We start from the raw sequence: 54,599 nt of genomic DNA, 5'->3' as shown, positions 1-54,599 counted from the left end.
ACATAAATTTGGACTTGATCGACAACGAGGACCTTCGAAATCGAACAAGTTATAGGAACAGCTACCTGGCGTCGATGTTGTGGAGAGGGGAAAGACGCATGAAAGGGGGCATGGCTGTTGACTGCAATGAGGTCTGGGGTTCGCCCACACGTGGCATTGACATCGAGAAATCCCATTGATCCATCAATCCGCGATCAACCGGATCACAGTACAACGTCCGCTGGTGCGATTGCCTTATTGACGATTTCATCTGCTTCCTCCCGACTTTCTTCGGAAATGGCCACCGTCAATTGTTAGCTGCTAGGGGCGAGCACAAGACGCTTATTGCTTTTCGGCGATATTCATTTTCTTCTGAGTCATGTGCTCCAGATGAGCTGTGCCCCATTCGTACATTTCTTGCAGGACGTTGTACAAGCTTCGCCCATATTCTGTGATCGAATACTCCACCTTTGGCGGCACCTCTGCATAAACTTTGCGCTTGATAATGTCTTGTTGTTCAAGCTCCCGAAGCTGTGTCGTAAGCATCTTTTGTGTAATGTCCGGGAGCAGTCGTTGCAATTCCCCGAATCGTTTGGTTCCTCCATGCAGCAGATGCAGCAAGATGATCGGCTTCCATTTTCCCATGATGATATCCAATGAAGCCTTCACGCCGTTGCGGCAACATTCCGGCCTTTCATGTTCCATGATAACAGCTCCTAACTGCAATAGTATCGTACAAGATAGTATGGCACTTCATAGTGCGTACTTACCAGATAACATAATTGTACCTATAATAGCATTCAGAATCATCGTCAACAATCCTGAAGGGAGGCTTTATGGGCTAAGCAATTATTCGGAGAGACAGTGTTGATGTTATAGGTTGGTCCTGACCCGCTGAATTTGGGATAAGTGTTCATAAAAAAAAAGGTAAGTGGAGGAATCCAAAATGAAAGCAATCGTAATGAATGATTTCGGAAATCCGGAAATATTGAAGGAACAGGCCGTTTCCAGTCCCCAAATCCATGATGATCAAGTCCTCGTAGAAATGTATGCGACATCCATCAATCCTGTTGATACGAATATTCGAGGGGGAAGAGTGAAGGAGGCGTTTCCTGTACACCAGTTCCCTCATATTCTGGGGCTGGATGTGGCAGGCGTCGTGACAGAAGTAGGAGCAAAAGTCAGTCATCTCAAGCCGGGAGACCGAGTCTATGGTTTGGGAAGCTCGGGGAGTTACGCAGAGTATGCCGTTGCAGAACAATCCATGCTTGCCAAACTATCTCCTGATATTCCATTTCACATTGCTGGAGCACTGCCCGCTGTAGCCTTGACCGCTTGGCATTCATTGTTCGTGTACGGATCGTTGCAGCCAGGTGAGCGCTGCCTTATACATGCTGGTGCAGGAGGTGTAGGCCATGTGGCGATTCAAATGGCCAAGCATGCAGGCGCCTATGTCATCACAACAGCAAGTGCGAGAAACCACGATTTGGTTAAGGAGCTCGGCGCGGATGAGGCGATTGACTATCAGACTGATGATTTTTCCGAATTGATTCATGAGGTTGACCTTGTTCTTGACGCCGTAATAGGGGCAGATCAAGAGAAGAACTTCAAAGTGTTGCGAAACGGCGGCAGGGTAGTTTCCATTGTAACGCCAAACATCTCGGAACTAGCACAAGCCTGCCAGGTGAATGCAAAATTTGTTGTTGTGCAACCCACTCGTGATGAATTGGAAGAAATAGAAAGATGGGTGCGAGAGCAAAAGCTCCACGTTCACATCGATCACATATTTCCCTTAACGGAAACTGCATTAATTGAGGCACATCGCAAAATTGAAACGAAGCACGCAAGAGGAAAGCTCGTCGTTCGAATCAAGAATGAGGAATGAGAATTCCGAGCAGAGGTGTCCGTCTATAACGGGAGTCCGTGCTGGGAGACCGCATCGCTGCAAGTGATGCGGTTAAGACTCCTTTTGTGGCGGCATAAATTCCATTAACGGTTGCTCGGAGCATCGCTCCCCGCACAACCGCTTCACGAGAGGAACAGCAGCCTTCCATGAAACGAACCGAATATGCTGCAGTTGACAGGGAGTGAACAAGCAAAGGGCTTCTTGCGAACGGACTTTCAATCGAATATCATGGTATAAATGACGAGTATGTCAACTTCATTTCATACTGAATTTATACAGACCGAGGAGGCAATTATGGTCTATACCGCTCTGCTTCGTGGCATCAATGTCGGCGGAAATAACAAAATCGATATGAAAATTCTTAAGAAATCCTTCGAGCAAGTCGGAATGAAACACGTTGTCACTTATATTAATTCGGGCAATATTGTTTTTACAAACGTTGGCCACTCCAAAAGTGATATTGCGCATATGCTAGAAGAAGCCATACTAGATACCTTTGGACTACAAATCAAAGTGCTGGTGCTCAGTCTGGAAGACATGGAAATTGTTATGTCTTCGCTTCCCGAATCATGGACGAACGATGATAAAATGAAGAGCGACGTCCTTTTTCTATGGGAAGATATCAATGATGAATCCGTTCTCGATAAGCTGACCTACAAGCCGGAGATCGAAACGGTGAAGTACGTTCCAGGCGCGATACTATGGTCGATTGACAAAATAAACTTGAATAAAGGCAGCATGACAAAGCTGGTTGGCACAAAATTGTATAAACAGATGACGGTCCGGAATGTAAATACGACACGAAAAATATATGCGCTTATGCTGGCAGCGACAAAGGCAGAGGCTTGAAGAAAAACGTTACAATAGACGGCTAATAAATTTCCTTCAGCAGCTCGAAAACTTCCTCTAATGTAAGACCAAAGGATTTGTAATACGAAGCATCCATAACCATCTGCTTTTGGATAATTTCTTTTCGTTTTTGAAGCATCTCACTGGGCGAGAGATCGTTGACAAAACAGCCTTTGCCAGTAACGGTGTAGATCAAACCAAGCCGTTCGAGCTCTTCCCAGGCTTTTTTGACTGTAATAATACTGACTCGAAGCTCGGTGGCCGCTTGTCGAATTGGGGGTAAGGGATACCCGCTTGCTAACTCGCCCTTGAGAATTTGCGCGCTGATTTGTTCGTAAAGCTGTTGGTAAATGGGCTTATCGGACGTGTTCGAAATCGCAATGTTCATTACACTTCCACTTTCAAGAATCGTTTTTTGGCAATATGATAAGCGATTGCCGAAAATAATGCAAATATGCCGATGCCCGCAATCAGGATCAATAAATGAACGGCGAAGTTATCAGCGCCTGCTCCCTTGAAAAGTCCAAACAAGTACTTGTTTTGAATGCCAATCCATTCGGCTCCCCCGGCAAACAGGATCGCAGCTGTGGTGGCTGCAATCGTTGCAGCTCCGTATTTATAAGCTGTCTTGAAATACATGGGTATTAAGATCATATTGAAGATTGCCAGCATGACGAAACATAATCCCCAAAAGCCGGGAGATGGAGAGAAGAAATAATAGGTCAGATTCGGGTACAAATACACACTTATGATGCCATAGACAACGGCGACAACAACGTGCAGCAGTTCCAAAATGACAATAAAGGATACCTTTGCCTTGACGATGTCTTTCTTCGAGACAGGCATCATGCTAGTAAACATGAGGTCGTTCTGACTTTTATATCCTCCAAGCATATTCGGCACTGTAATAAAACAAAAGTATAGGATAACCAGGAAATAAAGCCATCCCGGAATTAACATTAGGGCGCCTGTCAAAAAGGGCAGGATATAAAAGAAAGGATTAACGCCAATTTTGAGTTCCTTCATTAATAAGTTATACATACATATCCTCCATTTTCGAAAAGTAGATCATAATCTCTTCAAGATTCGGTACGGTGGATTTCATGTCTAAAGACGGGTCCCAATCTTTCGTGTGGATCAAGCCTGTAAAACCGAAAGAATGTGTCTTGTAGGAAATAAGCTGGTCTTTGACCATGTCGAGTTGTTCATTTGTACCATTCAGCAAACGGTAAGCGTCGATAAATTGTTCTTTTTCGGAACTGTTGATAATTTGCCCGTTGTGGATATAGGTAATAAAATCGGCGCACTTTTCCAGATCGGATGTAATATGCGTTGAAAAAAGTATGCTGATTTCGCCGTCCATCACCAGCTCCTGAAATGTTTCCAGCAGGTTGTCTCTAGCAACTGGATCAAGTCCGCTTGTCGGTTCATCGAGAATAAGCAGTTTTGCGCCGTGGGACAACGCAAGCGCCAGACTGTACTTTACTTTCATGCCGGTCGATAACTCGGCTATTTTTTTGTCTTCAATCAAGTTGAATTTTCTCAAATACTTGTAATAGGTTTCATCGTCCCAATTGCGATAGAAGGTTTTAATGACATTCGTTAACGTTTTGATTTTACTGCGGGTATAAAAATCGATGTTGCCAAATGCAAAGCCAATTTCTTGTTTCAACTCGAGCTCGTGCTCGGCCATGTTCTTGCCAAAAATACGGATCTCGCCGCTGTCTATATGGATTAAATTCAAGATGGATTTAATGGTGGTTGTTTTTCCTGCTCCATTGGCTCCGATAAATCCCATGATATAACCCTTTTCCAGTTGAAAAGACACGTCTTTGAGATGAAAATGCTCGTATGTTTTATTCAAATTTTTAATATCCAAAGCCAACATGTCGGTCCCACCCCTCAAAATTGTGTATGTTGTATATTCACAATATATCATGAGGGCAGTCAGTAGTCAATTTCAATTCAAATCGTACAGCAACGATGCAGACTGGCGTGCTGCTTTGTGGTACAAAGTGCGAGTTTGTACGAATCGTCGTACAAACCAAGCCTTTATTATGGGAACTTGAGTGAATTTGTACGATTCATCGTACAAAACTATAGAAAGGAGTGGATAGACGAGAGTATATATACGATTCATCGTACAAAACGTCATAAATGAGTCATTATGTGTTAGGTTTTGTACGATAAATCGTATTGGGGGAGCGCATCATCGTTGGCAGCCAATGGGGTCAGATTGAAAATACGGGGTGAAGGGATAGCGATAGTTTAGTCGCATGGTGACGGTTTCGCTATGTGGCCGGAGGTGGGTTAAAGGGAGAGTAGCTTCCAAACGTCCAGTTGAGCGGGAATCCTCCAACGACACTTCTGATCTGCCTGACTCGGAAATAAATAGATCTCTCGCTTCCCTCCCATTGTACTGTCGTTTCCCCATTGATCTGCAAGAGGTCCCCGGCCTCAAAATCAAGAAACAACAACCCGGTTTGCGGGTTTTCCGCTATATTGCCCAGCGTATTGAACATAGCGTTGCCTTTATAGTCTTGAATCATTAATGTGCGCTCGTCAACGATATGAACAAATCCAGGCAGCCCTCCTCGATGACTGGCATCCGCGCCGCTTTCCGAGTGGTGAGTGGCGATGAAAAACGTATCTGAGCGGCGAATCGCTTCCATCTGTTCTTGATCCAGTCGGGAAGATAATCGGGGTTCTACTTGCCGCATCGGTTTGAAGCCCGAAAATGTGCGTGATTGTATATACTTCGGACAGTTAGCATATACCTCTCTGGTTCTTACCAAGAATCCATTTTTGTGAACTTGTGTAATGAGGCCGTTCACTCGCATGCGTCTTCTAGTTGCAAATTCGATAGCCAGCATTCCTATCGTTTGGCCTGACTTGATACCTGCAAATATGGGGTCTGACTCCAGAGGAAGCGACGATATGGATATCGTGTGCGCGTCCACTGCCTTGACAAACCCGGGTTCGCCATAGACCGCGGAAGCCCAGACAAAGTCATGCTCATCCCGTAAGCCAATGATTAACATGACCTGCGTTTCTATGAAGCGGGCAGCGACATCCGGAATGTCATTTCGAATCATCTTGCTTACACGTGACGCCTCATCGCGCAAACAAGATTTTTCTTGAACCATAATTTCTCCTCGATGATAGCCCAACATTTAGAAGAACCCGCAAGCAGGGCCATCCGTATGACTGTGATCATGGGTCCCCATTACTAAAGGCGCGTAAATTTCTAAACGAATTCCATCCGGATCGATGAAGAAGATGCCTCCGGAATTAGAACCCTCTTCATGTGCAACAATCCCTTGATAAATCATCTTTACGCCCATATTCACAAGCTTTTGCTCCATGCTTTGGACAATCTCAATCGAATCTGCTTCGAAGGCCAAATGGTGAAGCCCGGAATGACTCTTTGAAAATTCCGTTTGGCTTTGTTCCCATAAGGTAAGGGTTACATTTCCGTTATGTCCCAGGAAGGCGAATTTCTTTCCCTCCTCATAGCATTCGCGAATCGTTTCAAGTTCAAAAATGTTCGTGTAAAACGAAAGGGACTTTTCAAGGTTGGTTACATTAAGACCTACATGACCTGTTTTCATTTCAATCTCCTCCACTTCTCATTACAAATTTTGTATTCCGTAAATTTCCATCAATCACTTTCATTCCTGCGAAGCATGTTCGTCTGCCCTCCTTCTCTGCACCGAACTAACCCTTTTATGTGCAATCTTATGGTTAGTATCTTAACGACTTTTATTTAACCTGTCAATAGGTTATTATATGGTTAGTTATGAATAGCATTCGTTTGGAGGTATGAGGATGTCATCGCATAAAGGGTTTCCATTAGTTTCCGGACATTTATCTTTGGACCTCGTGAATACGGAGCTTGTGAAGCGTGGCGTTCGTCATGACCTGCTCGCTACCGAGAGAGGTTTGGCTGATTGGATCAAACTCATGAAACAATCCAGTCGCTTGTTCTCACATCTGTTTGAGGAAAAGCATTTATTATCCCATGGGATGCCGATGCCTGAATTAAAGGAGCTGCGCATATTTTTGCGTGAAGGATTTGATGCTGTCGCAGACGGAAAACGGCTTGAGGAAACATGGATCTCCCATCTTGAAGATCTAATCAAGCAAGCTCCATTAACATTTAAACTAATCGAGGGCTCCTTATTGCCGGTTCCCGTAGGCGCTACAGAGGACGCAATCGTCTCGCTGATTGCATTTGATGCGCTTCAATTATTGGCAAAGGGAGAGTTGTTGTCGCTCCAACGTTGTGCTAACCCGGATTGCGTACTGTTGTTCATGGATACAACCGGTCGTCGGAAATGGTGCTCGATGAAAGTATGTGGGAATCGCACAAAGGTAGCCCGTCATCAAATTCGTCGCAAAGAGAACTAACGATCATGCAATCTAAAAGTGGAGCGGTCTCAGCCCTTTCATGCGGTTGGCTGAGCATGCAAAAGGATGGATTGGAGTAGAGCAGCGTTAAGCAGCAAGACCCCGTCCTGTTAAGGACGGGGCCATGCCGTTTTCCAATCATCAGAAAATATCCGTCTGTCGACGCTTGGACTAATGGGGGAGAGTCCTTAGAAAGTTACAGCTGCGTCGGCTGCTTGCGCGAGTCCTTTATCGATGATTTGATTGGCGCGGTCCGGCAGCTGATTATGGCCTTCGATCCGGATGGATACGATATTTTGGACACCGAAGAAACGCATCATGTTTGTAACGTAGTTGAGCGACATTTCAAGCGGTGCCGCCGGACCCTCGGAGTAAATACCGCCGCTTGCATGCAGCAATGCGACCTTTTTATCCGGAATAAGTCCTACCGGTCCTTCCGGCGTGTACTTAAACGTCTTGCCCGCTTGGGCCAAATAATCCAGATATGTGTGCAGCACTGCCGGGACGGAGAAATTCCAGAGCGGGAAGGCGAACACGACTTTATCAGCTGCAAGAAACTGATTCAAGTAGCGGTCGGCAATCTCCTTCTTCTGCTGTTCTTCGAGTGAAATTTCCATGCCATTCGCAACTTTGAAGTTCGCATTGATTAGTGTGTCGTCAAGGTAAGGCAGCGTCTCTGCGAATAAATCAAGCTCCGTGATTGTATCCTCCGGATGTGAGTTTCGATAACTTTCCAAGAAGCGGTTATATAATTTCACACTGACCGCTTGCTCGACAGGACGATTGTTTGCTTTTACAAATAGTATGGTGCTCATTTACGTACCTCCAACATGTATTTATTTTTACTCCCATAGCTATTATGTATGGTTTTATTCGAATTTGGAAGTACGCACAAATAAGTGGTATACTATCAAAAAGTATACTGTAGGGGGGCACAGTTATGAGCAAACGTGAACCAGCAGGCTGTCAACCGGGACTTGAAGCCGCGATGGACATATTGGTGGGCAAATGGAAGCCGATTATTTTGCTGCATCTGCTGCAAGGGGAGAGGAAACGGTTCAGCGAATTGCAGCGGTTGATACCGAATATCACGCAAAAGATGCTCACCGCGCAGTTGCGCGAGCTGGAGGAACAAGATATCGTCAAACGGGTTGTTTATCCAGTGGTCCCGCCTCGCGTCGAATATTCAATCACGGAATACGGCCTAACTCTGGATTATATTTTGAAACCTATGCACGATTGGGGGAGAGCCCACTTGAAGCATATGCAAGAGAAAAAGAGCCAATTGGTGGAGGAAGTCCGAGTCGAATAGCACGTCGAGATTGGCGTTGTGCTGTTCATCCTCTAAGCGTCATAGAAGCAAACAACCGACCTATCCAGGTCGGTTGTTTGCTTTAGGAGCCATAACAATAGTATCTTTTTTGATACTATACCACATTTTTGTGCCTACTTCACATAATCGCATGTACACTGCATAATGCATATATTCAACGATACGTTCTATTGTATCGGGGAAAATCAAACGGGTAAAAGGAGCTAGTGAGAAAAATGGTATGGTTATGGTTAGTAGGTAGAGTGATTTTTGCAGTGTTTTTTATTTATTGTGGCGTTAATCATTTCTTAAACTTTAGATCGATGACACAATATGCCGCTTATAAAAAGATACCAGCCCCAGGATTAGGCGTCTTCGTAAGTGGGTTATTGCTTATTGGCGGAGGTTTGAGCATTCTGACGGGCTATTTGATTCAACCTGCACTTATTGCTTTAGCCGTATTCTTAATAGCATCTGCTGTGACGATACATGATTTTTGGACTTTAGAAGATGCAACCGCCAGAATGGGAGATATGAATCAATTCTTGAAGAATGTAGCTCTTGCAGCTGCTTGCCTCATGTTATTGGAAGTAACAAACTGGACTTGGGGATTATAATCCCGGCTAAATCAGCAAGTCTAACGCAATTTCCATGAAGGGATGATTGGACCTTCAGCCCAATAATCGGCTGCGATCATTTCCTTCGCGCTTGGGAAACAAAGTCACCCGAAGTCCTGCAAGAACCTCGATCCGAATGGATCGGGGTTCTTGCGTTGTAACGACCGAGTTGACAAGAAACCGGCTGAGGCCTATAATGAAATAGGACACCGAACGGTGTCTTATTGGAAGGGGATTTGATCGGTTGAGGAATCAAGTGAAGGAAATGCTTGGGCCCTATATGCCATCTATAGAATAGTTGAAGGTTTGGGGGAGGTGCTATGAGTAAGAACAGCCAGTTGCGGGATGTGTTTGACGCCATTGCAGATCCAACCAGGCGACAACTAATTCGTCTGTTGGCAGAGGAAGAGGAGAAACCGCTCCATGAGTTAACAGAACAGTTTCCAATGGGCCGAACGGCTGTATCCAAGCATTTAACTGTCCTTAAAGAAGCAGGCTTGGTGCATGACCGCAAAGTCGGCAGAGAAACGCGATTTCGGCTGGACGCTACTCCGCTCAGAGAGGTTCAAGATTGGGTGGCCGATTACAACAAATTTTGGAATGCAAATGTACTGCACTTGAAGCAACTGCTGGAGAGGGAAGAAGAATAACCTGAACCAATGACTACGGTTCTTCCGTTCACGGTATCGGTTGAGAGGCTTAGGTCTGCTTAACCAATTCGAGCAAGTTCGCGAAGTGGGTGTCGAAGATTCACGCAGGCAAGCCTATGAAATATGAAGTTTCGGACCAAGCCGTTTGAATAGTGAAAATGGCATTCATGGAGGAGAAGAGAGATGTCCTATATCGTTGATTTCAAAAATGTGTCTACAGCAGGCTTGGAGTCTTCACCTGTAGCGGAAGCGCTTGCTGGCATGCGGGCTAATGAAGCCCGTTATTTTATGAGCAAATACAAGCATGCATTCACGGTTGTACCAGCGAGCGAAAGTCAAGAAACACTGGATTATGTCAACCGGATATTGAAAGAGGAACGTGATATTGCGTTTTCGAGCAAACCTCTGCAAACATCGCGTTTTCAAGTCGATCAGATCCAAATGGCATATGTCTTTTACGAGGATGGTCTTGGAGTCAACGTTATGTATACGCTAGACAACCCGAAGAAGCGGGCTGTTGGTTTTAAGCTTTCTGAGGGGATGGAGGTCCCTAAGGAGTTGGAAGGGAAATTTAAGTTTGCCAGGCAGAAATCCAAGCTGGCAGGAACCATTCGCGGTTCGTTTTTTGTAATTAAAGGCGAATATTAAAGTAGACCATTGTGCGAAAAGGTTGGTATTTAGCCAACCTTTTTTACTATTGTCTGGTTGTTTGGCTCCAACAAATGGATATCCCTATTCGTTGGTTTGGCAGGTGCTGCAGTAGTCATTGCTCCATTCTTAATTATGTATGGTCTAGTACCGATACACCAGCGAGGAGGCGTAGTATCTGCCGAGTTGTTGCTGCCTTTGCTTACACTAGCCCTATTCGGAAATTTTATGGAAGAAGTATTGTTCCGGGGCTATGTACAGGGATATCTCGAGCAGAGGACAGGCATGTGGCGAGCAGCCATTCTATCCGGCCTGTTTTTTGCCTCCGGACATATTTTTCTGTCAGCCACCGTGACTGATCTGGGTATCATGGTACTTGTCTTTACGCTATATGAAGGAATTGTCTGCAGCATTGTCCGCATGAAGCACGGCATCATTGCGGCCACATTAACACATGGTCTTGCAATCTTCGCTCTTGCATCCGGTTTGTTGTAAGTAGAGGGGGGGCTTTGTTTCGGAACCGCTAGAGCTACAAGCGTATTCGAACTTGTCCGAGCGAACCGAATGATTAATCAGTATAAGTAAAGGTACCCTACAGCTGTGGAAATGAGGAAGTCTGTGTAACGGACACCGCTTTTCCACAGCTATTAAACGTGTGCTGCCAGTGCTAGAACTTTCTTTCCTGGTAAGGAAGCCCTCGTCCATCTTCACAATAGCTCTTCAGACTGAATAAGAACATGGCCCAATTGTAATTGCAGAAGCGGTAGAAGTTCGTGACTTCCTTCCAGTTCTTATGACGCAATGTAAGAGCAGTTGTGCCATTCTTCTCTTTCAATTCGAAGGATATCGTGGTACCGATCCATTCAGGGTCCGATTCCGTACATAGCCACTCGACTTTTTGGGAAGGGATCAGTTCCACGATCCGCATTTTCGTCAAGTCATCGTCGCCGAAGTGGAATTCGTTGACGGCCCCGACTTGCTCATGGACGATCAGTTCACGGGTCCAAACTTCAGAAAGCCCCTTGGCCGTCGTTAATGCTTGATAAGCCTCTGCTGCGGGAGCATGAATAGTTTGCAGGTGTTCGATATTTGCCATATGCAGGCTCCTTTCGGCTGCTGTAATGATCATAATGATAGCAGATAGGAGATTGGCGGGTTTCTTCTCGTTTGCTATTCGCGCCTGCGTACAACCCGCACGGGAACCCCGGGCTTAGGCCGAAGTGTAATCGACGGCTCAGGAGCAACCGGCTTGGCGGAATCATAGACGATTCGGTACTGCTGCAAGACACCCGCAAGCAGAAGTGTAGCTTCCAGCATGGCGAAGTTGTTGCCAATGCACATGCGAGGGCCAGCGCCAAACGGGAAGTAGACATAGGCGGGAAGCGCTTCTTCAAATTCCGGGGTCCACCGATCGGGAATAAACGACCGGGGCTCTGGAAAGTAGTCCGGATGCCGGTGCATGACCCATTGGCTTAAGGCGATTTCGCAGCCAGCTGGCAAGACGTATTGTTCAAGCTGGACGTCCTCAAGCGGTTCCCTGGAGATTAACCATACCGGAGGATATAGGCGCATGGCTTCTTTCACGATGGACTGAGTGTAGACAAGTTGAGGGAAATGGCGGAAGGAGGGGGCTTGCCCATTTAGCACCTGCTCTAATTCACGCATGAGCTTGCTTTCGGCTTCTGGATGCTGTGTTAGCAAGTAAAAGGTCCATGACAAGGTGTTGGCGGTTGTTTCATGTCCAGCGAGGAACAAGGTCATCACTTCGTCTCTCAGCTGTTCGTTCGACATCATCGCCCCGTCCTCGTCCTGCGCATGCATCAGCATGGACAGCAGGTCGCCGTGATCCTCGCGGTCCAGGCGTCTCTGCTCGATGATGCGATAAATGACCTGATCTAATGTCGCTAGGCTTTCTCTCAGTCTCGAATCGCCTGGCAGAGAAATGGACAGGGGAAGGATGTCGATGAGATAGTCACCAAGCCATTGCCCAGCACCAGGCTTAAGATGCGGTCACGATGATAGCCTTTTTTGAACTTTCGCTGTGTATGCAGCAGAACATACTGAATATGTTCAGGCTTCGTCAGCAGGTAGGTTTCTCTATCCCTTTCCAGTGAAAATCGAACCACCGCTCCATATTTCTCTGCGCATTGTTCCACGAACCGCAGGGGATTGGATCCGAACTCCAGCAAGTTGCCGACCCAGGGAATTTGACGAGGGCCGGGGATGCTGGGATTTTTGACCTTCATGGAATCTCCTCCTTTGTTCTATACCATTTTTTGAGCGTATGCGGCAAACGGTGTTTGGTCGGCAACATGCATTCGATCTGCTGACCGGTTGCCCAAGACAGTGGGGAAAAATTGTTTTTCGTCCGTCGGAAAAACTTATGATTGGAATGATTTCTCCATGCTCTTTGGATGAAAAATCAAGACAAAGGTTGTCATGAGTAGTGTCAAATTGTGACCTTCGTACGATTACATGCATCGTTAGAACCATGATATAATCGGATGGAATTTGTAGAATGAATTGGAAAAGGAGTGAATGCATGCTGCAACTTGTTCTGCATAAAACGAATAAAACGCTGTTGAAGGTTGCCGCATTGATCGTGCTTGGGTTCATCCTGCTTGTAGCACTGAATCAAGTGTCACACGCTTCATGGAAGCCGATCGATGTGTATGTAAATGATGAACAGATTTCATTTGCCATAGACCCGGATGTCGATTCGGGAACAACGGTTGTCCAGATGCGGCCATTGTTCGAAGCTTTGGGCATGGAGGTCACATGGAGGGAAGAGGACCTCACCATATTGGCCGCTAAGGAAGGCGCGGCATTGCAATTGGTTTTGAATAGCGAAGAAGCGTTGGTGAATGGCAGCGTAATGAAGCTGGACCGACCGGCAGTGGCTTATGACGGCCACACACTGGTACCGCTTCGATTCGTTGGCGAATCAACAGGTTCATTGGTACATTGGAATGGCGTGCATCGAGAGATTCTTGTATATACACCCGAATATGTGTCTTCCTATGGCATCGCGATGGAAGATCTGAAGGCAGAGCTGGATCGGCTCCAAGAGGAGATTAATGCGGCAGCAAGCGAGGCCGAGAAGGGTCAGGATGCATCCGGCCAAGATCCGGCAATAGTCCTTCCGCCCGCTGTACATGAAGATGCTTCTACTATACAACTCGATCAACTGCAAGGCATGTATTATGGCGGGCGATTTGATTACGGCGGGTACCAATGCGGCGGCGTATGCTGGCTATTCTACACGTTCTTGCCGGATCAGAAAGTAGTGGTTGGACAACCGCAGGGCGGCGGGCCAGAAACGATTGATTGTGCCAAGGACGCTTGTCTTTCGTATACAATCGAAAGCAATAAGCTGGTTATTGCCGGGGAAGAACCGCTCTCCATTTCCATTAATGAAGACGGGGCGTTAACCATTGACGAAGTAACCATGAGGAAGGTTGTGCCGGTACCGGAGGGGACGAAGCTTGGCGGTGAGTACATTTCCCAAGGATACATAGGTTTGGTTGGGGTAACACCGTACTCATCATCCTGGACCAATTACCTGACCTTTTATCCGGATGGAACCTTTGCCAGTGATCAATCTTCCCTTGCGTCGCTGGATACTGGCAACGCCCGCACAGATTCTTCAGCTGTGAGCGACGCCGTCCATGGGACGTATGCAATCGGAGGGAACACGATCGAATTGAAGTTCGATGATGGCACCGTGGAACGGCATGTCTTTGCCGTCCCGCCTCAACGGGACGATGGCCGAGTCTATGTGCAAATCGGGGATCAAAGCTTTCACCTTAATACGGAGGAGTAATTCAATTATTCCAGATGGTCTGTCGGTAACGACAGGCCGTTTTTTTTTTTAATACACCGTATTAATATCTTGAAATTTAGCTTGAATGCCTTCTATGCGGCTTGGAAGGGAATAGAGAAATGAGAGCGCTGCACGGCGATATGTGGAATTTTCTATGGAATCATGGTCGAAGCTTTGACGAAGGTATTGCCCATGCAGCATAATAGAACTGACGAAAATTTCAGATAGCGTTCGTCCAATGATCGGACGTCAATAGACGATCGGAAATCCTCATTTGTTTTTGTTCCACCGACTTTCCAACTACACATTTAGCATGACTTAGGTATAAGGAGGAATTGCAAGTGAAGAAGATCATCAATACGCCGGCGAGCCTTGTCATCGAGATGTGCAGGGGGATCGTATTGGCCCATCCGGAGCTTGAGCTTCTGGAGAAGTACAAGGTGATTAAAAAGAAGGAAATTAATAAAGACAAAGTTAGTCTGATTAGCGGCGGGGGCAGCGGTCATGAGCCCGCTCATGCCGGATTTATCGGCAAAGGCATGCTCGATGCGGCAGTATGCGGAGAGGTATTCGCATCACCTTCCCAGATCCAGGTGTATCAAGCGATCAAAGCTACGGCAAGCAAACCGGGAACGCTCCTGATTATCAAAAATTACAGCGGCGACGTGATGAACTTCACAAATGCCGCGCATATGGCTGCAGAGGACGGCATTGAGGTCGATCATATCCGGGTCAGCGACGATATTGCTGTGGAGGACAGTCTCTATACGGTTGGCCGCCGGGGCGTTGCGGGCGTTGTGCTGGTACATAAGATTGCAGGAGCCGCAGCCGAGGAAGGGAGAAATCTGCAGCAAGTGAAAGCAGTTGCGGAGAAAGCGGCTCTTCAGGTTCGCAGCATCGGCGTGGCGCTGACATCCTGCATTGTTCCTGCCAGCGGTACTCCCACGTTCGAATTGGCTGAGGACGAGATGGAGTATGGGGCGGGCATTCACGGGGAGCCCGGCATTCGGCGAGAGAAGATTACAACCGCTGATGAGCTGGCTGCGCGCATGACAACAGCGCTGCTGAAGGATTTGGGAATAGGCGAACAGAATGCGGCCGACGTCGCCGTACTGGTTAATGGTTTCGGGGCGACGCCGCAGCAAGAGCTGTATGTATTCTATCAAGCGGTCGTCCGGGAACTCGCCAATAGGCAGATTCAGGTCGTCCGATCGTTCGTCGGCAATTACATGACGAGCATTGAGATGGCTGGTCTGTCGCTATCAGTGATGAAGCTGGACGACGAATTGAAGACGCTGCTCTCGAAGGAAAGCTATGCGCCAGCCTTCCGGGTTGACGGCCCTGTGCCTGCTGTCGCCTATACGCATGTGGCGGACGAAGAGACAGAAGGCCCCGTTTCCTTCGAAGCGGAAACAGCGGAGGAGCATGCGATCATCCGGAACGGCAAGCTTACGCTGGACAACCTCGTTTATCTGGTGGACAAGATGAGCGAGATTGTCATCAAGAATGAAGTATATTTCTGCGAATTGGATTCGCATGCCGGCGACGGCGATTTCGGCATGAGCCTCGCCAAGGGCTTCAAGCAGTTGAAACGGGAGTGGCGTTCCATACTGGAGCAGCAGGATTTGACGATAGGCAGCTTCCTGGATGCCTGCTCGCTGGTGCTTATGGAGCATTGCGGAGGCGCTTCCGGTCCGATCTGGGGATCGGCCTTCCGGGCTGCGGGGAAAGCTGCGGGAGATCGGCGGGAACTGACGGTAGATGGTATGTCTTCCTTGCTGTCCGCCTCCGTCAAAGGCATTCAGGATATTGGCGAGCGGTCGTTCGGACGAGGAGCGATTGTGGGTGACAAGACATTGATCGATGCGCTTGTGCCGTTTGCCCAAGCATGGTCCGGCAGTGCCGCGGCAGGCGAGGATTGGAAGACGACATTTGCCCAAGCGGCGGCAGCGGCTGTTGCTGGAGCCGAGAAGACTAAGGAAATGGTCGCCAGAATGGGCCGTGCCGGAACCGTCGGCGACAGAAGCCTGGGCCATCCGGATGCCGGCGCCTTCGCTCTCGGCATGATTTTGACTGAATTGTCCCGTGGTGTACGACAAGCTCCTTGATTCATACAGCGCACACTCTTCCATGGGAGTGTGCGCTTTTTCTCAATCGTTCCAGTAGAACTCCTCGCTCGGGACATTCCAATGCAAGGCGGCCAATTCCAGCATATGTTGCTCCGCTGCTTCGCTTTGCTGATCCCTAACACCAATTAGACAAAAAGCATGCATGTAGTCGTCTCCGGCCAGTTGAACCATCGGATCTTCCCGCAGCACGACAATCCAGTACTCATACTCCACACCATTATAATGACCTATCGCATCGTCCCACTTGTCCCGCTCGACCACCAACAGATGGGCATTGCCAATCTGCGGAAGAGAAAGCAGCTCATGTTGGAGCAGCGCAGCATGATTGCCAACCAATGAAGATGCATGCAGATGATCTTCCGAACTGAACCATGCCGCCAACATATCCTTGCGAACCGTCATATCGTTCCAGATGATAGCTCCATTTTCATCGAGGGTTGCTTCATCCGGGAGCGACAAGACATGGACCTCGGCCTCTTCGGCAAGCGAAATCGGCGTGGCATCGTCCTCTATGTAGCGGAAGCCGAAGGGAAGCAGATCTTCACCAAGCTGCATGAATAACCGACCGTCTTGGATGACTGATTCGGTCATCCAAGAGTTGGCTTCCGGCACATAGTAAATGGTGTAATCGGACAACACCATGGTGGCATAGCCCATTCCTGCTGCAGATGAAGCGAGCGCATCGTAACTCGAGACATCGAAGGAGAACCGAGGCATGCGCGGTACCTTTACACCATCCCGGTAGTGGAGAACATAGGCATCTTTCACATGGGGGATCAACTCCAAGGAAGGAAGATCCGGCTGGAAGTTGAGCATGGCACCCGTGTGATAATAATAGCCGTTTACGGTCAACTCTCCCTCCAAGTCAACAATCGCATATTGTGTCGGATTGTCGCCGGTTCGAATCGACTTGACCGTCAACCCAGCAATCGTATCTCCCGCTTTTACTTCCTTCGGATCGAATGCTGCGGCGTGTTTGATACTGGCGCGGGTCTCGTCAGCACTCAGTTCGGGAGTTGCCGGCATTTGCAGATTCGATACAGAAGTAGGGTGGACCTGTGTCCCTGAATCTGTACGGCCGCAACCCACCATGATGGTTATGCAGAGCAAGCTGAGCCAGAACAAGATAGATCGCTTTATATTGCTCATCCCCTTTCCCCTTATATGAAGTGGACGAGAGATGCGCGGGTGAAGTTGAATGAAGTTTGTTCAGGGCTGTTGCCCACGACCGATATAGGAGGTGTACTCTGCGGGAAACTCGCATCAGGCAGATGGGCCGGGGCCGGGTATTTACAGAACAACAACTGCAGCAGGCGAAGCCCGGACTCCGCTATGTCCAGAGGCGGACATGCATGTCCATTAGAGGCAGTTTTTTGGGAAAATGAGCATGTAAGGGACACGTATGTCCATTAGAGTGGAATGTGCGTGCAGAATCGTTGATTTTCAATCTCTAATGGACAACCGCGACCGTTAAATCACGAAAAAACGAGAATTCGTCCTCTAACGGACATACATGACCGAGGCGAAAGGCCGAAAGCAGCAGAGCCCGTCCACGACTGAGACGCCAGGCAGGTAGCAGCAGGAGCCCGTCCACGACTGAGACGCCAGGCAGATAGCAGCAGGAGCCCGCTACGACCGAGGCGCGAGGCAGGTAGCAGCAGGAGCCCGTCCACGACTGAGACGCCAGGCAGGTAGCAGCAGGAGCCCGCCACGACCGAGGCGCGAGGCAGGTAGCAGCAGGAGATCACGCGCGATTGTCACTCCAATTGATAGGTACGATACCGATGCTGGTTATTCACGACCCTCAGCAGATTCATCCCGATAAGCTTGTCCAGGATGCGCCGGGCTTGTCGGTCGGATCGCTGCAAGTGGGACGCCAATTCGCCGGAAGTAAATGGACGCAGCATGCCCCGCGCATACCGCATTGTTTCCGCCTCTGCCCAACTAAGCGAACGGTGCGTCGGCATGGACACAAATTTACCGACAAACGAGAGCACTAGTTGCTTGCAGGCTTCCGGCTCATCGGTAATCGACAAATAGGCAATCGGCAAAAACACCCAATCGTCCAGCGTTAAATACGCCTGCTTCATGCACAAATCCTTAAATCTCCATGCTTCAATATCTCTTGCGTGAGACTTGTATCCATGGATTTCAATACAGCCTTTCGCACCGCCAGGCATATAGGCAAGATCCAAGTACCGGTAGCGGTTGCCATAATCTCGTACCTCCCATTCAGGATACAGGTGCTTGAGGTTGCCAACAGCTGGATACCAAACAGTTCTGAGAAATTCTTTTGTGCCATGGCCGAGCCCCTTTTGCAGGATTTCTCTCCTTCGCGGATTAGCCTCCTCCGCAATCTGCTTCGATACCCACTCGTCCATCATCGTCTCAAAGCGGATCAATCGCAACACCACCTTTGCAGGTTGGACATGAAAAAAGCCGCCCTGATTCAAGTCCCGTTCAACCGGTTCTCTTCATCAAAGCGACATGTGCTTCATGCCGTCATATTCAATATATGCTTTATTCTACAAGAAAGTGGAAGTTGGAGCAAGTACAAATACCGGGCACTTAAGCGCAAAGGCGATGCCTTCGGTAAGGGGATGCGATTGGATTCCATGCATTCGAAGTCTTCGTCGAGGGGAGCTAACGGACATGGATGACCATTAGAGGCGATTTTTTTGATTTTTGAATATGCAACGGTCATCCGTGTCCATTACAAGTGAATCTGTGGCTCTATACGGTGTTTCTTGCGGTTTAATGGACATGAGTGTCCGTTAAATTAAAAAAAACCGATTTTCAACCCTCTAACGGTCACCAGTGTCCGATAAAGCCGGGATAGAGAGAGATAGAGCGAGATAGAGCAGTCGAAACAACAGACGAAGAAACGGCCATTGCGGTTTACTGAGAGACAACAAAATATTCAATACGCTTGCGAAAAATATTCAACTTAAATACAACGTTTTCTAAAGGTATATTAAAACTATGGTGGCTTGGATTTCCAGGCTGCTAAATGATCGCCAAAACGCGAGGAGGTAGATGATGTCTATGTTTATGCAAAAACGGAAAGGGAGGAATTTGTTAAGCGCGCTCACGATAGGAGCGATGCTAGGGGTCGTGTTGGTCGCGCCCTCCGAGGCAGCCGAAGCGGCGCCTTTGCCTGTCTCCATCCAGGTGCATACGAACGAGGATCGTCAGGAAATCAGTCCATACATCTACGGTACGAATGCCTCGGCAAGTTTGACAGGCAATGAGGGATTCACGGCCAGAAGATTGGGCGGCAACCGAATGACGGGATACAATTGGGAGAACAATGCGTCCAATGCAGGCTCGGATTGGCTTCATCAAAGCGATGAGTACTTGTGCTCGGAATTTGCTCTCTCCCCTTCGGAATGCGAGATTCCGGGCAAAGTGCAATCGACATTTCACGACCAGTCCCTTGCCCAGGGGGCATATACCGTCTTGACGCTTCCCATGGCCGGATACGTGGCGCGAGACAAGGCTGGACCGGTTGATGTGAGCGAGACGGCTCCTTCTGCCAGGTGGGATCAGATCGAATTTGCGAAGCAAGCCCCCTTCCAGCTGCAGCCGGATTTGAATGACGGCGTGGTGTATATGGATGAATTTGTGAACTTTATGGTCCATCATTACGGGGATGCCCAATCGTCAACCGGCGTCAAAGGGTATTCGCTGGACAATGAACCCGGGCTGTGGTCGCACACGCATGCGAGAATTCACCCTGATCCCGTGGGCGCTGTAGAACTGGTGGATCGCTCGGTAGGCATGGCGAAGGCGGTGAAAGCGGTAGACCCTCATGCGGAAATATTCGGCGGGGTGTTTTATGGCTTCAACGCCTATTATTCCTTGCAGGACGCGCCGGATTGGGCCGCTGTCAAAGGGAGCTACAATTGGTATGTCGACTATTATCTAGATCAACTGAAGCAGGCTTCTCAGGATGAAGGCCAACGACTGCTTGATGTGTTGGATGTTCACTGGTATCCGGAGGCGCAAGGCGGGGGCCAGCGCATTACCTTCAGCGGAGTCGGGAATGTAGAGACCCAGAAGGCCAGATTGCAGGCGCCGAGAACATTGTGGGACCCGACATATGTGGAAGACAGCTGGATTGCCCAATATTTCAGCGATTACTTGCCTATCCTGCCTCGCTTGAAGCAGTCGATTGATCAGTATTATCCGGGAACGAAGCTGGCTATCACCGAGTTCAGCTATGGCGGAGAGGGTCATATTTCCGGGGGATTGGCTTTGGCCGATGCACTTGGCATCTTTGGAAAATATGGCGTGTACATGGCCAACTTTTGGAGGTTGGAGGCAGATACAAGCTATGTGAGCGCGGCCTATCAATTGTATCGTAACTACGATGGCGATGATTCAACCTTCGGGGACATCAGCGTGCGTTCCGCAACGTCTGACATTGAGAATAGCTCAGTTCATGCTTCCGTGACAGAAGAAACCGGCAAACTCCATCTGATCGTCATGAACAAAAATACCGATACGCCACTGCAGGCAGATTTCACGATTGCCGGGAATCAACAGTACAATGCCGGATCTGTATATGGTTTCGATTCATCCAGCTCCGAGCTGTTTGAAGCTGCGCCGATTGCCCAAATTTCCAATAACGAGTTTTCGTACACCATACCGCCATTGACCGCCTATCACATCGTATTGAGCGCAGATTCAGAAGAGCCGGGCGAAGTGCCGGCAGCACCGGTCAACCTGATCGCTGAAGCTGGAGACAACGAGGTCACGCTCCATTGGAGTGCCTCCGACGGCGCATCCAGCTATACAGTGAAACGTTCAATGGATGGCGGGAACACATTTGAACTGCTGGCTGCAAACGTAATTGCTACAACCTATACGGATGCCAGTGCCATAAACGGCACAACCTATCATTATGTAGTAAGCGCAGTCAATCAGGCAGGCGAAAGCCCGAATTCCAACCCAGCCAGCGCTACTCCAACGGATTCATCGGGATCTAGCGGGGAGCTGGTGCTGCAATATCGCGAGGCTGACAGAGACCCGACCAACAACCAAATAAAAGCGCATTTTAATATTAAGAATACGGGCAGCGAAACGGTAGAATTGGAGGACTTGAAAATCCGTTACTACTTCTCCAAAGAAGGCGCTGCTGCCATGAATTCCTGGATTGATTGGGCCCAGGTAGGCGGCCACAATATTGAAAGGGACTTCACGGATGCGTATGTCGAATTGACCTTCAAGCCTGGAACGGGCTCGCTGGCTGCAGGCGGACAATCTGGAGAAATTCAGCTCCGCATGTCGAAGGCAGACTGGACGAACTTCGATGAGACGAATGATTACTCCTATGATCCTGCCAAAACCTCATTCGAGGACTGGGACAAAGTGACGCTCTATCTCCATGACAAGCTTGTCTGGGGGATTGAACCTTAAACCTTGCTATGTATAGAGGCAGCCCCAAGTCGTGCCAGTATGACTTGGGGCTGCCTGTTTGTGCTGCTCATCACAAATTTATGGTGAACGCTGCATTAACCCTATATATGGTTAAGGCTTGCCGTCCCCATACGGAATTTCCAAGCAGATATATATTTGACTATCTGAATTCTATCGGTTAGACTATATGGCATAACAAGATACCGGAGTGACTTATTTTTTGCGCCAGTATATTGCATAGCAAGGTAGGTGGAGGGATTGTCGTTAAGAAGCCAATTGCTGAAGGGGATTCTCGAAGGCTGCATCCTTGCAGTGATCTCTCGTCAAAGCGTGTACGGCTATGAATTGTCGATGAAGCTGCAGACATTCGGTTTGGAAGTGAGTGAAGGCTCGATTTATCCGATTCTGCTTCGGCTTCAGAAGGAACAGCTGATTCGCGGCGAGATGAGAGAATCGCCGAGCGGGCCGAACCGGAAGTATTACTTTCTTACGAAGGAGGGCGAACAGGCCCTTTCTGATTTCGCCGATAACTGGGAAAGCCTGAAAACACCGGTGGATCAAATATTGAGCAAGGAGGAACCACAATGAAAGCGAAGGATCTCATACGGTTGAATAATGAAAAGCGCGAGCGATTGTCGAAGGAAAATCTTGAATATTACAATGATCTGCTCGTTTATACTCGCTTGTCCTTTCATAAATCCGAGCAGGAAACCGAAGAGATATTATCCGAACTGCTTGATCATTTGCTGGAAGCACAGGCAGAAGGCAAGACCGCACAGGACATCTTCGGCGACGATCCGAAGAAGTATGCAGAAAGCATTTTAGGCGAGCTTCCGAGAATGGCATTCAAGGAATGGGGGATGTTTGCCGTTGCGGGCATCTTCTATTTTTTTGCCGCAAGCACGATAATTACTGGGTTGTTTGCCTTGTTTATGGACGGCTCCCGAACGTACTATGCCGGGACCGTTGCGATTAAAGTGATGCTTTCGTTTCCACTGGCGATGCTGATTCTGTACATGATCATGCTCTTTCTGCGCTGGTTCGTCTTCTCAAAGCTGAATAAAGTTGCCGAATTTCTTCTTCTCTGGTTGTTCGGAACCGGTTCTGCCGGTCTGTTTTTCGTCGTATTCTTTCTTACCCCGGAGTTCGGTCCGACAGTGGAAGTGCCTGCCTATGCTGTACTTGCGACAGGTATTGTTCTCTGTGTGTTTGGCCGTCTGGTTCAGAAGATTGGCAAATAACGACTCGCTTCTGTACAATGATATCGGAATCGGTTCGAACGCACCATTCGGCCGGCATTGCACTTGGAAGTTTGCATGAACTGTATGGGAAATATTTATTTTATTGGGAGGTTGTCCGATATATATTTATAACGAAGCTAAAGAGAGGCAGGGATAAAAGGTGAAGATAGACAACAGCTTTCAAGGGGCGGCAGCTGCAAGAAACATGAATCGATTTAAGGATAGTGATGTTTTGCAGCAAAATGCGCGTTCTATGGCCGGCAAAGAAATCGAAGTGCAGCGAAACGGCGAATCCGTCATATTGTCCTTTTCGGATGAAATGGTCGATTTCAGCGAGAATGTACTTAGCAGTATTTTCGATCTGGATTACAACGTCCAGCATGCCGATCCCTCAGATGTTTTTTCGTATCGGCCGCAAGATCAATGGCTGGTGTTCAGCCAGTTTCTAAATGATTCGCATTTTTATGATTCGCTTAGCACAGAAGAACTGAATCAGATAGAAAATGTTTTGAAGCAGATCACGGACGGCCTGGATAGTCTGACGTCGACGGGCGTCAATTTGTTTGGCGGCGTCAAAACACAACTGGATTCCTATGAAGCTCAGCTGGAGCTGGCTTCTTCGACATCAGCGCTGCAATTATTCAGCCAAACAGTCCTAAGCGGGGATATCAAAGCGGGGTTTGATCGTTTGATCGATCAATATGCGGCGCATAATGAAGCGAAAATTCGGAACTATCAATCCATTGAGGAGAAATTTTATGCGGCACGCTCCAAGATAGCTCCGACTAACGCCTCATTGACCGCATCTCAGGCACAGCACTTGTCCATGACCAACAAATTGGGAAGAACAACAGCGTCTGGCGATGAGATAGAGGCCATCGTGCAAATGTATGCCCGGCAGTTCAAGGAAATCCAAGATGAGGAGAGCTTGTCTTTGGTTATAGAGCAGCTGAAGGAGCAGCTTGTGGCATTCGCAACCAGAGGAATCGCTTCCGATGACCCGGACTATGAAGCTGCGAGACAATTCATTGAACAACGCTCGCAAGACACCTTCGGGCGGATTGGGCAATATTGGAATGTGCTGTTGGCAATACGGCAGTAAACTTGGCTGAACCTTGAACATACAAGCGCAATAGTAGAGGAGGAAGTATCATGCCAGGCAAACTTCGAATGCCAGTTGATTGTCCGATGGTACAACTTCCCGCAGGTATAGAGCGATTGAATCTGTGACGGTCATCATTGTCCGTTAGAGCGAAAAAAACGTTCTTTTGATTTTCTAACGGTAGCCGATGACCATTAGAGGCCAAAAACTGTGGTTTGGACCGATAAACTCAGCGCTAATGGTCATCCGTGTCCGTCACAATGTCAAAAACGCCTCATACGCCCTATAACGGTCATCCATGTCCGTTATAGTTACATTTCCAAACGGTTGAGTCAGCAGCAGCGCTATCATCGGCAAGGTCGATCGGCAGTGGCCGAGCGTCAAGCCGGGCAAGTAGGGATGCTAAGTAGTAACGACAAATCGTACATTCGGGCAAGGGGCTTATCGTTCCATGATGTATAGCGAGGGTCCTCAGATGCCTATCTCCAATAGTCTAGGGCAGATATGCGGCCTCATGCTGTACAAATTGATGCAGCCTTTCGATGCCGGTCTCTATGTCTTCCTTTTGAACATTCCCGTAACCCAATACGATTTGATGGGTGCGCTTTCCTTTGAGCAGGCAGTAGTCTTCGACCTCGTGGACGCGCACCCCAAACGCTGCTGAATGCTGCCAGCTGTCAATCCATGGCTCTCCCGTCACTTCGAGGAGCACATGCATCCCCGCCTCATCGCCCCGGATTCGGAACCAATCGCCAAATTTCTGTTTCAATGCGTTGACCAGCACGTTGCGTCTGGCTCGATAGATTCCTTTCATCTTGTGAATATGGCGGTCCAATCGCCCATCCTTCATAAATTGGGCAAGCGCCGCTTGCGGTACGGCCTGTGCACGCAGGTTCAGATTCTCCTTCAATTCGGCGAAGCGCCCTAGCAGGGCGGGTGGGACAACAAGGAAGCCGATGCGCATGCCGGGTGCGAGCGTTTTGCTGAACGTCCCGACATAAATGACCCTGTCGGGATTTAATGTGTGCAGCGAAGGAATGGGGACGCCCTTCAGCCGAAAGTCGCCATCGTAATCGTCTTCGATGATATAGGCATCCGCCTGCTCTGCAAGTCTGACGGCATGCTGGCGCCGTCGAATCGACAAGATGCTGCCGGTTGGAAATTGATGCGACGGCGTGAGCAGCATGAGATGGCCGTTCTGGAAGCGGGAAATTTCGTGCAGCCTCATGCCGGATGCATCGACTTCCATTGGCGTGATGCCATAATGGGCATGAAAGAAGATGTGCTGCGCAAATTCAATTGTCGGGTCCTCCAAATACACGGAGGCGAAGCTTGGCCGCATCGCTTGGGCTATCAGGGCCATTCCTTCGGAGGAGCCGGATACGATCATAATCTGGCCCGAATGGCAGCGCATGCCTCTCGTTCTGTGCAAATAGGCGGCAATTTCAACCCTTAGCTCCTGCACGCCTCGAATATCCCCGTAATCGTATAACTCGCCTGGCGCCGTCTCTGCCGCCGTTTTCAAGTATTTGGCCCATATTTTCCTAGGAAAGCTCTGCAAATCCGGTGTCCCTACGGTGAAATCGATCAAGTCCTTCGCTTTCGGCTGATCGTCTATGCCTGGAATCATAACGGGCATTTCCGCATTGCTCCGGCTTGTGGCGGTCAGCCTGATTCCCTCGGCCACATAGGTGCCGGAGCCAGGCTGGCCGATCAGGTAGCCTTCCGCGATCAATTGCTCATAAGCGTCGATGGCGATGTTGCGCGCAATGCCGAATTCCTGCGCCAGCCTTCGGGTAGGAGGCAGACGCGTTCCTTCCGCCAATTCTCCGTACTCAATTTTTTGGCGAAGCTGGTTGCAGAGCTGAGAAGTGACAGGTGTGCGCGACGCCGGATCAAGGTAAATGCCAAACATATTCATCCGCCTTTCGCAAATTGGTTCCCCAAACTGAGTGAAAAATGGCTCTAATCCAAACCGATTTTCTTCATTATAATGAACATGATTCGGTAAGAAAAGGGAGGTTGGAAGGTGATGAAAATGAAAAGATTGGGGAATTCGGAAATAGAGGTCAGTCCGCTTGGATTTGGTTGCTGGGCAATCGGCGGACCATTCTGGTTAGACGGCATGCCGGACGGATGGGGGGAGGTCGATGATCGCGAGTCGGAACGCGCCATTGAGCGGGCTTTGGAACGGGGCATTCAATTTTTCGATACTGCGGATGTATATGGCACCGGGCATAGCGAGGAAATGATCGGCAAAGCGTTGCGCGGACGTAGGCATGAGGCGGTGATCGCCACCAAATTCGGCTTTACCTACGATGCTGATACCCGTAATGTATATTCGAGGACAGATATCTCCGCTTCATATATCCGTTCAGCCTGCGAAGCGTCGCTAAGGAGGCTGGGGACAGAATACATCGATTTGTATCAGCTCCATGCAGGCGATATTCCGTTCTCGCAGATCGATGCCGTCATCGACGCGCTGGAAAGGCTGAAGCAGCAAGGCTGGATTCGCGCATACGGCTGGAGCACAACGAATGCGGCGGCTGCGGAGATGTTCGCCAAGCGCTCGTCCTGTGTATCGATTCAGCACCCCTTCAACGTCTTAATTGGCAACTCGGATATGATCGATTTGTGTGAGCGGAACCAGCTGACCAGTATTAACAATGCTCCGCTGGCGATGGGGCTGCTGAGTGGAAAATTCCATATGGCCTCCCGTCTGCCGATAGACGATGTGCGCGGCAGCAAGCACGAATGGGTACTGTACTTCAAAGATGGCCGGCCCAAGGCCGAATATGTGGAGGCGCTGGATGCTGTCCGGGAAATTTTGACCTCCGGCAATCGAAGTTTGGTGCAGGGAGCGCTCGCCTGGATTTGGGGCAAACATGACTGCACGCTGCCGATACCCGGAATGAAGAGTGTGAAGCAAGTCGACGAAGCGGCGGAGGCGATAAGCGCAGGTCCGCTTACCCCGGAGCAGATCAAGGAAATTGATGAAATACTCCATAGCCGCTCCGTATCCTAGTTTAGGCTGCTTGCGCAATGCTGACGGTCTCATTAGATCGTCAAGAACAAACTAGCTCTTGCGATAAATCAGTTTTCTTAATAAAGCATCCGCGGGACCGCTCCAGCCCCGGCGCTCCAGCCATGCGGCTAAGCCTGCTGCAGATAGCCAGATCAGGATAGCGACAACGAAAGCTCCGGTACTGTTCAGCTTCCCCCCTATGCCGAGGGCGACCGGTGATAGCACAATGACCAGCATGGCTTCTTGATACAAATAAAAGGTGAGCGAGCGTTTGCCGACCGCAGCCAGCGTATTCGTCACTTTGGGTGCCGCTTGGCGGACGGAGATGGCTATGATCGCGATTAGCGCGGTGTATCCCAATCCGCCTGCCACGCCGGAAAAAATATGAAGAACGAGCAGCCAGCTGATTGCACCGGACTGCGGATGCCACAAATTCGCACCGACCAGCGCATAAGGGAGTGCTCCGAGCAGCGATATCCCAATGCCGCTGAATGCAATTCGCTTCAATTGCGGGCGGAGGCGATCAGGAAGTTCCAGCCATCGCTTGCGGGCTGACCAGATGCCGATGGCTATAATGAGCAGCATAGGATATAGCAGTATTTGAAACAGGAGTACGATAGGGAATGCTGTCGCATGCTCGGTTGCCAGCTGCACATACGTATGGGAGGCCGTCAAGCCAATCATGTTATCTACTCCTGTCATGATCGGATACATGATGAACCAGGCAAGCGGAATGAATATCAGATACAAGATCCCGATCAGGTACATGCTGCGCCGCTGTGCCCGCTCCGGCTTGAACAGCAGCCATCCGAGAATTAGACCGGATAGACCGTAAGTGGCAAGGATATCGGCGCCGCCTATGAGGACAAGATGGAGGAAGCCGAAGACGATCAGCAGCCATGACCGGCGTCGAAGCAATCGTCGAACTTTCGCCTCCGGCACTCCTTTATCCAACTGTCGAGTTACCATGACTGCCAACCCGTATCCGAACAGAACGGCAAACATCGGATAAGCGCGGTTGTCCACGAACAGCAGGCTGATCAGATTGACGAGGTCATCCAGCCTATTCTCGCCCAGCGGCCGAGTCAGCATAAAAGTCTCCGACATAAATAAATAGATAGGCGCATGCGCGAGCACAATCAGCAGCAGCATAAAGCCGCGCCCCAGGTCCGGGGCCAAGGCTCTCTCTTTCGTTGCCGTCGGGCGCGGACCTGATGGGGGGTTCGTTGCGTTACTTGGCATTGAAGTCAATCCCTTCTGTCTTGAATATTATTGACTGACTTAATCAGTCAATAATAATAGTAATCGAGGGCTGCGATTTCGTCAACAAAAAAAAGCTTCGGCAGCGAAGCTTTGTCTAGCAGTCTTTATTTCTGTATAACTCGGAGCAGCATGCGTATATTCCAATCCAAATCCTGTTGAAGCCATCCTACATCGTCAGCGATCAGTCCAGATAGTATCGTCAAATACAAGTTGGCCAGCTTGTCCGGGTCTTCGTCGATGACTTCGCCGCGCTCCTGCCCTTCAATCAATATGGGCACCAGCAGCCGGACATACTCCGCTGTGGTATGTTCAATCAGCCTCTGGGTCGCCTCATCTAAATTCGAATGGTTGATACAGCTTTGAATCACCCGAAAGATGACGTGATTGTCGGCGGTAAGGGCGGATCTGGTGAAATGCGCAATTTTGCCCAAGGGAGAATCCTTCGATGAGCGTACTTCCTCGATGAATACTTCGGCCCCGTTCATTGCCCATTGCAGGCTTGTTATCAGGACTTCCTCTTTGGACTTGAAATAATGGTACATGAGGCCATGGCTTAAACCGGCAGCCTTCGCAATCATGTTCATTTTCGTGCCTTCGATCCCGTACTCTGCAAAAACAGTCAAGGCGGCATTGAGTATTTGATCCTTGCGTTCTTCCCGAATCTGCTTGGCTTGCTCTTCTTTATATCGAGCCATCTTTCACTACCTCTGTTTTTTTATTAGTGTTGATGCTTCCTTGATAGTATATCACATCTTATGCAACAGTTCGGAAATGCTTTGATCATTTGCTCTTGACCTTCACGTTACTGTCAAGGTTTATGATGGTGTTGCAATACAAGAAAAACAAGTCAGGGATGGACAGGAGGAAGAGGTATGCAACTATCTGAAGACAAAGTTTCGGTGACAGTGCTGGGTTTGGGAAATATGGGGGTTGCTCTTGCTGATGCTTAGCGCATAGACCGAGTGAATGGCAAGGAGCTGTCCCTTGGTCATTTCTTGACCATGGAGACAGCTCCTATATGAAAGTATTTATTTTTACTCTACAAAAGCGTCAAAGATATAAGCATCGGCAGCAGTACCGCCGCTATTCGTGCCGTTAATGCCGAACGAGATTTCATGCCTGCCGTCCAATTGGTAGGTCTTTGTTACAATCGTGCCTTTGCTTACTTCGAAGCTGGCTACGATGTCTTTGGCATTTTCTCCGGAAATGATAACCTCAGCATCCCGTTCTGGGCTGTAAGCGGTCAAGGTGATTTTAGTGGCTCCGGAGACATCGAAATTTTCCATTCGCGTATAGTCGGAAGCGCTCATAGTGCCATTCCAGATGCTGTGGGAAATGCCGTTTTTGAACGTTTGCTGGCCTTCATCCGTGTTCACGACCAAGAGGGTCGGGTCATTGACCTTCATTTGATATTTGGTGCCTTTCAACTGCTGGTCGAACAAGTATTTCGGTCCGGACGATTCTTGCTCGCCCAGTTTTACTGTTAGCGAATCGGCATCCCAGGTCACAGGAAGACCTACTAATTGAGCTGTCGACCGCAACGGCAGGTATGTAGTTCCATTGATTACTACGGGGTATACCCTGTTGCCTCTGGCATCTGTAATCGTTTGCGGCAGACCGTCTACTTCGATGGTGAAATCTTGCCTTTCCGTTGCTGTCAATTGCTTGTGTACAGTGGCCGCCGTCACGCTTGCCGTTGTCAAAACCGTAAGTGCCAAGATAATGATGAGTACTCGCTTGCTGATGTTCATAGTCTCCTCCTAATATGTGCATAATTTGGCACTACAATTATAATTCTTGTTGGCAGGTTTTTCAAGTGCGAAGAAACAAAGAAACGAATGTCGTCATCTATCTTGACGGTAAACAACCGTGCTTATTATGATGAACGTATGATGATGTCAATTGTACGAACAAAACTGCATCCCCCGATGCCAAAAGCAGGAACGGTTGTCCGTCCCCGCCTTTTCGAACAGTTGAATGAAAGTTTGTCCCGCAAACTTACGGTGATCTCCGCCGCCGCCGGCTACGGGAAATCTACACTGGTTGGCGAATGGATCGCTGCATGCAAGCTGCCATTCGGTTGGCTGTCACTGGATGCTGGCGATAACGATCCTGACCGTTTGTTTGCACATCTCATTTGTGCATGGCAGGGTTTATCGCCTCATGCGAGAGAAAGCTTGTTGGCATGGCTCCAATCCCAGCAGTCGCCATCTCCTGATTATATCGTTGCCGCTATGCTCCATCACACTACTACCGTGTCGGATCCGTGCATTCTTGTATTGGACGATTATCATGTGATTGAGTCGGATTCGCTTCACAAGGCAATCGCCTTCTTCATCGAACGAATGCCCGCACACATGCATGTGGTGATCGTCACCCGTGAGGAGCCGCGCCTTCCGCTGGCCCGACTGCGCGTTCAGAAGCAACTGACCGAAATACGCGCGGCTGATTTGCGCTTTACCCCAGCTGAAGCGACTGCTTTTTTCGCTCAGCTGGATGGACTCACTCTGGGTGAGGATGATATCCTGCAGCTTCAATCACGCACAGAAGGATGGATAGCCGGCTTGCAATTGGCAGCGCTCTCCTTGCAAGGACAGGAAGATCCCTCGGAGTATATTCAATCCTTCACGGGCACGCATTCCTTCGTAGTCGACTACCTGCTGGAAGAAGTGCTGCAGCAGCAATCACATGCCATACAATCCTTTTTGATGCGCACCTCGATTTTGGATCGAATGTGCGGTTCGCTTTGCGATGCTTTGCTTGAAGCGGATGACGGGGAACAAGAGGCTCCTTCCTTATCCGGGCAAGAGACATTGGAACTTCTCGAGCGTGCGAACCTGTTCCTTATCCCTCTTGACCATGAGCGGCGCTGGTACCGTTATCACCATCTGTTCGCTGATTTGCTGAGACAGCGGCTGGGTCGTCGCCGTACCGGATCGGCAAGAGACCTAACCTGGCGCCCGGCTGAATTGCATATTAGGGCGAGCGAATGGTTCGAACAGCATGGCTTGGAATTAGAGGCGTTCCATCACGCTGCAACCGGCGGTGATCTTGAACGCGCTGCCCGCCTTCTGGAGGGGAAGGGCATGCCCCTGCTGTTTCGCGGCATGGTCTCACCCGTTCTCCGTTGGCTGGATTCGTTGACAGAGGCTGAGCTGGACGCAAGGCCCTCCTTGCGAGTTCTGTATGCTTCAGGCTTGCTGATGACGGGGCGCATGAGCGAGGCGGAACAGAAGCTGCATGGCTTAGATCCTGTGCTGCGGCTTGCCGAGAAAGAGGAAGGTGTTCGCGATTTGGCCGGACATGTCGCATCTGTTCGGGCTGCCATAGCCGTTAGCCGGCATCAAGCAGAGGAAATTGTCATCGAGGCCCAACGCGCTCTGGAATATTTGCATCCGGACAATCTACCGGTGCGAGCTGCTGCTTCCTGGGCGCTGGGATACGCCTATCAGCTGCAGGGAAATCGCGATTTGGCCAGACAGTATTACAGCGAAGCGCGAGAGAACAGCCAGAAGATCAGGCATGTCGCGATTGCGGTTATGGCAACGATTGGCGCAGGATATATCGAGGAATCGGGAAATCAGCTTGTCGCCGCTGCGGAAACCTATCGGCAAGCCTTGGAATGGGCGGGGAATCCGCCGATGCCGGCAGCATGCGATGCGCATTTGGGGCTGGCGCGCATTTCATATGAGTGGAACGATCTCGTCGAGGCCTGGCGGCATGGAAAGCTGGCAGCCGAATTGGCGCAGCATCTGGAACATACGGACAAGTTCATAGAAGCCGAACTATTTTTGGCGCGTTTGAGTCTGACGCAAGGGGAGACAAGCGAAGCCGAGGCGATTGTGACTAGAGCCAAACAATCGGCGCGGCTGCAAAGATATGACAGGCAGCTTCCGAACATTGCCGAACTGCAGGCAATGCTGCTGCTTCGCCGGGGAGATCGGGATGGAGCTGCCCGGCTGGCGCGAAGCCATAAGCTGCACATGTGCCTTGCCAGAGTTTGCCTGGCCCAAGGGGAACCGTTAGCGGCCCTGAAGGCGCTGGAGCCTTTGCGAGTGAAGGCTGAGCAGAGCGGTTCAATGGCTATCGGGCTTCAGACCATGGTTTTGCAGGCCCGCGCACAGTATGAGAGCGGCGAAAGGACGGCGGCCGTTCAAGCGCTGGCTGAAGCATTGAAAATTGCGGAGCCGGAGGGCTTTGTCAGGCTTTTTCTAGATGAAGGGAAGAGCATGACAGGGCTGCTGCGGGACTCAGTAGCGAACGGAAGCAGTTCGCACGCGTATGCGGCAAGGCTGCTGGCCGAGACGGAAGCGGAGGAGTGCAGGCGTGCCGCCGTATCGGGCCTTGCCTCAAAGCAGGCTGCGCATCCCCTCATCGAGCCCTTGAGCCCGCGCGAGCTGGAAGTGCTGCGCCTCATTGCGCAAGGCTGCTCCAACCGGGAAATTGGCGAGCGGCTCTTCCTTGCGCTCAGCACAGTCAAGGGATATAACCGGAATATCTTCGACAAGCTGCAGGTGTCGCGGCGGACGGAAGCCGTTGCCCGTGCGCGCGAATGGGGCGTTCTTTGAATCTTTACCGTTAACGAAAACTAAGGATTCAGGCATAAACCATACTAAAGTAGCTACCGTGTCCTGTACCGCAACCGCTATAGTAACAGCATCATGCGTTTTAGGAGGAAGCCTATGAATGCAGTTCTATGCACGCAATACGGTCCGCCCGAAGTACTGAAGCTGCAAAAGGTCAGGAAACCGGAGCCCCGTGACAATGAGGTGCTGATCAGGATTCGCGCGACAACCGTTACAGCCGGGGACATCCGGATTCGCGCGTTTCGGAGCCCGGCTTTGATGTGGCTGCCCATGCGCCTTGTGCTAGGCATAACAAAGCCGAGGAAGCCCATTTTGGGAGTAGAATTGTCGGGAGAGATCGAAGCGATTGGCAGCAAGGTAACGAGATTCAAAGCAGGCGATCAGGTTTTCGCCATGACCGGGATGAAATTCGGCGCTCATGCAGAGTACCTGGCTTTGCCTGAGAAGGGTCTCATTGCGATAAAACCGGAGCAAGTATCCTTCGAAACAGCCGCTTCCGTCCTTTATGGGGGAACGACAGCCCTCCATTTTTTGCGAAAAGGAAACATACGAAGCGGGCAAAAGGTGATGGTTTATGGAGCTTCGGGTACGGTTGGAACCTTGACAGTGCAGCTTGCCAAGTATTTCGGAGCGGAAGTGACAGGTGTTTGCAGCACAGGCAATTTGGAAATGGTAAAGGCTCTGGGAGCGGATAAGGTCATCGATTACACGAAGGAGAATTTTACCGAAACCGGAGAGCGCTACGACATGATCTTTGACGCCGTTGGCAAAACCACGAAAGCGCATTGTGAGAAGGCTCTGGCTGCGGGCGGGGCATTTGTAACCGTGGGCGGAATGGAGGTTGCCCGGGAGCTTATGGAAGATGTCTTGCTGCTGCAGAAGCTTCTGGCTGAAGGGAAGATCAAGTCGGTCATAGACAGAACCTATACGCTGGAACAAATGGTTGAAGCACACAGATACGTAGAGAACGGACGCAAAAAGGGCAGTGTTGTTATCCAAGTCCTTTGAATCGTGACTGTGCGTGGGGGATCAGCTGCCGTGTTGGGCTAGAAGCACTCTTCGGAGTGCTTTTTTCATTGTGAAGAACGAAGGCAAATAGGTCCACTCCGGAAGCGGCGCAATTCTTATAAAACATGCTGTAATTTCGCCGCATTTGCGTTAATCTGATAAGGAGAGGCAACATTGAAGAAGTGCCTCGCTGCTACGGAAGCGCAGAGCGTTTCTGCAGGAGTGCGGCGTCCGCCCGAAGGAATTGCTGGACATTGTCCGCTTTCAAGGCGCGCTTAGGGAACTGTACCAGCAAGCTTCGCCATCGTTCGCGGACATCGCCATCCAATACGGCTATTATGACCAATCGCATCTGATCCAGCACTTCAAGCGTTACTACGGCATGTCTCCGGGACAGATCTGCTGGTAAGGGCGGGGCTTGTGTCCGATTTTTCCAATCCTGATAGGCTGTTGTATGCGACTATGAAAATGAAACTTCATGAATCCAGCGAGGAGGCAGCAATTGATGAAACCGCGCATTTCTGTATTGACATTAGGCGTAGCGGATTTGGAGAGGTCTCTGCGTTTTTATCGGGATGGATTGGGATGGCCGACTGAGGGGATTATTGGCCGGGAATTTGAGCATGGGGCTGTCGCTTTTTTCGATTTGCAGGCAGGGGTGAAACTGGCCATTTGGAACCGCCGCGATCTGGCGCATGAAGCGAAGGTTCCGCTCGGGTCTCCAAGCTCCACGGAAATGACGATTGGCCATAATGTAGGGAGCAAGGAAGAAGTCGATCAAATTATGGCGCTGGCGGAGAAAGCCGGTGCCGTCATTCCGGACCCGGCGCATGATACGTTCTGGGGCGGATACTCCGGCCATTTCCTGGACCCAGACGGACATTTGTGGGAAGTGGTGTGGAATCCGGCGTGGGAGTTTGAAGTGTAAGAAGGAGAAGCTGTCCATGGGACTTGGTGGTCCCGGACAGCTTCTTTTGTATCGAGCGCGTTATCGCTCTTATGTCTTGCTATCACCTTTTGCTCAATGCCGCTTGCTTTTTTTGGTCAAAGACTGATAGACAAGCAGGTATGCGCTGGTAATCAGCTGCTCGACAAGATCGGACGGGACTTCCCCGGTCTGATAATAGTAAATGGAGATCCAGTGCCGCTTGTTCAAGTAATAGCCCGGCCGAATGCTGGCATATTGCTGCCGCAGATGCTCCGCCTCCATTTTCTTGGAAAAAACGGACACGCCCTACGCATTTTCTTGCAGCTGTATGCCCTGCCCATCCCAAGATCCGCGAACTGTTCCAAGCAGCTTTAACACAGGGGGGGATTTCGAAATGTTGTCCACTCCTTCATCCGCAACCTATGAAACTGCTTGGCATTTTGAGTATAGATGTGAAAGTCGGTGTATAAAATAGATTACTAGAAAGGAGGGATTGTTCTGCCCATGCCCCAGCCTATGTCTGTAACCAGTTTGAAGCTCATTCAAAAATGTCTGTCCTTGGTGCCGGTCATTGTTCTGGGGAGCGGGGCTTCGGCTGCGTACGGGTTTGCCGGAATGCCTCAGCTGGCCGATCATCTTGTCAACCATGTTGTGCCGGACCCCAAGGAGCAGGACCGTTGGCTTGCGTTCCGTACGGCGATCGCATCAGGACTGGACCTGGAGAATGCGCTGCATCAAGTGGATCTTTCCAGCATGCTTGAACAGCAAGTCGTACAAGCGACCCGGCAGCTGCTTCTGCAGCAGGATATCTCTCTCATGCGTCGGATGCAGCGCGGCGAACTTGCATTGCCGCTCGGAGTGCTGCTGCAATTTCTGAGCAGAACAGCGAAGCAGAAAATCAAGATCGTTACGACCAACTATGACAGATTGGCCGAGTATGCGGCTGATCAAGTACGGCTGCGGTTGGATAACGGATATTGCGGGCAATATGAAAAGCACTTTCAAGGATTCTCACGATTCCACGCCCCACAGATCGAACTGATGAAGGTGCATGGCTCACTCGACTGGTTCAGGTCAGGAGACGGTGCGCCTGTCAGCTTGCCGGATCATGCAGCCGATGCATGCGGCATGAGTCCGCTGATGGTTACGCCCGGTGTCCGGAAATATGAGCTCACGCATCAGGAACCGTTCCGCAGCATGATTGCCAAAGCGGACGAGGCATTCGCGAACGCCAGCGCGATATTATGCGTGGGCTATGGCTTCCATGACAACCATATTCACTTGAAGCTGGTGGAACGCATGCGGCAGGGGAAGACCCCGATCCTCATCGCAACGAAGCGGCTGTCCGATTCTGCGCTGCAATTTATCCGGAGTGCGCCGACTTCTGCCGTACTAGGTTTGGAGGAGTATGACCAGGGGACGCGGATCGTCTATCTGAACAGCGAGGAAATCGTGGAAGGGGCTTCCCTCTGGTCATTGGATGCGTTGATTCAACTCGTATTATGAAAGGAGGGAGATGATGAGCATTTTCCAGTATGCGGACGAAGAAGGACTGGGCAAGGTGGCTGCCGTGGATACCACCCATGTCACGTTAGGGGTGGATAATGTGCAGGTGCTGCGTAACATGCAGGTGAATCGGCTTGTGGCGCTGCGAAGCAGCAGAGCCGGACAGCATTATATCGGCATTATACAGAAGATTATCAGACGATTTATGGAGCAGAGGGAGCAGGAAGCATGCATGGCCGAAGAGATGTCAGAGGCTGATGAGTGCCGGGAAATCAACACCGTTCGCATCGCGCTGATCGGGACATTCTATGATCGATACTTGGAACAATCGAATGTATTCCGAAGATCGTTGGAATCGGTCCCTGAAATCGAAGCGGTCTGCTTTCCGATCGAAGGCGAACAGCTGTCCCGCTTTATGCGGGCCATTTCCTGCCAATCTGGCGAGCATCTCCATTCGTTGTGTCTCGGGCACTATGCGCTGGATGAGGAGGCGCCGGCATTTCTTGATGCGAACAAGCTTTTTCAAAGGCATGCAGTGATCGTGGGAAGCACGGGCAGCGGAAAGTCATGGGCGACAGCGCGCTTGGTCGAGCAAATTGCCCAATTGCCTAACGCGAATGCGCTGCTGTTCGATCTTCATGGCGAATACCAGTCTTTAACGGGGGAGGGCATCCAGCATTACAAGATTGCCGGACCGCATGAAGCTGTCCATGGGGGCGGCGTGAACGAGGGGATCTTGCATTTGCCTTACTGGTTGCTGAGCTACGAGGATTTGATTCACTTGCTCGTTGATCGAAGCGATCAGCATGCGCCTAACCAAGCGATGCTTCTGTCGCGAATGGTTGTTGATGCCAAGCGCGCCTACTTGGAGCGGGCACAGGCCGGCGATCTGCTTGCCAACTTCACGATTGACAGCCCAGTTCCCTACGATTTGGCTGAAGTGCTGGATGCCTTAGGACGACTGAATGCCGAACTGGTCCCGGGCGCCAGAGGAGAACGGCAAGGGGATTACTACGGAAGACTGAGCAAGCTTATCGCGAGATTGGAGAACAAGCGGACGGATCGCCGGCTGGCCTTCATGCTGAATCCGCCAGCTGAGGTCCACAATCTTGCGTGGCTGGAAACATTGGCAGAGGCCTTGCTCTGCGGAAAGGAACACCAGCCCCTGCACAGAGGCGGTGTGAAGGTAATTGATTTATCCGAAGTGCCGTCGGATATGCTGCCGCTCGTCGTGGGGCGGATAGCCAGTCTTGTCTTCACCATCCAGCAGTGGACAGACAAGGCGAACAGGCATCCTGTCGCCCTGCTTTGCGAGGAGGCGCATCTGTATCTTCCCCATCCTGTCAGAGAGGCAGGAGTTGAACAAGCTGCTCCCAGATACTTCGGGCGCATTGCGAAGGAGGGCAGAAAATACGGCGTAGGTCTGGTCATCATCAGCCAACGTCCGTCCGAGGTTCATCCCGCGATATTGAGCCAATGCAACAACTTTATCACGCTGCGGCTGTCGAATGCTGCGGACCAGCAGGTGATCCATAGATTGCTGCCCGAGAGCTTGGGAGGCTTTGCCGCATGGTTGCCGATGCTGGACGCGGGAGAAGCGCTCGTTGTGGGAGATGCCAGCTTGCTGCCGAGCCGAATCCGCATTGCCGAGCCGAAGCAGAAGCCGAACAGCAGGACATTCAACTTCTGGGAGGAGTGGAGCAGCTGCGGCAAGCATAACGGGATTCGGCAAGCCGTTCATGCCTGGCGAATGCAGAGCCAGGCGGGGGAATAAAGGTGTTTTACTGGATACCAAACCTGCACATGTGCATCTTTTCCTCCAACCGTTCGTGCTTCGCCTGAGGAGTATAGATTTTCCAGACGCCGGCAAGGCCAGAAGCCTGCTCTTGCTACGACCACCACGAAAATGGCCATAACAAACAGCTGCCCCCCAAGTTTGCGAAAACCTGTGAGGCAGCTTTCCTATTAGTCGATAAATTGCAGGTGTTGGAGCATTCCCTTCAACAAGACGGCGCATTGCGCGCGCGTGGCATAGGTCTTGGGAGCGAAGCTGTCATCGTCCATCCCTCGCACAATGCCAATCTCCAGCAGCTGTGCGGTTGGTCCCGCCGCCCAAGCCGCTATGTCCGCCTGGTCGCCGAACCGTTCGAGGGAATCAAGGTTGCCTTCCGGCAGCTCGCCGCCGGCAAAGCGCATCGCCCGGGACAGCATGGCGGCCATCTGCTCGCGGGTGACCGGTTCATGCGGGCGGAAGGAGTTGTCTTCGTAACCGTAAATCAACCCGGCCTCTCTCGCCGCCTCCAGCGCCCCGGCATACCAGGCCTCAGGCTGGACATCCGTATAAGAAGCAGCTGGCGTTCTTTCGGCCAATCCGAGTGAACGGACGACCATGGCGGCCCATTCAGCCCTAGTCACCTGTTGGTTCGGCGCAAAGGCATAGCGGTCTGTACCGGATAGGATCAGCTTGTGGGCAAGCAGCTCAATGTCTGGCTGCGCCCAGTGCCCTTCTATGTCAGCGAAGCTTTGGGACGACTGGACGACTGTGTACAAGCTGTTATGCGGCGCAAAGAACGTTGCTTTGGCAGTGCCACCAGCCGCCATAAAGGTGGATGGGACAAAGCGCAGCTGATGATCCGCATCTACCCAAACGACAGTGGATGTGTCCGGATTGGCCGGGGAACGGAGCGTAATGGTTCGCTCTGCATAGATATCCCCGAACGAGGAAAGCTCTTGATCGTCCACATGGATTGTGAATGCTACCGGGGTGGCGAGCATGCGCAATCCCAGTTCGGTTAGCGTATTGTCCAGCTCGCTGCTGCCGACATCGGATGCGAGGGCAATAGCGATCGTGATGGCGGCTTCTTCCGAAGCGTCCTTCCACAGCTGAAGCGGAAGCAGATAGCTGGCGCCATTGACACGAATGTGCAGCGCGGCATCAGGTTGCCTGCTGTAGACGGCCTGCATGGCTGCCGCCGGCACCTCAACCTTGACGATCGGGTCTGTATGATCCACATCGATCACTGCAGTTGGAGTGTCCTGGAACATGGCGCTTGCCAAGTCCGCGTCGATCACCAAGCGAATGATCGAACGGCCATCGCTGTCCTCCTCGCGAACGAGGGTGATGGCCGCTTCCTGGCCATTAATGCGAATGCCCGACTGGGACGTTGGCTCCGAGCCGGAACCCGCACCGCTTGACTGGCCTCCAGAGCTTGCGGCAGTCAAGGAAATGCGGCCCAGATCGACCGTTGTCCCGGCAAGGACATCGACAGTGATGCTTGCCGTCCTATATCGGGTTGTCGAGATCGTGACTGTCTGCCTGCCTTCAGCTACGTTCAACAGCGTAAAGCTGCCGCCGCTGTCAGTAGTTGCGCTGTGACCATTCAATGTCACGACAGCGCCAGGCAGTGGAAGGTTCCCTCTCCCATACACGGCCCCCGTAACTGTGCCGCCCGCGGGAGACGGGATCTCTACGTCCGCTGTCAATCTAATCTTCCCGACATCCGTCACTTCGCCCGCTGTAATCTGGACTTCCACTTCCTCCCTTACATAACCGGCTGCCGACAAGGCAATCGTCTGGCTGCCTTCGCCGACGCCCGTCAGTGTAAAGCTTCCAAGACTGTCCGTCGTTGTGCTGTTGTCATTCACGGAGACCAACGCACCCGCGAGCGGCACATCGCCGCTTCCATATACGGCTCCCGTGACCGTGCCGGTCGCAGGCGGAGGAAGCTGGACGGTCACGACCGCGCTGGCCGTATGCGCGCCATCCTCGGTCGTGACCGTGATAACAGCCGTCCCGGCCGAGACAGGCGTCACCACGCCAGCAGAATCAACCGCCGCAACATCCGGCCGGTCGGAGCTCCATGCAACGGCTTGGTTGGTTGCGTCCGCAGGCTCGACGGTCACTGACAGCATCTGTGGGACCTGCCCTTCGACAAGCGTCAGCGTCGGAGGAGCAAGGCTGACGCCCGTAACGGAGATGGACAGCCGCAGCCGAATATGGGCTTCCTCCAGCTGCACACTGTGCCAGGCTTGAATCCGCTCGTCTTCATTCAGCTCATACATAGTCAAATACTGTCCGATGCTAACACCCGGTATGTCATCGCCAATGACATAGGCTGCGGCTTCCTCCGGCACAAGCTCGCCCAGCAGCGGCTGTGCCGGAGCGGTATCGCTGAGCGTGTAGGCGAACGTATGGCTATCGTGCCCGGCTTGCGCTGTAACCTTCGTGGCATGAAGCGCATGGCCAGGTTCGATGTGGTAGTCGGCGATCTCGGGCGCTTCTTCGTCTACTGCAAGCGTCAGCGTGCTGCTGGCGCTGGCGCCGCCCGCATCGGTTGCCGTGAAGGCAATCGTGTAAGTGCCTGCCTCCTCGGGCACGCCGTGCAGCAATCCGGAAGCATCGAGGCTCAGCCCGTCCGGCAGTGAGCCAGAGCTCCAGGTCAATCCGCCGCCCGCACCGTCAAATCCGGCGAGAGCGTAAGTGTAAGGCGCATCCTTGAGCGCATGCGGCAATTCGGCTGTAATCAGGTGCGGTCGCAAATAAGGGTAGCCGTTGTTCACCGCTGGATGGATCGCCCAATCCGCGGTGAAGTTGAAGCCGTTGTACGTCGCTTGTCCTTTCATTTCTTCGGTCGTCTGGCCGAACACTCCGCCGCTGCCGTCCACAAGACCGGCAGACTGCCCGGTCGTTTGCGTATCGTAGTAGGAATTGTGAACAGAGGCCATGGAGAACAAAGACACAATCAACCCGCTGAATCGGGCATTGGCATTCTCAGTTTGCGAATCATCCACTGCTCCGACAGCATACGCATTCACTACGCTCGCATTATTGACGAAGGGGATGAAAGCGGCTGAAAACAGGTAATAGCTGCTGTTTCTAATTTTATTGGTAACCGTCCCTGTTGCATAAGAATCACTCAGCGCGCCGTTCGCCACTTCTCCAGCCAGTCCGCCTACAAAGATATTCGAAGAGACGGCGCTGGTGACGGACGCGGAGGAAAATGCGTACCTCACCGTGGCATTGTTCGCCGAGCCCACCAATCCCCCCGTAGTCGAGGCGCTGTAGCTATGCCCTTCGCCTCCGCCTTCCACGCTGCCCATGGAGTAACACCGCTCGATGCTGCCGTCCTGTTGATATCCAGCCAGACCTCCAGTGAAGGCGCCGCCCTTTACCTGTACCGACACCCCCAGGTTGCGGATGGTTCCGGACGATACACCAAAGAAGCCAACAAATTCGAGATTGTCAGCGTTAATGGCGATCCCCGAAATCAGATGGCCATTGCCTTCGAAAGTGCCCGTGTAATTGTCATAGCTGTTGCCCCCGAAGGGCGTCCATTCGTACCCAGTCAGATCAATTGGATTCAGGATGGCAATGTTCTTGTCGAGATACATCTCTTGATGCTCATTGATATGTATCAGATGCTGCGCAGTGGAAACCTGCACCCATCCGTCCGATTCGGGCGGTATGACATTGGGCTCTGCAAGTGCAGCTGGCGCAATCATGGCCAAAGGTGCAACCATGACGAGAATGAGCAACAAGCATAATAGTTTTGAACCGCGTCGTCGCATGTAGGCGTATCCTCCAATATATGCTTTGTATTTTTAATCAGGTACTAGTAGTATAAGTGCGCAGGCGGCGGCATGGTAGTCTTTTTTTCGCGCTTCACCTGCATCGTTTCACACTGCAGCCTATTTCATCGCTTACGTCTTTTATTCAACAGCAATGGGCTGTCCCGGAAGTCTAGAATGGACGGAAAAGACAGTTTGTTTTTTCGTAAATTTTCGCAAAAACCACCCTGTCATAGGACTTTCGTTTCATTTCGTAAGCGTTTTCATTAAATCTATTGACGGATTTTTTGTGCCAGATATGATAGAAGTACAGGGGATTTCCCTGTGAATAGAAAGACGTTTCATGTAATGAAGATGGCCCAGAAGGGAGGAGAGAACGAAAAATTTTCGTGAATTGGAGTCAAGGGAAAACGAAACGAAGGAGATGGTTTGATGAAACGGGTTGGCATTGGGACAGTATGTTTGTTGCTTTTGTTGATGCTTTTGCCGTCCAACAATGTGAATGCGTTCCCGGGCGAGATCAGCCTCGGGGCGGGCTCTTACTCGACGGTCCTCCCGCCCGGTGCGACGGACGTGCAGTCCATGATCTACCAGACGTCGAATGTGCAGGGCAAGATGCCCACGAATGATTGGTGGAGCAACCTGGCTTGGGATGCGTATTCCGAAGCGCAGTATCCGCATCCGTTAGCGATGAAGAATGGGGAGCGGGGCATGCGGATTTATTATCCGGGCAACCGCATTTCCGCCAATTCCGCCGCGATTATGGGCTGGATGAATGATATTCATGACTTTACGGTAGGCCACAGCAATGCTTCCGCTTTTCCGGATGCGAAGGTAGACGGTTTCAGCGATTGGTTCGTGACAGCGGCTTACCAGAACGGCGGCAACGCCATGAAGGTCACTTACGGGCATGGATCTCCTTATGTGTATTTCGAATACACAGGCGGAAATCCCAAGCTTTCCTTCTATACGCCGCCAACTGTCTGGCATGGCGACGCGAACAGCCCTGTCCTTGGCATTACCATGGCCGGAGCGCATTACGCGCTGTTTGGTCCATCGGGGAGCACGTGGAGCGGGATCGGGAGCGGAGAGCTGGTCAACAACTTGAACGGGCGCAATTATTTTTCCATTGCGGTGCTCCCGGACAATTCCGCTGCTACTCTGCAGAAATTTCAGCAATATGCCTATTCGCACGTAACCGACAGCAAGGTTGGCTGGAGCTATCATTCCTCAACAGGCACCGTGCATACGACATACACCTTGTCTACGGTTGCCAAGGAAGGCTCGCAATCGGGGTCGATCTTTGCGCTGTATCCTCATCAATGGCGAAACAGCAGTGCCAGTATGCTAAGCTACACGTACCCTTCCGTGCGCGGTGAAATGAGAACGTTGGAAGGCTCCTCTTTCAGTACAGCCATGGCCTTCACGGGCGTGCTGCCGTCACTGCCGGACATGGGGAATTATAATCGGGCAACGTTGGCCCAATATGTAGATGAAGCCGAGGCGGAGGTCTATGACCGCAATAAGGACACGTACTGGATCGGCAAGCAATTGGGCAAGCTGGCCGTCCTTGCTCCTATCGCCGACCAGGTCGGCGATGCTGCGGCAGCCAATCTGTTCCGGAATGAAATCAGGGGAACGTTGGAGGGCTGGTTCAAAGCAAGCAATAGCTCCGGGAATCTGAAGGCGCAGAACTTGTTTTACTACAATCAAAATTGGGGAACCGTCATCGGATATCCTGCCAGCTTCGGCTCGGCTGAGGATCTGAATGATCATCATTTCCATTATGGGTATTTCATCAAAGCGGCAGCCGAAATCGCCAGAGTGGACAAAAATTGGGCGAATGCCTGGGGGCCGATGGTCGAGCTGTTGATTCAAGATATCGCCAATGATGACCGCCAGAACGGGATGTTTCCTTTCCTGAGAAATTTCGATCCGTATGCGGGGCACTCTTGGGCATCCGGTCACGCGCGCTTCGGCGACGGAAACAACAACGAGTCTTCCTCGGAAGCAATGAATGCGTGGGCAGGAATGATTCTATGGGGCGAGGCAACCGGCAACACGCGGATTCGCGATTTGGGCATTTACTTGTACACGACGGAAATGAATGCGATCAACGAGTATTGGTTCGATGTGCATGAGCGCAATCATCATCCGGACTTCAGCCGCGCAACTGCGAGCATGATCTGGGGCGGCAAGACGGTCGGCGATGCGGTATGGTGGACGGGCAATCCGGAAGAAGTGCACGGCATCAATTGGCTGCCTATTACCGGCGCTTCGCTATACCTTACGCATTATCCCGTCTACACGAATACGAATTACCAAGCGTTGGTGAGCGAGAACGGCGGCACGAATTTTGATGCCTGGGAAGACCTTATCTACATGTATCGCGCTATTTCCAGCCCGAGCGAGGCGAAAGAGATGTTCGCTTCCCGGTCGGCGGCTATGATCCCGGAAGCGGGGAACTCCAAGGCGCATGCCTATCACTGGATTCACAATCTGGATGCTATAGGGAATGCCGATCCAGACGTAACGGCCGACTACCCGATTTATGCCGTCTTCAACAAGAACGGCGCCAAAACCTACGTTGTCTACAATATGACGAACCAGGAGCGGACGGTTCGCTTCTCTGACGGCCATGTGCTGACTGTCCCGGCCAACAGCTTCAACATCGGGAACGGAAGCGGCGGTGGCGGGGGAAATGCGGCAGCAATCCCCGGCAAGATTGAAGCGGAACATTACAGCGCCATGCACGGTATTCAGACGGAAGGAACCTCTGATGCGGGAGGAGGCGACAACGTAGGCTGGATAGACACCGGAGACTGGCTGGAATATGAGGTGGATGTGCAAGCGGCAGGGACCTACACGGTGAAATACAGGATAGCCAGCTTGGAGGCAGGCGGTGAAATCCGGCTTCAATCGAATGGGAACACACTTCTGGCAACAACTGTTCCGGTAACGGGAGGCTGGCAGAACTGGCAAACGGTAACGGGCACGGTTGCTTTGAATGCCGGTGTCCAAACGCTGCGGCTATATGCAGGCGCCGGCGGGTTCAACTTGAACTGGATCGAATTCGAGGCAAGCGGCAGCGGGGGAGGAGAGCATGTGACGGATGACTATACGGCATGGACTGCGCGCAACTCCGCTTCGCAAGCGACGGTTCATTTCACACCGACGACGCCTGCCGCTTACGTAGACATTCATTACACTGTCAATGGCGGCATTCAGCAAAATTTGCGGATGTCCCTAAGCGGGAGCGCCTGGACCCAGGCGATCGGAGGGTTGAGCAGCGGAGACACAATTGCCTATTGGTTTACTTATGAGAAAAACGGGCCTCAGTACGATTCGCCGACCTATGTCTATACGCACTAGTTGCCAGTTGCTTTGCGCATCCAAACCCTGACGAACAGCCGTCAGGGTTTTTGCTTTGCCCTCACCTCCATAAGCGCAAACGAGAAGAAATCTGCAAGTGTCGCCCATGATATGGTGAACACGATTCCGCTCGCAAGATGAAGGGTCGATGGTTGCCATATTCAAAGCTACGGAAGGGGTTTTGTGATGCTTACACATGCGCTTCAAATCACGATACTGGTGAAGAATCAGGAAGAAGCCAAAGCATTTTACACAGAGAAACTCGGGTTTGTCGTCCGGATGGAAGAACAGTTCGCCCCGGGGTGGAAGTACCTGACTGTGGCTCCGCACAGCAGCAGCGAAACCGTGCTTGAGCTTGCCGAGGCAGACACACCGGAGCAGGAGCAATTGATTGGCAGGCAGGCTGCGGATCAAATCCTGGTCATGTTCGCTACGAATCGTATAGACCGGGATTACGAGGAGATGAAGGCGCGGGGTGTGGTATTCCATGGAGCGCCCAAGCAAGTTCCCGGGGGGAAAGGCGTCGGCTTTGAGGACTAGTATGGAAATAAGTTTGATTTGTTTCAGCTGGGCGCCAAGTAAGGCGAACGGCCGCTGCTGGTTGCCTGTTCTTGTACGGCGCGATTACCTTCAATACAGCGTTCGCCACAAGTAAAAGGTTGCGTAGGCCTCCCATCCCTGCCAGCGTCGCGCCAATCGTTGAAGCGCTGCTTTCGTCGGTTTGGCCTCCTGGTGCAGCAGCAGTTTGATGGCGTTGTGCAGGCCGACATCGTCGATTGGGAACGCATCGGCAAATCGCAAGCAGCGCATCAAGACATAGTTGGCCGTCCAAGGGCCAATTCCGCGAATCGCGGTCAAGAGCTGCTCGGCCTGTTTGCAGCCGGACGAGGCCAGCAGCATCTCCTTGGTGAGACGGCCTTCGGCGATAAGCGTGGCGACGTGGATCAAGTATTCGGACTTCCTGCCGCTCATTTGCAGCGGGGCCAGGTCCTGCACGCTTAAGCCGGCAGTTGTCTCGGGTGATGGGAACAGCCAATAAGAATCCCCCTCGTACGGAACCGCTTGGCCGAAGGCTTCCACGAAACGGCGCTTCAACGTGTAGGCGAAGGCCAGATTGATTTGCTGCCCAATAATGCCCCAACAGACGGCCTCGAACAGGTCTGGAATGCCGATGACGCGCAATCCGTAAAATCGGGGCACGACATCGCGCAGCAGCTCGTCATTTTCCGCCAATTCATAAAAAGACGATATATCTGTATTCAAGTCCAACCAGTCCCGTACGTACGCTTCGGCGTATGCCCGCATGCGTGCGGAAGGCGGAGAATTGCCCAGAAAGCGTATGGCTATGTGCTGGTATTCGTCCTCGCTCACTTCCACTACAGCAGTCTCTTGATCGCAGGCAAGCGCCTTGCGCACAGTGTTTTGCCGTATCTGATACATGCACTCATTAGAAGAACGGGACAAGTAGGACAAGTTCTCGGCAAACCGAAATGCCCCCGGTTCAGGAATGGTGACAGTTGCCGCATGCTCTGTCCGTGATTCGTTCATGAATATCTCCCCCTTTTTTTGGAATGGATCGCTCTTCGGTTCGTTCTCCACTTATAGTTGTACCATACTTGGCGAGCGGATGGTTTTGGACATCTTGCTGTTCTATTCGAAAAGGCTTACGCCGGACAAAGGACCAAGGTATACTAGGGAGAAGTGAGGTGGATATCATGGATGGCAGGGACAATGTGTCAGAAGAACAGTGGCAGGCGATCGTCGATAATGACACCGTCTATGATGGCGAGTTCCTTTATGGGCTGCGGACAACCGGCATCTTTTGCAAGCCGTCCTGCAGGTCGCGGCTGCCGAACAGAAGAAATGTGCTTATCTTTGAAGATGCGAGTGAAGCTGTGGCGGCCGGCTTCCGACCCTGCAAACGGTGCAAGCCGACGCATGACCGGCTGCCGGACCAGGAATGGGCAGACGAGATAGCCAGATATCTGGAATTGAACTATGCCAGGGCGTTGCGCCTGCAGGAGATTGCCGACCACTGCCACGGCAGCCCGTATCACCTGCATCGCACCTTCAAGCGCATCAAGGGAACAACTCCTATCGAATATTTGCAGCAGATCAGGATCAACCGGGCTAGAGCGCTTTTGCAGCAGACTTCCTGGCCCATCTCGGAGATTGCCGGGGAAGTCGGCATTCCGAACGTCTCCTATTTCACAACGATTTTCAAGAAAATGACAGGCCGTACACCCGCTATGTATCGGGAAAACATCCAGTCTGCAGAGGCGCAAAAGCGTGGACAAGAGGAGGAGCATGATGAACAAGACTGTGTACTGGACAAAGCTCGCTTGTGACGGCAGGGAGTGGTTGGCGGCGGCAAGTCCGGAAGGGCTTTGCTATGTAGGCGCATCGCTGGATGCCTTCAACGAATGGAAGCGCAAGCGGCTTTCAGGCTGCGAGGTGCTGCAGGATCAGGAGCAGATGGGCCCGTTCACAACCGAGCTTGCGGAGTACTTCAACGGACAGCGGACCACCTTCTCGCTTCCGCTTGATCTGAGGGGCACGCCGTTTCAGCAAGCAGTATGGCGGGCATTGTGCGAAATCCCTTACGGTCAGACGAGGGCGTATGCCGATATTGCGAGGGAGGTTGGCAGGCCCGAGGCGGTTCGCGCGGCAGGCGCTGCTATCGGCGCAAATCCGATATGGATTGTCGTGCCATGCCATCGGGTGATCGGCAAGAATGGCGCACTTACCGGCTACCGCGGCGGGTTGGACCTGAAGCGGAGGTTGCTCCAGCTCGAAGGCGCGTTCGTGCAGCATTAGTCGGCTGAAATAGAGCGCGGGTAATTTTAGCATAGTATGAATCTCTATGTGCTGCGATATGATTGTGCCGATTTACACGCTGTTACATTGCCGCTGCTTCCTGTTCGATCTTCTCGATTAGCGCATATAGGGCATGGATGCCTTGCATCTGCAAGCGATTCATGGCATTCAGGTAGCTGAGCGATTCCTGTGCCATGCGCCGCGCCTGCTGGAGGTCGTTGTGGTCTACTTCGCGGAGCACTTCCTTGATGATATCAAGCGACCAGACGACGGAGCGGAGCGTGTTGATGATCAGGATGCGCCGGATCTGGGCGGGGCTGAAGCAGCGGTAGCCATTGCCCGGGTTGCGATCTACCTCAAGCAGGCCCATCCTCTCCCAATGCCGAATGGCTGAGGACGGGACGCCTGTTTCCTCAGAAATTTGACCAATCGTCATTGCCTTCCCGTCAATTTTTCGTCCTTCATCCGCAGACTCATGCTCGAGGATGCGCAGCGTTCGGTCGGCGGTTTGCTTTTGCTGCTGAAGCTCCGCCTGCCTCTGATTGACGATCCACAGCGCATCATCGATACGGCCTGCCAGAAGCTGCTGCATCACCTCTCGCGTAACCTTCATCCCGAACCCCGGATTCATGGCGCGGATGCATGTGAAATAAGCGACATGCACATCGGTGTAGCGCCGATAGCCATTCTCCCCTCTGGTGACAGACGGTATAATTCTCCACTGTTCATAGTGCCTGAGCGCACTGGTGCTAATATTTAGCATCCGGGCAATGTCGATAGGTCGGATCATGCCTTTTCACGCCTCCCCATTGTCCTAATGTGCATTCAGCATAGCAAGAAGACTGCGGGAAGTAAACCGCTTGACCAACATTGATCTAAAAGCTTAAACCACCATGCTATACTTTCTAATAGAATGAATGGGTATACAGAGTATGAGGATAATCAACCTTATCACTTGCATCATAGTAGTATGATGGAAGGGAAGTGGAAAGAAAGGGTGATAGCAGGAATGGTGGAAGCAGAGAGGAAGCTGCAGGATGACGAGGGCAACAGGCGGTCTGCAGGCAACGATGTCATTGAAATAAGGGGGGCGCGGGAAAACAATTTGCAAAATGTCACGCTCCGCATCCCGAAGCATCAGCTGGTCGTTCTGACGGGACCTTCCGGGTCGGGCAAGTCGACACTTGCCTTGGACACGCTTCAAAGGGAATGTCAGCGGCAGTATATGGAATCAATGGGGATGGCGGCTGAATCCTATGCCAAGCCGAAGGTGGACGCCATTATCGGCCTTTCGCCGTCGATCAGCGTCGGCCAACACGTCACGAATCGCAATCCCAGGTCCACTGTCGGCACCGTGACGGACATTCATCCGTATTTGCGGATTGTTTACGAGAAGCTTGGAGAGAGAGCGTGCCAGCATTGCGGGCAACGGTTCGTTCCGGGCCCGCTTCTGGATGCGGGCATGGCCGACGATGAGGAGCTGGATGCACATACAGATGTGCCTGCCCTGCATTGCCCGCACTGTGCGGGAACGCTCCGGCGCTACACGCGCCGCCATTTTTCCTACAATACGCCAGAGGGCGCTTGTGAAGCTTGCGGAGGACTGGGGCATACGCTAAGTCTCGATCTGGATGCGGTGTTTGATCAGACGCGCAGCTTGCAGGATGGAGGCGTCCGGGTATGGATTGGCGCACTCATCCAATACCAGACAATGGTGCTGAATGCAGCAGCTGAATATTACGGGCTGGACTTCGACCCTGTCGTTGCGCTTAAAGATTATGATGAACCCGTTCGCGATCTGCTGTATTACGGAGTGGAGAGCGATGCCTTCTCCCGCCACTTTCCGGATTGCAAGCCGCCCAAGACCGTTAACGGCGGCAAATTTGAAGGAGTCGTCACGGGCATCTGGAGGCGCTACAAGGAAAAAGCGGGAGACAGCGGAGAAGCGGCGTTATTCCATGAACAGGCGTGCGAAGCTTGTCGAGGTGCGAGGCTGAAGGAGGAGGTTCGCAGCATCACCGTGCAAGGAGTTTCCTTCCCGGAGATTTCGAGCTGGTCCCTGCAGCGGGCATCCCGGTGGCTCGGGCAATTGCGGGACAAGCTGCCGGATGAACACAGGGAACAGACGGACACGCTGCTGCACGATATGGCTTTGCGTCTGGAGCGCATTGTGGATGTCGGACTCGGGTACCTGACTTTGAACCGCCAGTCTGTATCGCTGTCAGGCGGGGAAGCACAGCGGCTGCGGCTGGCCTCGGTGCTCGGTTCGGGACTGACGGGCGTGCTCTATATTCTGGATGAGCCGTCATCCGGTCTTCACCCGCGGGATACGCAGGGGTTGATCCGCATCTTGAAGCAGCTGCGCGATTTGGGCAATACCGTGCTCGTCATTGAGCACGATATCGAGATGATGCGCGCGGCCGACCATGTGATTGACATGGGTCCGGGGGCAGGAAGCGGCGGGGGCCGTGTTGTAGGGGAGGGAACACTCCTCGAGTTGACCGAACAAGCCGACTCCGTAACAGGCGCTTACTTGCGGAATATAGGCGCGCGCAAGGCGCCCTGGACCAGAAGAAGCGGGAATGGCAAGCGCATTGTCATTCGTGACGCGCATGCCCGCAATTTGAAGCATGTGCATGTGTCGCTCCCGCTTGGCTGCCTGACAGCCGTTACCGGGGTGTCGGGCTCTGGCAAGTCGACCTTGCTCTTCGATCTTGTCGGCGCAGGCGACAAGGAAGCGAAAGCGCGCGCAGGCTGCGGGAGCATCGAGGGTTTGGATGCGGTGGACGGCATTGTCAACATCGACCAATCGCCCATCGGACGCATGAGCCGTTCTAACGTCGCCACGTACACCGATGTGTTCACAGCCATGCGGAACTTGTATGCGAGCCTGCCGGAGGCGAAGAAGAATGGGCTGACTGCCAAGCATTTCTCCTTCAATACAGCCGGGGGCCGTTGCGAGCATTGCCAAGGGCTTGGCACCGTACCGCTCGACTTGTTCTTCCTCTCCGGGATGGAAGTGAGATGTCCCGTTTGCCGAGGCAAGCGGTTCAAGGAGGACGTGCTGCGCGTGACTTATCAGGGTCTGTCCATATCGGATATGCTGAATCTGACGGTGGAAGAGAGTTTGGGCTTGTTTGCCGGGCATTCGAAGATTGAGCGCTCCATCCGGCTTCTGCATGAGGTTGGACTCGGCTATTTGCAGTGGGGGCAGGCGATAACGACGCTGTCGGGCGGCGAAGGCCAGCGGCTTCGGCTGGCGAAGGAATTGAATGTGAAGGCCAAGCAGCACTTGCTCTATCTGCTGGATGAGCCGACTACCGGCCTGCATCCGCAGGATACGGCACAGCTCGTGCGCTTGCTGCACAGGCTCGTAGATGCGGGGCATACAGTAATTGTGGTTGAGCACAATATGGAGCTGATCCGCGAATGTGACTGGATCATCGACATGGGGCCGGAAGGCGGGGATGCCGGAGGGGAAGTCATCGCCGAAGGGACGCCGGAACAGGTTGCTCTCGCTGACGGTTCCCATACGGCGACATTTCTGCGGAAAGTTTTATAGTTCTAGGAATAGCGGGATGGACAGGGGACACCCTGCCCATCTCTTCATTTGGATGAATAGCGTAAATAAGCAGGCGCTTTCCGCGCACATTCCCTCAGGGGGTTGTGCGCGTTTTTTCTTGCATGTGCGCAGACGAAACCAGCCCGCAGGAAGCTGCGGCGAATCCCAAGTATAGAGGAAATGAGTTTGCACCGTTCACACAAATGTCATATAATGACCGTAGTATATATTTGGACTGTGGTCATCTTCTTGATGGGGCGGATGTACCCGGCAAGCTATCGCGTGCGAAAGGGGCTTCGGATGAAACCAAACCAGACGAAGGATAAGATTTATCAGGCCTCGATGAGGCTGTTTCTTACGCAAGGTTTTGAAGACACTACGCTAGAGCAAATTACGAAAGAAGCGGGAGTGGCGAAAGGCACTTTTTTTAATCATTTTCCCTCCAAAGATGCGATTTTGACCTATTTATGCGAACAGATGGTCAGCAGCATGGGGCATAAGGTGAAGGCGCGGCTGAACGGAATTGAAAGCGCGCAAAGCAAGCTGGTACATCTATTCAGACTTTTGGCAACAATAAATGAGAATGAGCAGCAGCGATTGAAGCTGATTGCGGGCAAGCTGCTGCCCTTCCAGACTGATCAAGCACAAGCCTCCCCTTACCCGGCTTTTATGTTGGAGCTGATTAAGGAGATTATGGAGGAAGGGCGCGAGAACGGTGAATTTTGGCATGGGGCGCACCCGGAGCACGCTGCGCATGCCCTGACCGGAGTCTATTTGTATACGACGATTCAATGGATTCACGGCCAATTGGCGCAACCGCTGGAGATGGCGCTTCTTAACAGGCTGCATGTCGCACTTAATGGCATCACTCAACAACGGGAGGAATTTTCGATGGAAGCATATGAAGTGCAGCAAAGCTATGATACGGTCATCGTAGGCGGAGGACTGGCAGGATTGTCCTCGGCGGCTCTTCTGGCCAAGCAAGGCAAGAAAGTGCTCGTGCTGGAGAGAGGAAATCTGGGCGGCAGAGCGGTAACGTTGAATATCAAGGATTTCAAATTCAACTTTGGGGCGCATGCCATTTATGGCCGGGACTCCTCCACGCTTCGTCTGTTCGAGAAGGAGCTGGGCATTCATATTGCTTGGCGCGACTTCAATCCGAATAAGGCGAAATATGACCTCGGTTCAACGTTGACGGATATCCCGGCAAATATATTAGGATTGTTCCGCACAAGAGTGATGAAGAATGCCAGCAAGGTCGCTTTTACCTACGAAATTTTCAAGACGCTGATCGGGAAGGAGAAGGGGAGCGCCCATATGTCCATTAAGCGTTGGATGGATGAGAAACAAGTTAGCGATGACGTGCAGGAGATGATGCTGACGCTGGCGTCCTCGAACTTCTTTACCAAAGAACCGGAGAAAATACCGTCAGATGTGTTTTTCGGCTATTACAACCGTTTGTTCACGACGAACAAGCCGGTTGCTTATATTGAGGGCGGTTGGCAGGCCTTGATTGACGAGCTTGTCAGGGTCATTGAGGAAAACGGCGGGGAGATTCGGACCAAGCAAAAGGTGACGGCTGTCAAAACCGAAGAGGAGCGCGTAGTAGAGGTAGAGACGCCTGACGCGGCCTACCGGGCGGATCGATTCATTTTCTGCATTCCGCCTATGGAGCTCGCCAAGGTGTTCGAAAACACGAGGATTGAGCACCTGCTCAAGCATTACGCCCACTATCAGGCGAGCTACGTCTTCGTTTATGACATCGGCCTGAAGGAGCGGATCGATACCCCTTACACGTATGTATACGACAAGAAAAACAAGCTGTTCATCACGGACATCTCCTATTACGACGAAACATGTGTGCCTGAAGGGGGCCAGCTCCTGCAGGCGATCGCGTATTTGAATGAAGAGGACTTGGGGAACAAGGAAGCGCTGGCTGAGACGCAGGAAAAAATCGAGCGGCTCTATGACAAGCACTTTGCCGGATGGCGCGAGCAATTGGTCGTGCCCCGCATGTCCAAGCGCGCGTCTGCCCAGGAAATCAAATGGCGCATTGATCAGCAGGCGATGCCGGTGTTTTTCCCGGACTACCGCAACCTTTATTTCGCCGGTGACTGGTGCCAGGGCAAGGGGCAGTTGTCAGAGCTGTCGTTCTCCAGCGCATATGAAGCATGTCAGCTTGTGCTGCAGAACGGATAGGCACCGGCAAGTGAGTCTGCAACGTGCAGGCATCGAACGCAAGCAGGCGCAGCGCATGCAAGGACAGGCCGCAAGCAGTCGCAGCGCATGCAGGCGACAACAGCGCACAGGAACCGAACATGCAAGTAAGCAAGTAGTCTGCAACGTACAGGAACAGCGTATGCAGGCAGGCGAGCGAGTCAGATACGTACAGGAAGTGAACATGCAGGCAGGCGAGGCACTATACAGGAATGGCATATGCATGTGATATAACCGATCCTAAGGGGTCGGTTTTTTGATTGGAAGACGCGGCGCGGAGTAAGTTCGCATTCAATGGATCTTAGCTAATGAGCAATACTTTCTAATGCATGAGGATCTAAGGGCAGCGGTCCCATTCACTCGGTTGAATGTCTGGAGAACTGCTCATGCCGCCATAAGAGTTGATTCGATCTATGTGTGATCAGGTCTGCGAGACAATAACGGAACGCTGGTCTTATTTGGCTGTGAGTGGGGGAATGAACGATATAGCGGAACAGGATGGACTTATTCGCGTGAATTTCTGCAGTGTAACCGGATTTGTGCATAGATAAGACCAACGATTTCACTAGCCTTGCATCAAACCTGACACAAACAATTCTTGAAGAAGTATTTACTAAAAATGTATGTTTGTATGAAATATTCATGGACTATCACAAAAAA

47 protein-coding genes and 1 pseudogene are annotated in these 54,599 nt (G+C 51.6%); 28 read left to right on the top strand and 20 right to left on the bottom strand.

The window, feature by feature from the left end; genetic code table 11:
- Positions 1–321 precede the first annotated feature (321 nt).
- Positions 322–684: a winged helix-turn-helix transcriptional regulator gene (locus tag XYCOK13_RS09420; RefSeq protein WP_213411886.1), complete on the bottom strand. Its 363-nt coding sequence runs from the start codon at positions 682–684 to the stop codon at positions 322–324.
- A gap of 241 nt (positions 685–925) precedes the next feature.
- On the opposite strand from XYCOK13_RS09420, the gene XYCOK13_RS09415 reads away from it, so the two are divergent.
- Both XYCOK13_RS09415 and XYCOK13_RS09410 read left to right on the top strand, forming a co-directional pair.
- The gene (locus XYCOK13_RS09415) at positions 926–1,864 is read left to right on the top strand and encodes an NADP-dependent oxidoreductase (protein ID WP_213411885.1); all 939 of its coding nucleotides are present in this window, start codon (positions 926–928) and stop codon (positions 1,862–1,864) included.
- Between the two features lie 315 nt (positions 1,865–2,179).
- A complete protein-coding gene (locus tag XYCOK13_RS09410) occupies positions 2,180–2,734 on the top strand; it encodes a DUF1697 domain-containing protein (protein ID WP_213411884.1) in 555 nt (184 codons plus the stop codon).
- Between the two features lie 22 nt (positions 2,735–2,756).
- Here XYCOK13_RS09410 and XYCOK13_RS09405 read toward each other — a convergent pair whose 3' ends face one another.
- From XYCOK13_RS09405 to XYCOK13_RS09385, 5 genes are all read right to left on the bottom strand, one after another.
- Entirely contained in the window at positions 2,757–3,122 is a 366-nt protein-coding gene (locus tag XYCOK13_RS09405; protein ID WP_213411883.1) for a GntR family transcriptional regulator, read from the bottom strand.
- The gene (locus XYCOK13_RS09400; protein ID WP_213411882.1) at positions 3,122–3,775 is read right to left on the bottom strand and encodes an ABC-2 transporter permease; all 654 of its coding nucleotides are present in this window, start codon (positions 3,773–3,775) and stop codon (positions 3,122–3,124) included. Before XYCOK13_RS09400 ends, XYCOK13_RS09405 begins: the two co-directional genes overlap by 1 nt.
- Positions 3,768–4,622 carry an ABC transporter ATP-binding protein gene (locus XYCOK13_RS09395; protein ID WP_213411881.1) on the bottom strand — a complete coding sequence of 285 codons (855 nt, stop codon included), beginning with the start codon at positions 4,620–4,622 and terminating at the stop codon, positions 3,768–3,770. Before XYCOK13_RS09395 ends, XYCOK13_RS09400 begins: the two co-directional genes overlap by 8 nt.
- Positions 4,623–5,025: 403 nt before the next feature.
- Positions 5,026–5,880, bottom strand: a complete 855-nt coding sequence (locus XYCOK13_RS09390; protein WP_213411880.1) for a pyridoxamine 5'-phosphate oxidase family protein — start codon at positions 5,878–5,880, stop codon at positions 5,026–5,028.
- A gap of 27 nt (positions 5,881–5,907) precedes the next feature.
- Positions 5,908–6,345 carry a VOC family protein gene (locus XYCOK13_RS09385; protein ID WP_213411879.1) on the bottom strand — a complete coding sequence of 146 codons (438 nt, stop codon included), beginning with the start codon at positions 6,343–6,345 and terminating at the stop codon, positions 5,908–5,910.
- A gap of 217 nt (positions 6,346–6,562) precedes the next feature.
- Here XYCOK13_RS09385 and XYCOK13_RS09380 point away from each other — a divergent pair, with 217 nt between their 5' ends.
- Entirely contained in the window at positions 6,563–7,144 is a 582-nt protein-coding gene (locus XYCOK13_RS09380) for a CGNR zinc finger domain-containing protein (protein ID WP_213411878.1), read from the top strand.
- Positions 7,145–7,332: 188 nt separating this feature from the next.
- On the opposite strand, the gene XYCOK13_RS09375 is transcribed toward XYCOK13_RS09380, so the two are convergent.
- Positions 7,333–7,959, bottom strand: a complete 627-nt coding sequence (locus XYCOK13_RS09375) for an FMN-dependent NADH-azoreductase (RefSeq protein WP_213411877.1) — start codon at positions 7,957–7,959, stop codon at positions 7,333–7,335.
- A gap of 125 nt (positions 7,960–8,084) precedes the next feature.
- Between XYCOK13_RS09375 and XYCOK13_RS09370 the strand changes: the two genes are divergently transcribed.
- The 5 genes from XYCOK13_RS09370 (at position 8,085) to XYCOK13_RS09350 (ending at position 10,866) form a co-directional block, all read left to right on the top strand.
- The gene (locus tag XYCOK13_RS09370) at positions 8,085–8,456 is read left to right on the top strand and encodes a winged helix-turn-helix transcriptional regulator (protein WP_213411876.1); all 372 of its coding nucleotides are present in this window, start codon (positions 8,085–8,087) and stop codon (positions 8,454–8,456) included.
- Between the two features lie 236 nt (positions 8,457–8,692).
- Positions 8,693–9,073 (top strand): DoxX family membrane protein, encoded by a 381-nt coding sequence (locus XYCOK13_RS09365; protein WP_213411875.1) that lies wholly within the window; start codon positions 8,693–8,695, stop codon positions 9,071–9,073.
- Between the two features lie 320 nt (positions 9,074–9,393).
- Positions 9,394–9,723 (top strand): ArsR/SmtB family transcription factor, encoded by a 330-nt coding sequence (locus XYCOK13_RS09360; RefSeq protein WP_213411874.1) that lies wholly within the window; start codon positions 9,394–9,396, stop codon positions 9,721–9,723.
- 183 nt (positions 9,724–9,906) lie between these two features.
- Complete coding sequence (locus tag XYCOK13_RS09355) at positions 9,907–10,371, top strand: DUF8821 family protein (RefSeq protein ID WP_213411873.1); 465 nt, start codon at positions 9,907–9,909, stop codon at positions 10,369–10,371.
- A gap of 135 nt (positions 10,372–10,506) precedes the next feature.
- Positions 10,507–10,866 (top strand): CPBP family intramembrane glutamic endopeptidase, encoded by a 360-nt coding sequence (locus tag XYCOK13_RS09350; protein WP_213411891.1) that lies wholly within the window; start codon positions 10,507–10,509, stop codon positions 10,864–10,866.
- A gap of 172 nt (positions 10,867–11,038) precedes the next feature.
- On the opposite strand, the gene XYCOK13_RS09345 is transcribed toward XYCOK13_RS09350, so the two are convergent.
- The 3 genes from XYCOK13_RS09345 to XYCOK13_RS21895 form a co-directional block, all read right to left on the bottom strand.
- Complete coding sequence (locus XYCOK13_RS09345; protein ID WP_213411872.1) at positions 11,039–11,467, bottom strand: SRPBCC family protein; 429 nt, start codon at positions 11,465–11,467, stop codon at positions 11,039–11,041.
- A 74-nt stretch (positions 11,468–11,541) separates the two neighbouring features.
- Positions 11,542–12,246 carry a cytochrome P450 gene (locus XYCOK13_RS09340; RefSeq protein ID WP_244865096.1) on the bottom strand — a complete coding sequence of 235 codons (705 nt, stop codon included), beginning with the start codon at positions 12,244–12,246 and terminating at the stop codon, positions 11,542–11,544.
- Positions 12,247–12,287: 41 nt separating this feature from the next.
- The gene (locus XYCOK13_RS21895; protein ID WP_244865093.1) at positions 12,288–12,617 is read right to left on the bottom strand and encodes a cytochrome P450; all 330 of its coding nucleotides are present in this window, start codon (positions 12,615–12,617) and stop codon (positions 12,288–12,290) included.
- A 296-nt stretch (positions 12,618–12,913) separates the two neighbouring features.
- On the opposite strand from XYCOK13_RS21895, the gene XYCOK13_RS09335 reads away from it, so the two are divergent.
- Together XYCOK13_RS09335 and dhaK are read left to right on the top strand one after the other, a co-directional pair.
- Positions 12,914–14,194 (top strand): copper amine oxidase N-terminal domain-containing protein, encoded by a 1,281-nt coding sequence (locus XYCOK13_RS09335; RefSeq protein ID WP_213411871.1) that lies wholly within the window; start codon positions 12,914–12,916, stop codon positions 14,192–14,194.
- A gap of 341 nt (positions 14,195–14,535) precedes the next feature.
- Positions 14,536–16,302, top strand: coding sequence for a dihydroxyacetone kinase subunit DhaK (dhaK, locus tag XYCOK13_RS09330; RefSeq protein WP_213411870.1), 1,767 nt, complete (start codon positions 14,536–14,538; stop codon positions 16,300–16,302).
- Between the two features lie 42 nt (positions 16,303–16,344).
- On the opposite strand, the gene XYCOK13_RS09325 is transcribed toward dhaK, so the two are convergent.
- Positions 16,345–17,472, bottom strand: a complete 1,128-nt coding sequence (locus XYCOK13_RS09325) for a hypothetical protein (protein WP_213411869.1) — start codon at positions 17,470–17,472, stop codon at positions 16,345–16,347.
- Between the two features lie 608 nt (positions 17,473–18,080).
- On the bottom strand, positions 18,081–18,725 hold the full coding sequence (locus XYCOK13_RS09320) for a transcriptional regulator (RefSeq protein ID WP_213411868.1): 645 nt from the start codon (positions 18,723–18,725) through the stop codon (positions 18,081–18,083).
- A 637-nt stretch (positions 18,726–19,362) separates the two neighbouring features.
- On the opposite strand from XYCOK13_RS09320, the gene XYCOK13_RS09315 reads away from it, so the two are divergent.
- The 4 genes from XYCOK13_RS09315 (at position 19,363) to XYCOK13_RS09300 (ending at position 24,087) form a co-directional block, all read left to right on the top strand.
- On the top strand, positions 19,363–21,744 hold the full coding sequence (locus XYCOK13_RS09315; protein WP_244865092.1) for a glycoside hydrolase family 44 protein: 2,382 nt from the start codon (positions 19,363–19,365) through the stop codon (positions 21,742–21,744).
- Between the two features lie 258 nt (positions 21,745–22,002).
- Positions 22,003–22,332 carry a PadR family transcriptional regulator gene (locus XYCOK13_RS09310; RefSeq protein ID WP_213411867.1) on the top strand — a complete coding sequence of 110 codons (330 nt, stop codon included), beginning with the start codon at positions 22,003–22,005 and terminating at the stop codon, positions 22,330–22,332.
- The gene (locus XYCOK13_RS09305) at positions 22,329–22,985 is read left to right on the top strand and encodes a DUF1129 family protein (protein ID WP_213411866.1); all 657 of its coding nucleotides are present in this window, start codon (positions 22,329–22,331) and stop codon (positions 22,983–22,985) included. Before XYCOK13_RS09310 ends, XYCOK13_RS09305 begins: the two co-directional genes overlap by 4 nt.
- 160 nt (positions 22,986–23,145) lie before the next feature.
- Positions 23,146–24,087: a hypothetical protein gene (locus tag XYCOK13_RS09300; protein WP_213411865.1), complete on the top strand. Its 942-nt coding sequence runs from the start codon at positions 23,146–23,148 to the stop codon at positions 24,085–24,087.
- Between the two features lie 493 nt (positions 24,088–24,580).
- Here XYCOK13_RS09300 and pdxR read toward each other — a convergent pair whose 3' ends face one another.
- Positions 24,581–26,002, bottom strand: coding sequence for a MocR-like pyridoxine biosynthesis transcription factor PdxR (gene pdxR / locus XYCOK13_RS09295; RefSeq protein WP_213411864.1), 1,422 nt, complete (start codon positions 26,000–26,002; stop codon positions 24,581–24,583).
- Between the two features lie 117 nt (positions 26,003–26,119).
- Between pdxR and XYCOK13_RS09290 the strand changes: the two genes are divergently transcribed.
- The gene (locus XYCOK13_RS09290) at positions 26,120–27,112 is read left to right on the top strand and encodes an aldo/keto reductase (protein ID WP_308443018.1); all 993 of its coding nucleotides are present in this window, start codon (positions 26,120–26,122) and stop codon (positions 27,110–27,112) included.
- Between the two features lie 51 nt (positions 27,113–27,163).
- Here the strand turns inward: XYCOK13_RS09290 and XYCOK13_RS09285 are convergent, their stop codons facing one another.
- The 3 genes from XYCOK13_RS09285 to XYCOK13_RS09275 form a co-directional block, all read right to left on the bottom strand.
- Entirely contained in the window at positions 27,164–28,354 is a 1,191-nt protein-coding gene (locus XYCOK13_RS09285; RefSeq protein WP_213411863.1) for a DUF418 domain-containing protein, read from the bottom strand.
- A gap of 125 nt (positions 28,355–28,479) precedes the next feature.
- Positions 28,480–29,070, bottom strand: a complete 591-nt coding sequence (locus XYCOK13_RS09280; protein WP_213411862.1) for a TetR/AcrR family transcriptional regulator — start codon at positions 29,068–29,070, stop codon at positions 28,480–28,482.
- A gap of 339 nt (positions 29,071–29,409) precedes the next feature.
- On the bottom strand, positions 29,410–30,126 hold the full coding sequence (locus XYCOK13_RS09275; RefSeq protein ID WP_213411861.1) for a stalk domain-containing protein: 717 nt from the start codon (positions 30,124–30,126) through the stop codon (positions 29,410–29,412).
- 141 nt (positions 30,127–30,267) lie between these two features.
- Between XYCOK13_RS09275 and XYCOK13_RS09270 the strand changes: the two genes are divergently transcribed.
- From XYCOK13_RS09270 to XYCOK13_RS09255, 4 genes are all read left to right on the top strand, one after another.
- Complete coding sequence (locus tag XYCOK13_RS09270; protein ID WP_308443017.1) at positions 30,268–32,943, top strand: winged helix-turn-helix domain-containing protein; 2,676 nt, start codon at positions 30,268–30,270, stop codon at positions 32,941–32,943.
- 114 nt (positions 32,944–33,057) lie between these two features.
- The gene (locus XYCOK13_RS09265) at positions 33,058–33,969 is read left to right on the top strand and encodes an NAD(P)-dependent alcohol dehydrogenase (RefSeq protein WP_213411859.1); all 912 of its coding nucleotides are present in this window, start codon (positions 33,058–33,060) and stop codon (positions 33,967–33,969) included.
- Positions 33,970–34,159: 190 nt separating this feature from the next.
- A complete protein-coding gene (locus XYCOK13_RS09260) occupies positions 34,160–34,378 on the top strand; it encodes a helix-turn-helix domain-containing protein (RefSeq protein WP_213411888.1) in 219 nt (72 codons plus the stop codon).
- A gap of 96 nt (positions 34,379–34,474) precedes the next feature.
- Entirely contained in the window at positions 34,475–34,897 is a 423-nt protein-coding gene (locus XYCOK13_RS09255) for a VOC family protein (protein WP_213411858.1), read from the top strand.
- A 93-nt stretch (positions 34,898–34,990) separates the two neighbouring features.
- On the opposite strand, the gene XYCOK13_RS09250 is transcribed toward XYCOK13_RS09255, so the two are convergent.
- Complete coding sequence (locus tag XYCOK13_RS09250; RefSeq protein WP_213411857.1) at positions 34,991–35,200, bottom strand: MmcQ/YjbR family DNA-binding protein; 210 nt, start codon at positions 35,198–35,200, stop codon at positions 34,991–34,993.
- 201 nt (positions 35,201–35,401) lie between these two features.
- Between XYCOK13_RS09250 and XYCOK13_RS09245 the strand changes: the two genes are divergently transcribed.
- A complete protein-coding gene (locus XYCOK13_RS09245; RefSeq protein ID WP_213411856.1) occupies positions 35,402–36,403 on the top strand; it encodes an SIR2 family protein in 1,002 nt (333 codons plus the stop codon).
- Between the two features lie 13 nt (positions 36,404–36,416).
- Positions 36,417–38,177, top strand: coding sequence for an ATP-binding protein (locus XYCOK13_RS09240; RefSeq protein WP_213411855.1), 1,761 nt, complete (start codon positions 36,417–36,419; stop codon positions 38,175–38,177).
- 191 nt (positions 38,178–38,368) lie between these two features.
- On the opposite strand, the gene XYCOK13_RS09235 is transcribed toward XYCOK13_RS09240, so the two are convergent.
- A complete protein-coding gene (locus XYCOK13_RS09235) occupies positions 38,369–41,971 on the bottom strand; it encodes an S-layer homology domain-containing protein (RefSeq protein ID WP_213411854.1) in 3,603 nt (1,200 codons plus the stop codon).
- Between the two features lie 432 nt (positions 41,972–42,403).
- Here XYCOK13_RS09235 and XYCOK13_RS09230 point away from each other — a divergent pair, with 432 nt between their 5' ends.
- Entirely contained in the window at positions 42,404–45,343 is a 2,940-nt protein-coding gene (locus tag XYCOK13_RS09230) for a glycosyl hydrolase (RefSeq protein WP_213411853.1), read from the top strand.
- A gap of 186 nt (positions 45,344–45,529) precedes the next feature.
- Positions 45,530–45,883: a VOC family protein gene (locus tag XYCOK13_RS09225; RefSeq protein WP_213411852.1), complete on the top strand. Its 354-nt coding sequence runs from the start codon at positions 45,530–45,532 to the stop codon at positions 45,881–45,883.
- A gap of 90 nt (positions 45,884–45,973) precedes the next feature.
- Here XYCOK13_RS09225 and XYCOK13_RS09220 read toward each other — a convergent pair whose 3' ends face one another.
- Positions 45,974–46,891 (bottom strand): DNA-3-methyladenine glycosylase 2, encoded by a 918-nt coding sequence (locus tag XYCOK13_RS09220; RefSeq protein WP_213411851.1) that lies wholly within the window; start codon positions 46,889–46,891, stop codon positions 45,974–45,976.
- A gap of 167 nt (positions 46,892–47,058) precedes the next feature.
- Here XYCOK13_RS09220 and XYCOK13_RS09215 point away from each other — a divergent pair, with 167 nt between their 5' ends.
- Both XYCOK13_RS09215 and XYCOK13_RS09210 read left to right on the top strand, forming a co-directional pair.
- The gene (locus XYCOK13_RS09215; RefSeq protein WP_213411887.1) at positions 47,059–47,691 is read left to right on the top strand and encodes a bifunctional transcriptional activator/DNA repair enzyme AdaA; all 633 of its coding nucleotides are present in this window, start codon (positions 47,059–47,061) and stop codon (positions 47,689–47,691) included.
- Positions 47,654–48,160 (top strand): methylated-DNA--[protein]-cysteine S-methyltransferase, encoded by a 507-nt coding sequence (locus XYCOK13_RS09210; protein WP_213411850.1) that lies wholly within the window; start codon positions 47,654–47,656, stop codon positions 48,158–48,160. Before XYCOK13_RS09215 ends, XYCOK13_RS09210 begins: the two co-directional genes overlap by 38 nt.
- An 82-nt stretch (positions 48,161–48,242) precedes the next feature.
- On the opposite strand, the gene XYCOK13_RS09205 is transcribed toward XYCOK13_RS09210, so the two are convergent.
- Positions 48,243–48,950: a MerR family transcriptional regulator gene (locus tag XYCOK13_RS09205; RefSeq protein WP_213411849.1), complete on the bottom strand. Its 708-nt coding sequence runs from the start codon at positions 48,948–48,950 to the stop codon at positions 48,243–48,245.
- Between the two features lie 219 nt (positions 48,951–49,169).
- Here XYCOK13_RS09205 and uvrA point away from each other — a divergent pair, with 219 nt between their 5' ends.
- From uvrA to XYCOK13_RS09195, 3 genes and pseudogenes are all read left to right on the top strand, one after another.
- Entirely contained in the window at positions 49,170–51,722 is a 2,553-nt protein-coding gene (uvrA, locus tag XYCOK13_RS09200) for an excinuclease ABC subunit UvrA (protein WP_213411848.1), read from the top strand.
- A gap of 180 nt (positions 51,723–51,902) precedes the next feature.
- Positions 51,903–52,172, top strand: a pseudogene (locus XYCOK13_RS22235) (TetR/AcrR family transcriptional regulator); the annotation flags it as partial.
- Positions 52,173–52,613: 441 nt separating this feature from the next.
- Entirely contained in the window at positions 52,614–53,921 is a 1,308-nt protein-coding gene (locus tag XYCOK13_RS09195) for a phytoene desaturase family protein (protein ID WP_244865095.1), read from the top strand.
- Positions 53,922–54,599: the final 678 nt, after the last annotated feature.

Source organism: Xylanibacillus composti, from assembly GCF_018403685.1.
GTDB classification, from domain to species: Bacteria; Bacillota; Bacilli; order Paenibacillales; family K13; genus Xylanibacillus; species Xylanibacillus composti.
The sequence above is the reverse complement of the archived record's forward strand: the minus strand, read 5'-3'. Positions and strand labels throughout refer to the sequence as shown.

Excerpts from the sequence above, each read along its gene's own strand:
- XYCOK13_RS09420 (WP_213411886.1), bottom strand. The coding sequence starts at position 684 with ATGGAACATGAAAGGCCGGAATGTTGCCGCAACGGCGTGAAGGCTTCA.
- XYCOK13_RS09415 (WP_213411885.1), top strand. The coding sequence starts at position 926 with ATGAAAGCAATCGTAATGAATGATTTCGGAAATCCGGAAATATTGAAG.
- XYCOK13_RS09410 (WP_213411884.1), top strand. The coding sequence starts at position 2,180 with ATGGTCTATACCGCTCTGCTTCGTGGCATCAATGTCGGCGGAAATAAC.
- XYCOK13_RS09405 (WP_213411883.1), bottom strand. The coding sequence starts at position 3,122 with ATGAACATTGCGATTTCGAACACGTCCGATAAGCCCATTTACCAACAG.
- XYCOK13_RS09400 (WP_213411882.1), bottom strand. The coding sequence starts at position 3,775 with ATGTATAACTTATTAATGAAGGAACTCAAAATTGGCGTTAATCCTTTC.
- XYCOK13_RS09395 (WP_213411881.1), bottom strand. The coding sequence starts at position 4,622 with ATGTTGGCTTTGGATATTAAAAATTTGAATAAAACATACGAGCATTTT.
- XYCOK13_RS09390 (WP_213411880.1), bottom strand. The coding sequence starts at position 5,880 with ATGGTTCAAGAAAAATCTTGTTTGCGCGATGAGGCGTCACGTGTAAGC.
- XYCOK13_RS09385 (WP_213411879.1), bottom strand. The coding sequence starts at position 6,345 with ATGAAAACAGGTCATGTAGGTCTTAATGTAACCAACCTTGAAAAGTCC.
- XYCOK13_RS09380 (WP_213411878.1), top strand. The coding sequence starts at position 6,563 with ATGTCATCGCATAAAGGGTTTCCATTAGTTTCCGGACATTTATCTTTG.
- XYCOK13_RS09375 (WP_213411877.1), bottom strand. The coding sequence starts at position 7,959 with ATGAGCACCATACTATTTGTAAAAGCAAACAATCGTCCTGTCGAGCAA.
- XYCOK13_RS09370 (WP_213411876.1), top strand. The coding sequence starts at position 8,085 with ATGAGCAAACGTGAACCAGCAGGCTGTCAACCGGGACTTGAAGCCGCG.
- XYCOK13_RS09365 (WP_213411875.1), top strand. The coding sequence starts at position 8,693 with ATGGTATGGTTATGGTTAGTAGGTAGAGTGATTTTTGCAGTGTTTTTT.
- XYCOK13_RS09360 (WP_213411874.1), top strand. The coding sequence starts at position 9,394 with ATGAGTAAGAACAGCCAGTTGCGGGATGTGTTTGACGCCATTGCAGAT.
- XYCOK13_RS09355 (WP_213411873.1), top strand. The coding sequence starts at position 9,907 with ATGTCCTATATCGTTGATTTCAAAAATGTGTCTACAGCAGGCTTGGAG.
- XYCOK13_RS09350 (WP_213411891.1), top strand. The coding sequence starts at position 10,507 with ATGTATGGTCTAGTACCGATACACCAGCGAGGAGGCGTAGTATCTGCC.
- XYCOK13_RS09345 (WP_213411872.1), bottom strand. The coding sequence starts at position 11,467 with ATGGCAAATATCGAACACCTGCAAACTATTCATGCTCCCGCAGCAGAG.
- XYCOK13_RS21895 (WP_244865093.1), bottom strand. The coding sequence starts at position 12,617 with ATGAAGGTCAAAAATCCCAGCATCCCCGGCCCTCGTCAAATTCCCTGG.
- XYCOK13_RS09335 (WP_213411871.1), top strand. The coding sequence starts at position 12,914 with ATGCTGCAACTTGTTCTGCATAAAACGAATAAAACGCTGTTGAAGGTT.
- XYCOK13_RS09325 (WP_213411869.1), bottom strand. The coding sequence starts at position 17,472 with ATGAGCAATATAAAGCGATCTATCTTGTTCTGGCTCAGCTTGCTCTGC.
- XYCOK13_RS09315 (WP_244865092.1), top strand. The coding sequence starts at position 19,363 with ATGTCTATGTTTATGCAAAAACGGAAAGGGAGGAATTTGTTAAGCGCG.
- XYCOK13_RS09305 (WP_213411866.1), top strand. The coding sequence starts at position 22,329 with ATGAAAGCGAAGGATCTCATACGGTTGAATAATGAAAAGCGCGAGCGA.
- pdxR (WP_213411864.1), bottom strand. The coding sequence starts at position 26,002 with ATGTTTGGCATTTACCTTGATCCGGCGTCGCGCACACCTGTCACTTCT.
- XYCOK13_RS09290 (WP_308443018.1), top strand. The coding sequence starts at position 26,120 with ATGAAAATGAAAAGATTGGGGAATTCGGAAATAGAGGTCAGTCCGCTT.
- XYCOK13_RS09285 (WP_213411863.1), bottom strand. The coding sequence starts at position 28,354 with ATGCCAAGTAACGCAACGAACCCCCCATCAGGTCCGCGCCCGACGGCA.
- XYCOK13_RS09280 (WP_213411862.1), bottom strand. The coding sequence starts at position 29,070 with ATGGCTCGATATAAAGAAGAGCAAGCCAAGCAGATTCGGGAAGAACGC.
- XYCOK13_RS09275 (WP_213411861.1), bottom strand. The coding sequence starts at position 30,126 with ATGAACATCAGCAAGCGAGTACTCATCATTATCTTGGCACTTACGGTT.
- XYCOK13_RS09270 (WP_308443017.1), top strand. The coding sequence starts at position 30,268 with ATGATGTCAATTGTACGAACAAAACTGCATCCCCCGATGCCAAAAGCA.
- XYCOK13_RS09265 (WP_213411859.1), top strand. The coding sequence starts at position 33,058 with ATGAATGCAGTTCTATGCACGCAATACGGTCCGCCCGAAGTACTGAAG.
- XYCOK13_RS09255 (WP_213411858.1), top strand. The coding sequence starts at position 34,475 with ATGAAACCGCGCATTTCTGTATTGACATTAGGCGTAGCGGATTTGGAG.
- XYCOK13_RS09245 (WP_213411856.1), top strand. The coding sequence starts at position 35,402 with ATGCCCCAGCCTATGTCTGTAACCAGTTTGAAGCTCATTCAAAAATGT.
- XYCOK13_RS09240 (WP_213411855.1), top strand. The coding sequence starts at position 36,417 with ATGAGCATTTTCCAGTATGCGGACGAAGAAGGACTGGGCAAGGTGGCT.
- XYCOK13_RS09235 (WP_213411854.1), bottom strand. The coding sequence starts at position 41,971 with ATGCGACGACGCGGTTCAAAACTATTATGCTTGTTGCTCATTCTCGTC.
- XYCOK13_RS09230 (WP_213411853.1), top strand. The coding sequence starts at position 42,404 with ATGAAACGGGTTGGCATTGGGACAGTATGTTTGTTGCTTTTGTTGATG.
- XYCOK13_RS09225 (WP_213411852.1), top strand. The coding sequence starts at position 45,530 with ATGCTTACACATGCGCTTCAAATCACGATACTGGTGAAGAATCAGGAA.
- XYCOK13_RS09220 (WP_213411851.1), bottom strand. The coding sequence starts at position 46,891 with ATGAACGAATCACGGACAGAGCATGCGGCAACTGTCACCATTCCTGAA.
- XYCOK13_RS09215 (WP_213411887.1), top strand. The coding sequence starts at position 47,059 with ATGGATGGCAGGGACAATGTGTCAGAAGAACAGTGGCAGGCGATCGTC.
- XYCOK13_RS09210 (WP_213411850.1), top strand. The coding sequence starts at position 47,654 with ATGAACAAGACTGTGTACTGGACAAAGCTCGCTTGTGACGGCAGGGAG.
- XYCOK13_RS09205 (WP_213411849.1), bottom strand. The coding sequence starts at position 48,950 with ATGATCCGACCTATCGACATTGCCCGGATGCTAAATATTAGCACCAGT.
- uvrA (WP_213411848.1), top strand. The coding sequence starts at position 49,170 with ATGGTGGAAGCAGAGAGGAAGCTGCAGGATGACGAGGGCAACAGGCGG.
- XYCOK13_RS09195 (WP_244865095.1), top strand. The coding sequence starts at position 52,614 with ATGGAAGCATATGAAGTGCAGCAAAGCTATGATACGGTCATCGTAGGC.